The organism is Dysgonomonas gadei ATCC BAA-286 (genome assembly GCF_000213555.1).
Taxonomy (GTDB): domain Bacteria; phylum Bacteroidota; class Bacteroidia; order Bacteroidales; family Dysgonomonadaceae; genus Dysgonomonas; species Dysgonomonas gadei.
Genome location: NZ_GL891989.1, coordinates 1 through 50,102, shown reverse-complemented (window position 1 = coordinate 50,102; position 50,102 = coordinate 1). Strand labels below are relative to the sequence as shown.

The following is a 50,102-nucleotide window of genomic DNA, read 5'->3' as shown; positions in this document are numbered from 1 at the left end:
ACGTTACTAGAGAGGTTTTTTTGCGTTTGTACCAGCGAATGAATCGGGCCTAAAGAAATATTCTCAAATTATAATGTCGAGTTGATATAAAAAACAATATTTAGCTATTAATTACAATTATTATGAAGAAAAGAGTGGTGTTAATTTTATCCTGCTTATTGCTAAGCATCGGATTTATAGTAGCACAAACAACGAGGATTTCCGGTACTGTGGTAGACAGTAATGGGGAGCCCGTTATTAGTGCTTCAGTTGTAGTGAAAGGAACTACTACGGGTACAATAACTGATTTGGACGGTAAGTTTTCTATTAATGTGCCCGAAGGGAATAATGTACTGGTATTTTCATTGATCGGAATGAAAACAATGGAAACTAAACCCGTTCAGAACATGAAAGTAGTACTGCAAAGTGATGAAAACATATTAGACGAAGTCGTTGTTACGGCAATGGGTATCAGTCGCTCTGATAAAGCTTTGGGGTATGCGGTTGCCAAGGTAGATCCGAGCAATGCGGTGCAAAAAGCTGAACCCGATTTGTTTCGTTCGTTGAGTGGAAAAATACCCGGAGTACAAATAAGTTCCTCTTCATCTGTGGCAGGTAGCGCTACAAAAGTATCTGTCCGGGGGAACTCTTCCATATACGGAAGTAATGACCCATTGTATGTAGTGGATGGTATTCCTTACAGTAATCCGGAAGTTACTACCGGCAGCAGGCTTACTTCAGCAGGTGCTTACGGAACGGGAATTTCGACCTTAGACCCGAATGATATTGAAAGTATGAGCGTTCTTAAAGGTGCGGCAGCTGCGGCATTATATGGTTCACGCGCAGCAAATGGTGTTATCCTGATTACGACAAAATCGGGTGCAAAAAAGACACGTCCATCTCAAAAAGGTACTGAAGTTACAATAACATCATCTTATGCATGGGAAAACGTTGCGTCTTTACCTGATTATCAAAATACATACGGCCCGGGATCGAATTTTGTGTATTCGAATGCCAATGGCTCGTGGGGACCGGCTTTCTCTGACATGGAAACCTTTCCGACATGGCCTAATTACCTTGCTGCCTATCCGAATATGCCCGTGACTCAAGAGTATAAAGCTCAACCTAATAACGTAAAAAACTTATTTCGTACCGGTGGTTTATTAGATCTCTCTGCAAATATTGTGAGTTACAACGACAAAGGAAACTTTAATCTGACAGTATCCCGCGCAGATCAGGACGGATACATTCCTCATTCGGAATTTGAACGGAGTTCATTTAGCGCAGGAGGAAACCAGAAACTGGATAATGGTATACGGGTAGGGGGAACTTTATCATATAGCCGGACTATTCAGGACGGACCATTTTTCGGAGCAGGCAGCTATACGGGATCGGCAAGTTCATTCGCACGTACGCTACTTTTACCTCGCAACTTCGATACCTCCAGCGCATTACCGTACGAAACTGTAACCGGAGCAAATTTATTCCCGCTTAGTGGGGTGGATAATCCGCTATGGTCATGGAAGAACAATACGATAAATACAGTAACCGACCGTACTGTAACGACAATGAATACCGGTTATGATTTTACCAATTGGTTGTCATTCGACTATACATTTGGATGGAATCAATATGAAATGGCGCGTAAACAGGTTATAAATATCGGTTCTGCGGCAAGTTCAGGCAAAGGATATATATTGAATGATAATTATAAAGTACAAGAACTGGAATCGATTTTTGTGCTCACGTTCAAAAAAGACTTCGGACCGGATTACAATCTGAAAGCTGCACTGGGGCACAATGTGAACCAACGCACTTCCTTAAGGGCTATGCAAGATGGAACAGAAATGATATTCAAAGATATTTATAATGTGGATAATACCCAAACCCAAACAGCATCAGAGTCATACAGCAGAAGGCGATTATGGGCTCTGTTCGCTGACGTAACATTTGGCTACAAAAATTATCTCTACCTGAATGCGACTCTGCGTAACGATCATTCGTCTACATTACCGAAAGATAATAACAGTTACTATTATCCTGCATTTACAGGCTCTTTCATATTCAGTGAAATTATAGGCGTGAATCCTGACATATTGAGTTTTGGTAAACTTCGTCTTGGTTGGGGACAAGTAGGTAATGACGCTTCTCCCTATTATAAGAATGGAACGTATCTTCAGGATACGCCTTTTGACGGCCGTCCGATTATGTTGTTACCGACAACAACCTATGATCCGAATCTAAAACCTGAATTTACTACAGAATTTGAGATAGGAACTGAGCTTAAGTTCTTTCGGGATCGTATAGGCATCGATTTTTCTTGGTATAACAGATCTATTACGGATATGATCGCTCCTATCAGTTTGCCTCGCTCGACAGGCTCAAGCAGTTATTATACAAACTTTGGAGAAATTAATAACAAAGGAATTGAAATAGGGCTATCAGCGACACCTCTCAATCTGCAAAACTCATTCAGATGGGATATATTCGCTACATTTACACAGAATAAGAGTAAAGTTATTTCGCTAACGAATGGGGTTGAACGCCTTACTCTGTCAACCGGATCTACCAGTGAACCACAACCTACCATGCAACCGGGCTCACCTTATGGTATTCTTCGTGGAACTAAGATCGCTCGCGACGAAGAAGGTACCCCTCTAGTAAACCCATCTACCGGAGCTTATATGGTCGATTCTGAATTAGGTGAATTGGGCAATCCTTATCCGGATTTCAAATCAGCCATTACGAATACACTATCATTTAAAGGAGTTACATTCAGCTTTATGTTCGATATGAGTGTAGGTGGAGTTATTGTTTCAGGTCCAGCATCCGATATGTTGGGCAGGGGGGTAACCAAGTATAACGAAGACCGCTTAGGAACCCGTATTCTTCCGGGAGTTTTGGCCGATCCGAATACACATAAACCAATATTGGATGCGAACGGTAATAAAATACAAAATACCGTGCAAATCAGTGAAAACGATCTGTGGTTTGCATCAGCTAGTACCAACCCGACATTTGCAATGAACGGCGTACATGAATTCCAGACTTTCGATGCTACGGTATTCCACCTGAGTGAAATCTCTCTTGGTTATGATATACCAAAAAAATGGTTAAAGAAAACATTTATAGGCTCAGCTAGTTTTTCTGTAATCGCAAGAAACTTATGGCACTACGCTCCTGGATTTCCGAAATATCTGAACTACGATCCAGGATCCAACTCTTTCGGTTCAGGAAATGTACAAGGTATTGACAGGGAGACTGCACCTACGACACGAAGAATAGGGTTGAACCTAAGATTAACATTCTAAATATATAGAAAAATGAAAAATAGACTAACATTCTTTTTTATAATATCAGCTTTTCTTTTTACAACATCTTGTACAAAAGATTGGTTGGATATCAATGATGATCCGAATGCCCCTACAACTCCGGAACTTTCCCAATTGTTATCGGGTAGCCAAAGATATATGACTTCTGCACTTGGACAAGGTAACTTTATTGGAAATAATTTATCTTCTTATACTCACCATCTGGTGTCACGCGAGGTACAAAATTATGGGATGACCACTACTGCCAATAATATCTATAATTCTTGGAATTATTTTTATATTTATTCACTCATTGATTTTGATGCTATTATCAAGAATGCCGAACCGGATGGAAATCTAATTTATGCGGGAATTGCTAAAACATTAAAAGCATACACGTTTTCCATGATGGTAGATCTTTGGGGAGATGTTCCTTACTCTGAGTACAATATACCCGGATTAACTGCACCTAAAGCCGACAAAAGCGCTTCGATCTATAATTCGGTAATTGCTTTATTGGAAGAGGGACTGGCTGATTTACAAAATAGTACGGCAGCCAATCCTTTAAAACCGGGAGACGACGACTTTTTTTATAGTGGAAATAAAGACAAATGGATTCGTCTGAACAATACAATCAAACTGAAATTATTGTTGCAGACGCGGTTAGCAAAATCTGACATTACTGACTGGCAAAAAAGACTGTCCGACTTAATCACAGCAAACAATTTTATCGCTTCGGGAGAAGATTTCCAATTCTGGTATACAGCAAAATTAAGTCCGGACGAACGTCATCCTACCTTTGTATCTGAATATGCCAATAAGGGTACAACTCACTATATCAGCCCTTACTTCTATGAAATGATGAAAGGCCTCACATACAACAATACTAAAAATCCGTTTGCAGGAATCACAGATCCACGGGTACCGTATTATTTCTACAATCAGTTGAAAACAGGTCAGGCAGCACAAAACAATCATTCTTATCGTGAAGGTAATTTCCTAACTATCTTCTTCGCCGACAACGGCTCAAATAATGCAGGCGATCAATCCAGTTCCATGAGTAAAGTCGGCATCTATCTCTGCGGAGGAAAATATGATGATGGTAATGGAGGTGCTGTATCCGCAAATACTGGTAATGGTGTGGCTCCACTTAAACTTGTTACATTTCATTCACTCAAATTTATGCTGGCTGAATTGGCCCTTACCGGTGAGATAAACGGCGATGCAAAGGCTTTATTTAAGGAAGGAATGAATGCTTCTATTGCACATGTAAATGCAGTCGCGGCAAAACAAAGTAATATTCCTACAATTGCGACAGCCGACAGAGACGCATTCACGACTTCAGTACTAGCCAAATATGACGCGGCTTCAGATGCAGGTAAACTGGAGATCATCATGACACAAAAATGGATCGGGAATATCTTCTCTCCGGAAGATGCCTATACAGATTACCGCAGGACAGGCTATCCGGAGTTGTTCAATCCGGCTAATACGGCAGATCCGGGATATGGAGTAAATCCTACCGTTACTGCACTCTCTCCGGCACGGGTACCTATTGCTCCAATAGTATCTTTCCCTAGATCATTATATTATCCTACAACTACCGAAACGGATCTGAATCCAAATCTGGAGCAAAAGACGAACTTGTCGGCTAAATTTATATTCTGGGATAAATAAAACAGAGCGATTGATAGACAATTTAAAGTTAAAAGAAATATGAAAAAAATATATTTATATATTCTTGCGGCAATTACGATATGCTTAATTACAGCAAGTTGCGACAAGGATCTTCCGTTCCCTATAGATGAAGTAAAAAGAGGGGTTGTCATTGATATTTTGAGAGTACCCGGAACTGATGGTGTCCTTTCAGATGGCCAAACAACCGGAAACTATCAGGTAAAACTGACTATCCCTACTCAGCAAGGCGACTATTCAATGATGGATCATGCACAATTGTTAGCTGTGTTAAATGATGGGACCAAAACGACTGCTCAGGTGGTTGTGGATGACATTACAAGCTTTCCGTCGACAATATCGATTAATATGGCTGATGTGTATGGTAAGTTTGGAAAAACATCTCCGGCCTTGGGTGAAACATTAAATTTCACTGTGAATGTTGTATTAAAAAGCGGAGAAGTAATTCCGGGCTGGAATCCAAATACAAATGTTTATAATAATCAGGCTTTTGCAGGCTGGCAAATTGAAGGCCGGGGCCTTTCTTATCGTGTACAATATTCTGTTGTATGTCCATTCGTTCCGGAAACAACATTTGTTGGAACTTTTCAATGTACTGAAACGTCTTCTTATGGTAATGATGCCTATGCAGTGACATTATCTCATCATACTGGCAATCCTGAAACGATTCCGGCTGGTGTAGATCCAGCAAAATTATATGGTATAAGGATTGAGCCTATTTCTCCTAATATTTGGGAGGGTGCTCGTGAATATACATTGATTTGGATAAATACGGAAGATTTTTCGATTGTGGCTACAGACCAGCCTACAGGAGATGATTACCAAGGAAATCCCGCGACTCCGGTTGTCTGGAGATTTAAAGATGCTTCTGTTTCCACATGTACCCGGCAGATAAAATTTACAGCAACACCAACTATTGTGGGAGTTGGATCTTATGCTGCTTTCACATTTACGATAAAACCGTAAATGTAGAAATAATAAACACAATGAAATAGGGGACAGGATACACTCCTTATAATGTTGCATCCAATTCATACAAACACTTTTTAATGCAGTGATGCATCAACCCTAAAAGAGACCGGGCCCGGTCTCTTTTTTTATATACATACTGATTAAATAGATACGGAATATCTATCTAAATTCAAAAAATAATATAAGATGAGACTATTTCTTGAATTAAAGGCGTTTTACTCCTGATTGATCAAATCAAATTAATTCCTCACTAGTCAATATAGGATCTACATGTTCCAATCCTAATCCACATTGTTCAGAAGCTGCACGGCAACCACCACGACAAATATCCCATTTGTCACATTTACAGCAATACTCAGGAACAATCTCATTCCACGAATTGGCGTATGGGGAATACAAGATTTGTCTTAAATCTTGTTTGTAAATATTTCCAGCCACTACAGGAGAATGATTGCACAGACGAATATTCCCATTAATATCCATCGTTATTGGCTTTTGTAATACGTTATCGGAACAATGGCCAAACATGATATTTGGATACATCTCTGGATCAATAAGACAGTCGGGAGAACACACATTGGAAGAAATAACCAAGCCCAATTCCTCAGCTTTGGCATTAGCTATTGTAAATGCTTTTTTCAATTGATTATGATTAGCCGAAACAGATGCCGGATTGGCAACACCGCACCCACCGATATTGTACCGGTTCATCATAATTCGTCTTAAACCTAAATCGGATATAAAGCCCAAGGTATCAGATAGGACTTCTATATTATATCTTGTCAATACTATTACAGGAACCGGATAACCACCGATACCTTGCACTGTCCGAATAGAGTTAATAGATTTCTTCCAACTTCCGTGTACCTGTGTAATATAATCATGTACAGTTTCGTCCGCTGAATGTATGGGAAACTCAAACAGAGTAATTCCCATAGCTATCATATCGTTATAGTCCTCTGCTGTGCCTTTATACCCATTACTGATAACTGTGACCGTTTTACCTTCCATCCGGCAAAAAAGAGCAATCTCTTTGATACGTTGAGCGACAAAAGGTTCCCCTCCCGTAAGGGTAATATTACGGATATCCACCTGCGAAAAAACTTGTTTCAGGGTTTTGATTGCTTTATTGTATGAATTGAATGATTGATGTTGTGCACCAGGTATCTTCCAGATATTGTAACAATAACGGCAAGCAAGATTGCATTTATCAGTCAGTTCAAAGGCAATATTATATAGCTGTAATCTTTCCTTATTTTTCATCTCCGAAATCCAGACTAATAGTCATCGTTGTTTTAACCGGCTTGCCATCATAATGAATTCCGGGTTCCCATACTCCGGACAACGATAAGGCTCTCAAGGCTTCTTTATCTGCATCTTTTGATAGCTTACCGATCACTTTTTTATCTACCAGTCTCCCTTTTTTATCAACGGCAAAACTAAGGATAACCTCTCCTTTGACGTTATCATTCTTCATCTGTTCGCTATACCGGATATTACCTTGTATCCATTTTTGGAAGCTTTCAAGATCGCCGGCAGGAGAAACCGGCTTTTTAGATATTTCATTATATGAAATCTTAGTTATTGGCTTCACTCCCGGTGAATATATATCATCCCGGAATCTTGGATCACTAACAACAATGACTTCGTAGCAGAGAATCATATCTGAATCTTTCATTGTTATTATTGCTTCACCTCCTATCATAGTTGAAACTGAGATTTCCCGGCTTTCCATACCAACAAAAGAAAACACTAACCTGTCAGTAGATTTAACCTCAATACTAAAAGTTCCGTCTGTACCAGAAACTACCCCATTTGTAGTTCCTTTTGCAACAATTGATACTCCGGCTATAAAATCGCCATGCTCATCCTTTACTCTTCCCTTTATTTCTATAAGACTATCGCGCCTATTGTTCTGTTTTTCTAAAGAAGAGGTAGTCCTAGTTTTTATTTCTTTATTTTGAGGTACACGAGGAGGTATCGTATCATAACAACTTATCTCTACTTTTCGCTGTGCTTGAACTGTTGTCCCTGCTATGCCAATAATCAATGTACCTAGTAATAATTTATACTTGACAAAGATCGGCGATCCGTTTGTCTTGTCCGCAAGAAAAGAGAATAGGCAAAATAATATATTATATGATTTGAGTTTCATTCTATGTCGCTACTAAGATTAACCGTTATTGTTATTCTTGTTTTTACCGGATCCCCATAAATCTGCCCGGGTTTCCATCTTTTAGATTTCGATATAACATTAAGGACTTCCTTATCCGCTTCTTTCGATAGGCTTTTTACAATCTTTTTATTTATTACTTTCCCTTTTTTGTTTATAATAAAGCTGAGTTTTACCACTCCTTCTATTCCATCTCTGCGCATTTGTTCTGTATATCGAATATTACGTTGGAGCCATTTTTCAAAGTCTTCAAGATTACCGACAGGAGATATGGGCTTTATTATTACCTGGTCATAATCGAATTCTCTTTCTTTGAGTCTGGAAGCATATATGTCATCATTATTATATGGATTAACACTAATACCATAACACATGATACCTGTAAGTTCATTTGTAATATTCATCTTTAATGATTTGCTTGTTATAGAATCTATGCTTACAGAACTTTTGGGTTTTATTACTGGCCCGTCAACGACCTGAACCGCATAACAAGCAATACCTGATCGGTTTTTAACTATTGATCTACTACCGACAACAACTACTTCTTTAACATTTAAAGTATCTGAGGTCTGTTGTATTTCAGTTGAATCAACAGCGACTTTATAGCAGGATGCCATCTCTGAATAAAGAGGTATTCGAAGAGGGATCGTATCATTTATGACCTCTTTCTTTTGAGCTTTTGCAGATGTCCCTGCCAATCCAATAATAAGAGTGCCTAATAATAGTTTGTATTTAACAAAAAAACTCGCTCCATTCGTCTTATCAGACAGAAAGGAAAATACATAAAAAATAGATTTGTACAATTTGAGTTTCATCATATATTTTTATCTATAGAGCTATTAGGATATTCTATAAATGTAGTAGTTTTTATTTATGTTTGTTTTATATTGTACAAATAATTAGGGCAAACGCATCAAAATTCATAAAGCTGTTTTTCAGCCTCATGTAGGGGCGTATTGCATACGCCCAATTGTGACATTTTGCTATGCGGGCGTATGCAATACGCCCCTACAGGCCTTCGATAGAAGTTGAACAATTTGATGCGTTTGCCCTGAAACCAATCAGCAAAGCCGTTGTAATTATGTAATTGAGTGCGATCCTATTCCTGAATGAAAAATTCTGCATATCTAGTCGTTAGCTATATACCATTTGACAAACTGGAATCTTTCTTTAAGGAATACTTGAAATAGAGTGGATATAAACATACGATATATAACGAGAGAATTTTTACGGATTCTCTCATTTTTATTAATTCATCAACCGATAATCACTTGGCGAACTACCCACAATCTTCTTAAACATCCGGCTGAAATGATGCGGATATTTAAACCCTAATTCATAAGCAATTTCATTTACCGACTTATCGGGGTGGTACAGTTTATCCTTTGCCTTTTCAATAACCTTTATCTGGATATACTCCTGAGCGGATTTACTTGTTTCTTTTTTGATTAAATCCCCGAAATAATTGGCTGACAAATGAAGTTCATCTGCAAAATACTGCACCGAAGGTAAACCGATTGTTTGCGGTTTATCCGATTCGAAGTAACCGTTAAGCAGTTCCTCGAACCGGGACAATACATCTTTATTTATATTCTCACGGGTAATGAATTGGCGGTCATAAAAGCGCAGGCAATGATTAAGAAAAACCTCAATATTCGCCGTAATGATGGCTTTACTGTGTTTATCAACAGAATGACTCAATTCGTCTTTTATTTCCTGAAAACAATTCACTATAATCTGCCGTTCACGTTCCGACATATGCAGCGATTCATTCGATTCGTAAGAGAAAAACGAATAATCATTCATTTTCTGTCCGAGCAGTGTACCCCGAAGCAAATCGGGATGAAAACATAACCCCCAGCCCTGCATTTTGAAAGTTTCGCCCGTATCATCTTTTCCGGCCACTTGTCCCGGAGCAATAAAAACAAGCGTACCTTCCTGATAGTCGTATGTATGGCGGCCATAAATCAAATCGCCGCATTTTACATCTTTCAGGAAAATAAAATAGAAACCATATCTTTTACGGATATGATGAAATTCTTTTGTGACTGTGGAAAAGTCGATAGAACTTACCAAAGGGTGCAGCGTTTCTATTCCCAGAAAACTGTTATAATCGTGTATCGTATCAAAATTCAATATTTCGCTCATAATTTCTGATTTTATGTATAACAAATATATAAAAAGCCGAAAGCAATCAAATTTATTTGAATTGCTGAGGCGAACCTATATTTTGTAAAAATAAGGCTTCTTGTTTAAAATCTACCATCCCATGCTGTAAATCAGTAATAATGGTATAAGAAACTGTAATTTGTGTATATGATTGATATTCTATAAAGTAGCAATCAGTAATAATGGTAGGAGAATCAGTAATCTGTCTATTTACATGGGGTATTATTCACCGTAAATTTGTAACATGAAAATTATAAACTTATAATCCGTAAAATATGAAGCAAAGGAATAGCGTGAAAGAGATAGTATTTATAATAAGTATCCTCCTTATTTTCTCGGCTTGTAATCAAAATAAGGAAAAAGATATGAACGGACTACTTGTAATAAAAGAACAGGGCAGTTTTGCCGTTGGCGGCTCGGTGATTCAAAATGAAGGTACATATAATGGCAACAACTTCGATAACTTCAAACCTTATCCCGAAGGGCAAACCTATCACGGCGACCATGCCTATGTATTTTACCAGATACCCGACAAAGCCCGGCAATTACCTCTTGTTTTTCTGCATGGAGCAGGGCAATCCTCCAAAACATGGGAAACGACACCCGACGGGCGTGAAGGCTTCCAGAATATTTTTCTCCGTAGAGGTTTCAGTACATACTTAATCGACCAACCCCGCCGGGGAAAAGCAGGAAGAAGCACGGTTGCATCTACCATCGAACCCATTGCCGACGAGCAAATGTGGTACGAAATATTCCGTATAGGTATATGGCCCGATTATCACGAAGGAGTACAATTCCCGAAAGATAGCCAGAGCCTCGAAAACTTCTTCCGCCAAATGACGCCGAATACAGGCGCATTCGACAACGAAGTAATCAGCAACAGCATGTCTGCCCTTTTTGATAGAATAGGCTCAGGTATTCTGGTAACACATTCGCAAGGAGGCCTTCCGGGATGGTTTACAGGCATAAAAAATCAGCATGTAAAAGCCATCGTTGCCTATGAGCCAGGAACCTACCCATTCCCCAAAGGAGAAGTACCCCAACCAATAAGCGGACGTACAGGAATATTATCAGGTGTTGAAGTTTCGATGGAAGATTTCATGAAACTGACTAAAATCCCTATCGTGATGTATTTCGGCGATTATATACCCGATGAAGTAACCAACGAACTCGGAGGAGAAAACTGGCGGACACGTCTGGCATTAGGGCGATTATTCGTTGAAGCTATAAACCGTCACGGCGGTGATGCTACTTTAGTTGAATTACCCAAAATAGGCGTATTTGGCAATACCCATTTTCCGATGTCTGACCTCAACAATGTAGAAATAGCCGATTTGCTTTCCGGTTGGTTGAAAGAAAAAAACTTAGATAAAAAATAGAAACATGAAGAATTTAATTTTAACCCTATTCATGATGCTAATAATATGCCCTCTGTCGGCATATTCAGATAATAACGAAAATATTTGGGAAGATAAAGAGCAGACACCTCCCGAAGTAACAGACCGGAAGATTCTTATCGCCTATTTCAGTTGGGGAGGAAGCACGCAGCAAGTTGCCGCCACATACAGGGATGAAACACTGGCTAAAATAGTAGAACTTACTCCCGATTCCGAACATCTTAAAGGTTTTGGAACTACCAACAGAAATGCTGATGTAACACCGTGGCTGAAAGAGATCGGTATTATTTCAAATCAATAATATTACAGATATGGAAAAGAAAACAAAAGTGATTGTGTTGGTTCTTGTTTTAAGCATATTATTCGGCATGCAAGAAGCATATGCGCAGCAAGAAGTAAAAAACGATGATAAAACAAAGCAGGAATTAATCGACCTGTCAAAGACTAAATGGCAATGGATGGCAGAGTTTAATACCGAGGCATTATCCAACTTATTCCATGATAAGGTTGTATTTGTACATATGGGTGCAACCTTTACAAAAGAGCAAGAATTAGATGTAATTAATAAAAGAATATTATTTACAAACATGCTGATATAAAAGAAATATCTGTACAGGTAGATGGAGCGACTGCCATTCTTCTAAACCGAATCCGCCTAGAATCCATTGTAGGCGGCAATGAAGTTGTAAATCCGTTTATCGTAGCCGAAATATATATCAGGAAAGACAACGAATGGAAATTGATGGCGATGACCTTCACTCGCCAGGCGCATGAATATGAACTTAATTTAAACAATTGAAAGATGAAAAACATAAATTTATATATAGCAATAATGATTTTGTTGCTGGGCAGCATATCCGGCAACGTAAATGCACAGAACAATATGTTAGATAAGAAACAAGAAAAAATAGTAACCATCGCTGCTTTCACGGCAAGGGGTGATTTAGACAAATTAAAACTCGAATTAGTAGCAGGGCTTGAAGCCGGATTGACGGTTAGTGAAATTAAAGAAGTATTAGTACACCTGTATGCTTACAGCGGCTTTCCCAGAAGCCTGCGCGGACTGCAAACTTTTATGAGCGTATTGGATGAACGCAAAGCAGCCGGTATAAACGATAACCCCGGACGTGAAGCCTCACCCGTTACCGATACCCGCGATAAATACGAGCGTGGAAAAGAAATCCTTTCCGAACTTCAGGGTATTACTCCACCGGCCGGACGCGCAACCGCAGGCTATGCAGGTTTCAGTCCCGAAATAGAAACATTCCTGAAAGAACATCTTTTTGCTGATATATTTGAGCGGGATGTACTGACCTATGCTCAGCGTGAACTGGTTACGGTATCGGTAATAGCTGCATTGGGCGATTTGCAACCCATGCTGACTTCACACATGGGGCTGGCACTCAATACCGGTATAACTCCCACTCAACTAAAACAGGTTGTAGAAATAATCACTACAACTATCGGACAGTTAGAAGGCTCACAGGCAAGATCGGTCCTTACCGGTGTACTTCAAAATCGCAATATAGAAACTGACGCTGATCTGACTATGGGAACGGAAAATGGAATAAGCGTCCAAAAAGTGTCATTCCCCAACCGTTTTCTTAATACGGTGGTAGGTAATCTGTACTTTCCTCCAAACTATAATACAAACAAGAAGTATGCAGCTATCGTTGTAGGTCATCCGTTTGGTGGAGTAAAAGAACAAACTTCAGGACTTCATGCACAAAAAATGGCAGAGTTAGGCTATATCACTCTTGCATTCGATGCTACACATTATGGCGAAAGCGGTGGTTATCCACGCTATATTGAATCACCCGAAGCCCGTGTGGAAGATTTCAGTGCAGCGGTTGATTTCCTTAGTAATCATAAAAATGTAAATGCAGATGCTATCGGAGTAATCGGTATTTGTGGCGGTGGTGGTTATTCGGTCAGTGCAGCGCAAATAGACCACAGGATAAAAGCGGTAGCTACCATTAGCATGTATGATATGGGGCGCGCGCGCCGTCAAGGATTAGGCGATGTGATAACGTATGAACAGCGCATGAAAACATTGGATGATATAGGCGAACAACGTACAAAAGAGTTTAATGGCGCAGCAAGAAAAGACATTGCGGCTATTCCTACTCAATTGAGCGACAGCGATACGGAAAATACCCGTGAATTTTTCGACTATTATCGTACGTCACGTGGAGGGCATCCAAACTCGACTACGAGTTATTCTTATACGAGCCTTGCGCCGATGATGAACTTCTTTCCGTTTGCACAGATAGAAACTATCTCTCCAAGACCATTGTTATTTATAGTTGGTGAACGTGCCGTATCAGCCTATTTCAGTGAAGATGCTTACAGTAAAGCTGCCGAGCCGAAAGAACTGTTTGTTGTGCCGGGAGCATCGCATGTGGATCTATATGACAGACCGGAATATATGGGTATTTCATTACCTAAATTGAATTCATTCTTTAAACAATATCTGAAATAATAAAACAGTAGAATATGAGAACAATAAAAAGAAATGCTTTCGCCTTGCTAACTATTGTAACATTATTATTTACAGCATGTAATAATTCAAAAAATAACAATGAAATGGAAACATCCAACAATAAAGTAATAAATCAGATATTTCCGAAAGGAGAAAAGATAAATAACGACTATTTCAGCGGAACAGCATGGCTGCAAATGTTAGTAACAGATAAAGAAAATTTCGACCTCACGATAGGTAATGTAATTTTTGAACCGGGAGTACGGAATAACTGGCATTCACATCCGGGCGGACAAATTCTGCTATGTACTAAAGGACAAGGCTATTATCAGCAAAAAGACAAGCCGATTCAATTACTTAATGTAGGCGATGTTGTTGAAATTCATGCTGATGTCGTCCATTGGCATGGCGCAACTCCAGATAGTGAATTCGAGCATATAGCAATTAGCCCACAATCTCATAAAGGCGCTGTTATTTGGATGGAACCTGTAACCGATGAAGAATATAACAGTTATAGTAGCAAATAGTACGATTAAACAAAAAAAACCTAAAACTCATTGAATTTCAGTATTTTAATTCATCTTTCATCTTATCTTGGCGGAGAGAGGGAACTTTGCCCTCAAATCTTTATATTGTATATCAATTGGTTAAACCATTGATATTTTATGAACGAGCAAATAGCCCACGCTTATTATTCACTGTTTTGCAGTGAGTTACACCAAAGGAAAAGATGCAATTTATTTATATATTCGTCCGGAAACTAATTAGCTGCATATAACCAAATTAAGTGACTATATTTATCAGTTCTAGATTGAAGTACAAATAGTTTATAATCTTATTCAACAGAGTAATTTACTATAAATCTTTCATAAAGAAACAAGTAAAATAAAATTCATGGAAATTCATTTCAGCCGCTTACATGATAGGCGTTTAACTATTAATAACTTGTAGAGAATGACAAAATATAATAATTTACTATTAGGACTTGAAAATAATTTTACCTTTACAACACACCAGCCTTTTACTGTAAAAGATCACCCTTCTCGAAAGTTTCTGAGAAGAAGAAAAGATCAGTGGTAGAAGGCATTAATTAATATAGTATAATGTCAATTACAAATATCCGTTTAGAAGTCATGCACTTCTTAGAAAAGAATGTCGAGAATTTTATTACCCAGTTTCTGGTTCCTGTTGAAAAAATATGGCAACCTACTGATTATCTTCCTAACTCAGAGAAAGAAACTTTCTTTGAAGATGTAAAAGAATTACGCGAACTGGCGAAAGAACTCCCTTACGACTTCTGGGTCGTATTGGTCGGGGACACCATCACAGAAGAGGCTTTACCCACTTATGAATCGTGGTTAATGGACGTAGAAGGTATAGACAATGTAGACGGAGAAAAGCGCAACGGCTGGTCAAAATGGATCAGGCACTGGACGGGTGAGGAAAACCGTCACGGCGATTTATTAAATAAATACCTATATTTATCCGGCAGAGTGAATATGAGAGAGATTGAGCAAACCACGCAACATCTCATCAATGACGGCTTTGATATTGGTACGGGAAGAGACCCGTACAAAAACTTTGTATACACCAGTTTTCAGGAATTGGCAACTTTCATTTCGCACAATCGTGTAGCGGAAATAGCTAAAAAAATGAGTAATGAAAAATTGTCAAGGATGTGTAAACGTATCGCAAGTGACGAAATGAGGCATCACCATGCTTACAGCGAATTTGTAAGGCGTATATTTGAGGTAGACCCCAGTGAAATGATGCTCGCTTTCCAGTATATGATGAAACAAAAGATAGTTATGCCTGCTCACTTCCTGAGAGAATCGAAAGAGAAAATAAGCACTGCCTTCGAACAATTTTCAAATGCCGCACAGCGCATCGGGGTATATACAGCCGCCGATTATGTGGATATTATACAAAAGCTGATAGACAAATGGCAGATAGATAAAATTACGGGATTAACGGACGAAGCAGAACGTGCCCGCGATTTTCTGATGAAGCTTCCTGTGCGTATGTCTAAAATATCAGAGCGGTTGGTTATTCCAGTCGATTCTTATATTTTCAAATGGGTACAACCTGCTGTGAAATAAGACCATTGGACTCAGTATATACTATAAATATTTAAGCATAAAAGAAAAAATAATACAGCTTCAAAGAAAGCACTTATAGTTTACAGGTCATATCTTCTTAAGGTAAAAGAAAAAATTGAAAGCCCAAAAGAGAGAATCTCCTGGCATAATTTTCTTCATTATTCAAACAAGAAAGGTTTTGAATCGATAAGTTTATAACGGTTTTCTTCAAACAAGAATTTTTCTTCTCCGAATGCCGGTTTAAGCTGATTGAACCAAGTGGCTTTAGGATCATATTCAGCAAAAAAAGGAATATCGACCCACTTGGGATTACGTCCCTGAATAAAACGAAGTATAAATATCTTTTCTCCTTTAATCTCCTGCACACCCAACACCTGTATCTTTCCGGCATGATCACTCATACTCGGTCCTCTTACGGTCCTGCATAGACCGCTCACCTGCTGATATGCCCTTCGAAAGATATTCCAGCATTTCTCCAATGGAAGTTCAAAATATTGCTTTGAGCCGGTATCCCGTGCGATAAACATATAATAAGGGATACAGCCCAGATCAACTTGTTTACGCCACATCTGGGCCCATATTTCAGGCTTATCATTGATATGCTTTAGCAGTGGAGACTGAGTCCGTATTTGTGCTCCGGTACTTCGGATACGCATAATGGCTTGCTTGACAGCCTCGGTCGACAGCTCTCTCGGATGATTAAAGTGTGCCTGAATCGACAGGTTCTTTCCCGATTTGTTAATTTCTTCAAATAAGCGGATAATATCATCACTATCTGTATCGGTAAGATATCTGTATGGCCAGTAGGCTAATGACTTTGTCCCGATACGAATAGAACGGATATGATCAAAATCAGAAGTTAACAAGGGGTTAATATAACTACTAAGAATGGCTGCATTCATAACCATCGGATCTCCGCCTGTAAAGAGAACATCTGTTACCTCTTTATGAACCCGCAGGTACTTAAGTAATAAGTCTGCTTCTTTCATTGCAAATTTTAATCCGCTCATCCCTGAGAATTGAGGCCACCGGAAACAAAAAGTGCAATAAGCATGACAGGTTTGTCCCTGGCTGGGAAAGAACAATACCGTTTCAGGATATTTATGTTGGATACCTTTCAGTTTTATTTCTCCTAACGAAGGTACATTATGCTCCTGCCCTGCCGGATTGGGATTCAATGACAAACGGATTTCCTGTATCTTCGCGTCAATAAAAGATTTTTCCGCATTTCCATCCAATAATTTTTCGACTATCGCATAATGCTTTTTATCAAGCATCCCTCTTCTTGGAAAGTTTAATGTGAATATCGGATCAGTTTCGATATTATCCCAATCTATCAGTTCATCTATTACATAATTATTGGTTTTGAAGGGTAATACTCTTCCTACGATTTCAATATCCCTGACAAACTCTTTGGGGATACCAGCCATCTGAGGTATTGATTGATAATTGTGTAATGTGTACGTTTTTAATTGATTCTGGGATTTATTCATATTTACAGTTAAATTATTAAGCTACACTTGCTTATATTCCAAGTGCAGGCATATTGAATTTATTTTATGTTGTTTTCGAGCGTACAGAAGGTATCAGCTGAATATTCATAATCAGTAAATAAACAAAAAGGCAAACCTGAATAGAATTCAAGTCATATCAGATAAGGTTTAGAAAAAAGCTGATCTTACCTGTAAATAAAATATGTCACAACGATATATTGACTAATCATATCCGGAACAAACACAGGTACAGCTAAAAGGATGCTATTGCGTTTGTATAAATGATTCCGGATTGTAAATATACAAAAAATAATCGGAGTACCGATTACAAAAACAGAAAACGGGTAAGAAAAGTCTCCTACCCGTTAACTAAACTATTTGATTAATAGCGATTTCTATTATATCCACCGTTTCCGCCCCGGTTGTTATATCCGCCGCTGCTTCTTTCGGTTTTTGGGCGTGCTACGCTTACGCCAATAGTCTTTCCTTCAAAATCGGTGTCGTGTAATCCCGATATGGCATTTTGCCCTTCGGTATCATTTGGCATTTCTACAAAACCGAATCCGCGAGACCTTCCGCTTTCCCTGTCTGTGATAATCTTTGCAGATTCAACTTCACCATACGCTGCAAATAATTCCTGTAAACTCTCGCTTGTTGTGCTAAAGTTTAGATTTGATACATAAATGTTCATTCTTTTTCTTAAATTAATTATTATTGATTACTGGCCGTCCTTATTGGCAAGAGTAATCCTTACGGCATTCATGCCTTTTTGACCACGTTCCAATTCGAATGTTACCATATTTCCATCTGTAATGGAAGCCGGAGCACTACTTATATGGAAAAAATATTTATCCGTACTTCCTGTATGCTTTATAAAACCATATCCCTTATCGGGGTTAAAGTATTCTACACGCCCATTCAATATAGGATCTTCCATATCTTCTTTTTTCGGCGTAGAAACAGCTATATTTTCGATCTTGATTTTTCGTTTATTAGTGAGATCGGGAGGAGTACTGGTTATAACTCCGTTTTCATCTACATAAGCAATCATATCCTCAAAAGAATCGGCTGGATTATTTTTTCTTTCTTCCCGTTTTTGCTGTTTTTCTTTTCTTTTTTGTTGTTTGTTTTTTTCTATTTCTCTCTTGTTAAATGAGTTTGATTTAGCCATACTTATTCTTAAAATATCTTTGTTTTTTTATAATGAATACTTATTATTTTTATCACAGCAATTCTCTAGAAACTATATCTTCGATTTATGCAATTCTATATATTTCTCCACACGGGCATCTATCTCTTCCTGTGATAAATGAGCCGGAAGTTCAATTGTAGTCCTGTCACTAATTACGACATGGATAACATCTCCGGCACGCTCCTTTGCATTTTTCAACACCGACTCGGCTTGTTGTGTTGCCGAAGTTCTTTCAGAACGGGTTATTTCACCTTCTTTCTTATTTGCTGAAGAATTCTGTTTTGCTACCATATATTGTAGTTTTAGTGAATGTTTATTATTGACTCGATACTGTAAGACACTTTCCTGTAAGTTTCTGAATGCCCTTGAGCAAGCCTTGTTCATCCTGAGCACAGAATGTCAAGGCCATTCCTGTATTCACGGATATATCTTCTTATTGTTTCTTCTACCAGACTATAGTTCATGAGACAGCCCTATTGTAAATAATGTTCTTTTTTCCGCCAGGGTAAATTCTTCTTTCAGCCTGCATACAACTTCTTTTACACTGCTTATTTTCTGTGCCAGATGTGCATTTACTCCTGCAAAAGCATACCCTTTTCTCATATCACCTTTTGCAGCATTAAATAATGCTTTCATAATACAGTAGGGGCTCTTCGTATAGTCACAGGTTTTTATACAATGTACAGGGCAGGTTTTAGGAACTTCTAATCCATCGGCAACACGTTTGAGAAATTCTCCTTTAATAGCACGCCCGGGCATCCCTACGGGGCTGTTGATTATCATTAAGTCGTCTTCTTTAGCAGTAAGATAGACCTGCTTGAAGGCTTCTGAAGCATCGCATTCGTCTGTAGTAACAAATATTGTTCCCATCTGTACAGCTGATGCCCCCATTTCGATAAAACGGTATATATCCCCTCCTGAAGATATTCCACCTGCGGCAATAACTGATATTGTTTTTATTTCTTTATATAATGCGACTGTTTCTATAACCTCGGGAATTATCTGTTCCAGAGAATACAGGTTATCATCAATTTGCTCTTTTTTGAATCCTAAATGCCCTCCTGCTTTCGGGCCTTCTACAACGATCGCATCAGGTAGGTAACCGTAATTATTATACCATTTCTCACAAATTATTTTTGAGGCCCGGGCGGAAGAAACGATCGGGACTAACTTGGTTTTACTATCCACAGTCCGATAAGATGGTAGGTCCAACGGTAGTCCTGCTCCGGCAAATATGACATCCGCTTTTTCTTCGATGGCTGTACGCGCCATATCTGCAAAATTGGATAAAGCCACCATTATATTGACCCCAATTATGCCAGTTGTTTTTTCTCTGGCTAAACGCAACTCTTCTTTTAGCCCCCAAATACTGCTCTTAATAAAATCTCCGTGGCCTTTATGGATAAGCCCCAAACCGGCACACGATATAACTCCTATCCCTCCTTCATTGGCTACCGCTGATGCTAAACCGGACAAAGATATGCCTACTCCCATTCCACCTTGGATAACCGGAAGTTTAACTTCCAGATTCCCTATAAAAAATGATTTCATCTTATTTACAAAAATGTGTTACGACAAAAGCATTACATATTCTCGTAACTGATTAATACCATAAACAAGAAAGTTAATTTTGTTGTCGATTTTGACGATGGGAAGATCCGCTAACCAGCGCGGAGCAAAACATTGAGAAGATAGATACAATAAAAACCAGATTGCTCAAGTTTTAAAGATACGAAAGAAAAACGACTTATTTATTGTTTTACAATATTTTATTATAAAGACATTAAATATGTATTTATTTAATGTCTCATGAGGGTATTACACCATATCTAGAAAATTTCGAAGTATAGGAAGCCTTACACCCAATACATTATCAACATAGGGAATAAGGCGTGATGAGAATATACTATATTTTTCTTCAGCAAGAGATTCCAGTTCTTTGAGAATATCATTTTCCATTATGAAAATATACAACTTGACACTAACTTCTGTATTTATAGTAAGTTAGTCGGATTTTGAGAGGGCTTGGGTAATGACTTGGCAACCGTTCTCATTTCTGCTTTATGCGGCGCATTGCACCCTAATAACTCTCGGAACAAAGGTAATCATTATTCGTGAAAAACACCCGTCGGACGGGTGTTTTTCGTTCTTGTAATGCAGTCGTTCCGCCGTCAGAACCGCTAATCTTTTGTCATAGCAATATCATTAAGCGCAATAAAAATTATCTCCGTCGGCGTTTTGTCCCATCGCATGACACCAACCATATAAAAGTTCGCCGGACAGTTTCTCCCGAAGACCCTCATCGACAATTGCATCACCCATGACATAACCCATGTCATAGGCGGCTGACATCAATCCGTCATAATTGTAACTACGGCCGGTTCTCCACTCTTCATAATCTTTATTGAGTTCTTTGTAACAACTTTGCACATATTTTGATTCGGCGGTATAAAACACCCGGGAGTTTTCATCCCATATACCCTCTCCTTCCAAGTCTTCTCGTAATTTTAGACCGCCAAATAGCAGTTGCTCGTTGTCCACATCGGCGACAATGGTAATTACTGAAGTGTCGTCTTCAATTTCAGGATTGAAGTGTTCTATTGCCTCGGCTAAGATAGCCGCAAATTCCTTTTGAAATTCCTCTTTCATTTTTTCATTTTTATGCCTCTCGCGGAGCGTGTTATCGGTTTGTGTCTGTTATTCGCATTTGGTTGCTCTCGCGGCCAAATTTACGAAATAATCTTGGAATGACGGCTGTGTTGGTTCATTAAATAGGGCAAACGAAATCGAGGATTTTAGCCATTGATCTCATTCACATTTATTAACCGTATATAGTTAAAACCTGACACATCTGACAGTTTTTTACTGTTTTTATGCTGTCTATTTTGCATTTGTTAATCATATATAGTTAAAAGGTAACACGGAAAATAATTAAGAATGAAAAATTAAGAACCACCGGTCCTTTAGCGGAGCTAATTTTTTCCCTCGTAACTTGTAACTGCCCGAAGGGCGAAGTAACCCGTAACTGCTTTAATCAATCTTTCAAAGAGCTACAAGCTGACAGCTAATGGCTATCGGCTAAAAAATGTATAGATAAACTTTCTGCATAAAAACACATATTTCGTGCGTTTGCCCTTTTCGTTAAATGCTTTGTCCTTTGCCCTGCCTGGGTTGAATGACCGTCTGTCGAATGACGGGTCGGATAATCTGCCGCAGTTTTTGGAACTGCTCCCGGAACCAGTCGAGGATGTTCTTGCCGTTGAGGTAGAGGAATAGCTTGCCGGGGCTGTCGGACAGCTTGCAGAGTTGGAGTTTCGCATCCTGTACCTATTCGCAGGCATCAGAAAAGAATGTTGAGCTATTATGAACAGAAAAGAGATTTTTTCGCATCTCTCTTGGATAATTATTTAGAAAATAAAATGACTTACAAGAAACCCGATGGAGGATTGGCTTTTTGGATTAAACCAATTGAAAATATTGATTTATTTCAAGTGCAAAAGAAAACTAATATTAAATCTATAAATTTCTATACTCCCGACAGATTCAGTTTTGGAGAACCAATATCCGGAATTAGATTGGGTTACGCATCTTTGCCTGAAGCAGATTTAGAAAAAGGAATAAAAGCTCTAAGTAGAGTATTGTAAAAATACTTTTGGAATAATTATATATCACTTTCGTATTGTTCCTTTGCCAATCTTAATTTCCAAGCCATAAAGTCAACTAAAGACTGAGGGGATAAAATTTTTATAGTATCGACATATCCAAAGAACTCCCGTTGCAATTCCTGATTGATAACCACATTAATTTCGAATGTTTTGGAACCATCCTCATGCTCTTCAACTATTTTCTGGCTTTTATGAAAAGGTTTGGTCTGTACATAAGGTGCATTTTCTTTATTTACCCAGAAACGGACAGATTGAGCCTTCATTCCTACATTTTTGGTGACACCAACCAAATCATCGAAGAAAGTCTGAGGATCGAATAAATTATTTTCTACAAATCTTTCTTTTTCAGCGATCTCTACACTATGTATTCTATCCAATGCCAGATTAATCAGATTTCCTTTTCTTCGTCCGAATACAAACCAACGGTTGCGATACTCTTTTAGTAAGTAAGGGTAGAATAAAAATGTATTTGCTGACCGGGCTTTGAATGAACGGTATTTTAAGTTTAGAACCTGCTTGTTCACAATAGCATGATAAATAATATCCAGATAATCCAATCCTTTCAGGCTTTCATTCTTCTCAAAGTCTATAACAGGTATAGTTTTCTGTTTTGCCGAAGTAACATGATCTTCCAAGCGGCTGACGATATCGCCCATACCTGAGAAGTAAGAGAACCCTTTGAATTGACGCAAAACCTCAACAGCTTCAGACATTGTTTTCAAGTCTTGTTCTGACAATGGCGTATTAGTTATGCTGTAATCCTCATCTTCATATTTGTAGTATTTATTATCATAAACAATAATAGGTGCATTATAACCTAGTTTCTCGCTGCGCATCATCTGAATATCCATTTGCACAGTGCGTTTGCTGATACCTTTGTCTATTCCTTCATATTCATAGAGAGCGTCAGAACAAGCATCTATAAGGTCTTCAAGTGTCCACTGTCTATATTTATTACGTAGACAAGTATCTATTGTTTTATAGCGGATTAGGGCGTTACGGTTTACTGGCATATTCTATTTCATTTAATCCTGAAAATGGATTTATTATCTGTATTTGTTTTAAATATAGCTTATCGAAAGTGAAAATAAGATTCCGATAGACCGTCTCTCTATTTACAAAGTTTACGATATATGATATTTGATATTGATTATTTGAAATCTTCTGTAATTTACCCAATCGAGGTTTTGATAATATACCCATAGTAAGAAACATATTTGCTATAGAGTGGCAATATTTATCAAGATCTTCTTGTTCAATATATTTTTCTTCAAAATATGAAATTGCTTCAGATTTTGGATTTCTTAGATCAAAAGGAAAAATTATAAAATACTTTTCTCGGCTATTATCTGATAGTACGATTGCTTTATATTCCTCAACCATCCAACCTATCAATTCTCGATACTTTATCTGAAATATATCTATAGTACCGAGATATTTAGACAGAATAGAATCATTCAGAAGGACTATACTATTGTTTACATATTGAGGCTGATTACTAGATACTGTTTCCGAAGAAGGATATTCTTTCTTCAGATATTCCTCAATTTCTGCTATATTCTGACTGGATGAAAATAGAGGAAACCAAAAAAACATTATCATTAAAAATACTTTCATATAATCTATTTTCTCAAAAATAATAAAAATATTTTTCATGACGCAAAAACACTGCGTATCGCCTATTTTACTTTGTATCATCAAAGTAATAAAAGTATAAAGTTATGATAGAATTAAAAGGAAAATATAACCAGGACTGTAAAATATTCTTAGATGAAGTTGAAGAAGGGGCTATTGAATTAGTTCAAAATATCTTGAATCACGAAATATCGGAAGGTGTACAAGTACGTATCATGCCCGATACACATGTGGGAAAAGGCATTGTAATCGGATTCACTATGCCAATGACTACAATGGTTAACCCAAACTATATAGGGGTAGATATAGGTTGTTCTGTAACAAGCTATAAATTAAATAAACGATTCAATGCTACTGAGCTTCCACAAATAGATAAAAAAATCCGTAAGGCTGTACCGATGGGACATGAAATCCGAAAAGGTAAGGACTTTAATTATTGGTGGGTAGATGAATATATGCAGACTGTTACTGATAATTTGAATCAATTTATTAATCAATGGAATACACGATTCTCGGAAGATAAACTTGCAATAACTATTGATCGTGAATATATCGCCGAACTATGTAAGAAAATAGGTACAGGAGAAAAGATGTTCTATAATTCTGTTGGGTCTTTGGGTGGCGGAAACCATTTTATTGAGATCGGAGAATCAGCAAACGACGGATCACATTACCTGACTATTCATTCCGGCTCTCGAAACTTCGGACTGAAAGTATGTAACTATCATGCGAAGAAAATAGTAGCTGCCAAATTCAGACCACAAGAGTATCACGACGAATTTAAAGATATCACCCAAAATACAGTTCCGACATCTGATATCCCTATCAAGTTAGCGGAATTGAACGAACGATACGGTGTCGGTAAAAAAGAATTGCTATTGAAAGGTGACGATATGTACGAGTATCTAGTAGATATGGTGATTGCTCAAACTTATGCGGAGTTTAATCATCGGGCTATGGCTCACTCTATCTTTGTCGGGTTGCGAGATGTGGAAGCCGTTGATATGATACATTCAAAGCATAACTTTATCGATCCGCAAGACTGGATTATCCGAAAAGGTGCTATCCGGGCTTATGAAGGAGAACGAATGATTATCCCGTTCAACATGCGTGACGGATTATTAATCTGTGAAGGAAAGAGTAATGCCGATTGGAACTGTTCAGCCCCTCATGGTGCAGGACGAATATTAGCTCGGAATCAGGCTTTCAAAACATTGGATATGGAAGAGTTTGAGAAAGAGATGGAAGGAGTTTACTCAACATCTGTCTGCAAATCAACTCTCGACGAAGCTCCAATGGCATATAAAGACAAAGATGTTATTATAAATGCGATTCAGGATACAGCAGTTATCTTAGATACAGTAAAGCCGATATTGAATATTAAAGCAAATTGAAAGAATATGAACCAAAGAGAAATTAATCTGCTAAATAAACTTGTATCAAATGCAAGAGCTATTATCTCCAATCATGTTGCTCTTTCGTTAGGAGTTTTAATTATGAATGGTATAGTATCTGACTTGAAATACAAAAAAATAGAGTTAGATATTGATTTGAATATTTTTAATGAGGTCCACTCTTTAATAAACCAATATGCCATAGGTACAGAAAGGCTCAGATATAATTTCGAATATTTGGAAAAGCAAGATAAAGAATTAGATCGTATTATTGTATTACACAAGAGCCGGATTTTATCTAAATGTTTTGAGATTGTGAATAAATACGGTAATAGAAATGAGTGAAATAAAGAAAAAACAATAAATAATTTCACTACGCAGAAAGATTGCATATCGGATATATTCCTTTGTAACATCAAACTAATAGAAACGATATTTGAAACAATAAAAAGAAACAGGTCAAGTACGGGTTACTCCAAATTCTTTTAGGTAGACCACTCATACAATTACCTGTCTTTATATGAAGCAGTAGCTCAGTTGGTAGAGCAAGGCAACTCATGAAATTACCTTTATAATACCGGTCAATTAAGGCATACTTCAATAGATGGCGAAGTGGTTCGAATCCACACGCTTTGAAATTATCGGTTAGAAGGTCAATCTGGGTTTACTTCATGGATTCCTAATCCCTGGGTCGCCGGTTCGAATCCGGCCTGCTTCACTTAGATAATGGTCAAAAGAGGCTTACTTCAAAAACACTTTTAATGTCTCAGTCTCTTAATTACCGTATTTATTAATTCAAAACACTAATTGTTATGAAAACTAATTTACTGAAAGTTTCGATCAGACAGAACGCTATTTTTATCCCAACAGATAAGATAGTTGCATCGAAAGAAAACCTGACACAAACAACAATGGTATTGATTGCCAACCTGAGAAAACTTGGCTATACTGTATCGGAAGACTTATTGCATGCCATGAACAGCATGGCTCCGAATCAGGCAATTACTATCTTCGATACAATGAAAGAAGTATTGGGTGTGAATCTAAACTGGGCTCCTCTGGTAAAAGGTTGGGATACACCTACCGGAGAAACAAGACTCGATCATATTATAACCTTGTTTGCCAATATCTTCAAAAGTGATAAGGGAATGCGCTTGCAGTGCGGTCACCTGATTCCGGAAAATACATTTCCTATGGAAAGATATAATGGATGTCCATTCTGTGGTACTCCGTTCCAATTGGCTAAGATTGAGAATTTCGGACAAGGAAGTAAACTGAAAGTGCTGGAACTTTGGACTGAAGATGATCTTACAAAGTATTTCAAAGATTTGCTGGAGTCGCGTACAGCTCTGGACGCAACTCAGGTGGACAGTCTGAAGATATTGGTAGGTGAATTCCCTTTGCCTGAAGTAGACATAACAATGAAAGAAACCCAGATTGTGGTATTGGATGCACTTGTGGAAAAAGAGGAATATGAGAAAGGACAACAGTTTATCTCTACTCCTGCCGATATATTACGTTATCTGTGGTATAAGAAAACAGGTTTCCTGCAAATTGTAGAGCCTAAAACAATTATAAAAAGGATAGCGCAGAATAATTCACATATGACGTTTGTTCTGGATAAATCTAAGAAAGTAAAGGTAGATGCTAAGACCGACCTGAAACTAAAATATAACCGTGCCCAATGCAAAATGATTGCAACATGGCTCAACAATCTAAATATGGATGTCGAAAAGGCCTGTGAAATAATGCACCCGAAACGTGGAATGTGGGTACGCTTTATCAGAGCTTTGCGTCTGGCTGAGTATGCAAAAAGACCGGGATTTGAGTATTTGAAAGAATTGATGGATGTATTCTACAATCAGACATATACTGTATATCAGGGAGAAGTTGAACAATCACATATAAAAGTGGATGCAGAAAAGACATTTACCCTGTTGAAACAAAGACCGGGATTATTTGCACGTTCATTGTTCGCCAATATGCTTTGGTTTGGGGATAATGAAACGTTGTCTGCTTTTGAAGAGGTGATGGATAAAATTCCGATGAGGTTATTGTTCACACTGAATATGTATGCGCAGACTTATTTTGACCAGAATGCTCAGCGTATGGTAAAACCGTTGGGTGGAACCTCAAAGAGAATCAGAGCGAATAAATTAGTCAGCATATATACAGCCGATCAGTTGAAAATAATGATTTCTAAAGTGGAAGATTTGTGTGTAAAAGCAGTCTCAAATCGTTTCAAACAGATTCCGACTGAAAGCAAAACGATGTATATAGATCCGATGCTGTTTAATATACCATTAGCAATAGGCGATAGAAGTGAAACTATACAGGATACCTCTTGTGCATTGATGGGAACCCGTTTCCCTGTAGAAGGAAATGCCGTCAGACTGTTTATGCAATGGGGTAAAGACCTTCCTGCACAACATCTGGATATGGATTTGAGTTGTCATATAGCGTTACCTCATACAACTACGGTTTGCTCATATTATAACCTGACTGCTCCGGGAGCAAAACATAGTGGAGATATAAGAAGTATCCCGAACAAAATAGGAACAGCTGAATATATCGAGTTGGATATAAATGAACTTACCCGTGTAGGTACTCAATATGTTGTCTTTACTTGCAACGCCTACAGTAATGGGGCTATCTCACCTAATCTGGTGGTCGGATGGATGAACTCGGCTTATCCGATGAAGATATCTGAGAAGACAGGCGTAGCTTATGATCCTTCCTGTGTACAGCATCAGGTAAGAGTCTCGAAAAGTTTATCGAAAGGTTTGGCATTCGGAGTGCTTGAAGTCGCTTCCCGTGAAATCATCTGGCTGGAAATGCCTTTCGGAGGACAGATAGTAGCTAATATGGATGCTAAGAATGTGGAAGCATTGATAGCTAAGTTGAAAAGCAAAACGACCATAGGTAACTTGCTGGCAATAAAAGCTCAGGCTCAGAACATCGAAATAGTTGATACTGAAAATGCTGATGAAATCTATACTATGCAATGGGCGATGAATACGGCAGCGGTAACTAAATTGCTGATTGATTAAAAGAAAAACACGCTGAATAAGCGTGTTTTTTATCTTTTATTTACACCAATATACGCCCCAACAACAGACACCTAAAAACGAGAGCTATTAAGCCAATCCCAATTGCCCCACAGATGATTAAAAAGATATTCTCCGGATCCTTATAGTTCAGATACTAATATTTTTGTAAGCTTTTCCCTTTCGGAATTGCTTTAAGAATATTCTTTCGCACTGACCTGATAGCCAGGCATAATTCCCCTTCCATCATCTCAAGAGTAGTTTTCAATTCTTGCGTTAATTCAGGAATAGTACGACAGAGCTCGTAAGCTATTTTCATACAGAGTGACTGCACACCCGGTAATTCCTTAACAGAGAGCATTCGCTCCAAACAGAAATCCAGAAAATCAACCCTCGGAGGGTCTACCTGAGGCTGTTTATAAAGCAAATTGAGGATAACCCTCCGTTTACCTCCATGCTCACACGTCATCACTTCGTTAATAAGCTCATCATGTTTTTCATACAGCCATTTATTAGCTTCCGGAGAAAAATGTGTAAAGATCCAAGCCGCATGATATCCTATTTTTTCATCTTCTCCAATAACTAAATCATATAATTCCTGCTTTCGCTTGTCACTTTGTTGGGTTAAACGAAGTATTTCATGGATATCATCCATACCAATCCGCTCCGATAATTTAGCTTTGAAATTCATTGCTATTCTCATTTCTTAATATAATCCTGAAATTTCTTCCCTTCTAAAGTAAGTAACTTCTTGCTTATTTTTAACTTACTATCCCAAAAAGAAATATCAAAGTCAATCCCTTTCGCTTTCTTAATCTTTTTCCAATTACCGATACCATGACCATTATATAGTATAATTGATTGAAATATACCATAGTTATTAAAAGCTTTCGGATGATGCTCTAAGTCTAGAACATTTGTCCTATCCTTGTAGCTGATAATATACTCATCATAAGCAGGTAGAAAGTGAAGTATATCTGTATCCAAAGAAGCACATTCCTTATAATCTTTGTGAATATATAATTCGGTAGAACCGAAGTGATCTCTTATAAATTCATTGTCGATGAGACTAAAAGCGTGTCTGCAATCTTTGATCGTCAACCCCGACCACCAGACAAAATCCTGTAAACTTGCAGGAGAATGGCTCTGCATATATCTTTGAGCTAGCTTTGCCAATGCTTCATCCTTATGTATATCTTTGCTTTGGGGAGCTCTTTCTTCCAGTAGTGCATATGTTTGTTTTTTCTCTTTCAATACACCGCTGCATATAATGCCATCCGCTTCTGCCAACATTGTAAAGAGGTATATATGTCTCTCGGTAGCCCCTAATCCTTCTTGCTCGAATATTTTTGTAATCTCGTCCTTGGTTTGATGGTTATTGTCCCTAAGTGTCCTTTCTAACAGGTTATAACATTTTGTAAGTTCGTGTTCATCAACCTTCAAATCTTTTACATATTTCCATGCGCCTTTAATTCGCTCTCCTGTCAATTTCAGAAGCCACCTGATATCTTCCGCAGAAACAAAATGCCAGGTTGGGCGCATGATATGGGTTCGAAGAAAATCTCCCCGGTTAAAAGCGTCTTCAATACCTTGTTCTGTACATTGTTTCGATCTGATAGCGATAGCCCATTTTGCCATAGTGAAATCCTGAGCTTGCATAGCTCCCATCCATGACACCACTTCTTTTGGAGTATCAAATGTCTGTTCTGATAGCTGTTGACTCTTTAGCCGTATGTTTTTTATAGTAATGTTCATATGTGGGGTGTTTACTTTAAATTTATCTTGTTGGCTGATTTTAGGCTTGTTGTTGATCCGATAAATTATTCTGATTTAAAAGATATTCTTCCTTTATTTTTCTGATTACTTCAATAGGAATTTTTCGCTCTGAATCAACGACCTGTAGCCCATCGTCCATATAGAACTGGATAGGATAATTACCTACAACTTTATCTAAGTCTAGCTCTACACCTAGTAGGCTCGCCTCTTCTTCAGTAGAAAAATATTCTCCTGATTGATATCCAATTTCCAATTTCTCAAAATCGAAAATATGCTTCTCCGTTTTAAAAGGCTTATTGACCAACACATATTCTAGCTTATTAGGGTAAAGTATAAATATCTCTAACCCTTTTCGTTTCCACCAATAGGAAGAGAAAAAATAAAGAATTACAAATACCTCTAATAGTAATACAACACTACTAATTAGAATAAATTCCAGCGTAATATCAAGTATGGGAAAGATTAAGATTAGCATACCTATGTGAAAAAGAAAAAGTCCTGAAAATAATATGATACAGCCTAAAAGCAGTAATCCATTACTATTTTTAGGGCTAATCGTGAGCCTGAGTACATCTGATTTTCGCTCGAGAGTATATGAATATAGTACTTTCTTTTTCATATAACCTTTTATAAATTCTTCTATATTCATAAGTTTTCATTTCAAACTTATTTTATTTGTTGACTCTCTTATATTGAATTTATAATAGTCCATCTTTCCATGCATAGTAACATCCTTGACTGAAAAGTCTAGCAGAATTACGTTCATTGATCCAAGAATATTTTTCATTTATATATGACAGTACAATTTCCTTGAGTTGCTCCGACTCAATTCTTTTTTTCTCTAATGTTTGTTTGATAAATAAATTTATATCTTTCTGTACTTTTTTCGAGAATAAATCTAAAAAGTCTGCTTGGTTTAAACTTAGACTCGGTAGCTTAAGCATTATTCGGTCTTGTATTGGAGCCAACCAATGTTCACCCCATTCCAGAGTTAATTCAATGCTCATATTTAATATATTTGAATCAAAGTCCTTTATCTTCATATATTCTTTACTTTAAACTAATTTTATTTACCGATACAGAATGCATAGATATTTATTAATCAATGAAATATCGATTTTTTCGGTACAAACTCATAAATAAGTTCTGTATGCATTCTGTTTTCTACCAATCACTTACGCTAATATACGTGACATTGGTGAAAAAACGAAATATTTGATGGAAAGTTCTGAAAATATTATTTTAAATTTTACTGGGTAGTACTACCCTGAACAGACTACCCAGTTAACTATCTTGAATTGGAGTTATTTCTATCTTTGTTATATGCCATACAGAGCGACAGGACATAAGACTTAGTTGCTTGCAATCCCTCGAATGAGAGTATATTAGATATTATGTTCCTTTGCATAGCAACAAAATACGATATTAATTCTTTTATTAAATTTATTATATTAATCATAGCTCATTCGTTGAATAATACTCTATTTAGAAGAGGGAGTTATATCCTTGAAATAACGACTTTTCATTATTGTACTAATCTTAGTGATAGTGATATCAATTACTGCCATTTTTATATTGTATAATATGACAAAATTTAATGAGCTTATTACATTTGTGGTGTCAATTATTGTTCTTCTGAGGCATTTAATGACTCTCAGTCCAAAATATCTTCATCATATCTATGACAAACGTTAATAAAAATCGGTACTTTTAAAATTCATGAAAAGTAATATTTGATTATGTGAATGATAAAACCCTAATCAATAATGTCTTACCAGAGTCACTAGTACAGTTCAATTCTTCATTTCAAAAAGAGAAATCATTTGATGATCTAGTTCAGGAAAATACAGATGTCTCTCAACAATCGGTTCATATTTAACTACGTCTACACAACTATAGTCTACTAGTTGCGCTTTATTCTGTATTAAAAAAAGACTCCTGTATACGAAATATCAGAAGTTCTGTATAAAAGTTTAGGGCTTAGAGAAAAAGAGTCCGCATATCTTTTAATACCGAGAAAAAAAAGATGAATAATTTAATATACTGCAGAAGTTGTACAAAAAAATATTTAGGTAGATTAACTATTTTCAGATCTTTTTTCTTCGGCTTTTATTACCGACTCTATCAATTCATTCAGAGTTTTCCCCAACTCTTTCAATTCATCAATACTAATTTCTTTCAGTATTGCTGATTCAGGACTTAATAACAGTGTTTCTTCTTCGTTTGAGAAGAACCCCAAGCTATATACACCTTCCTTATTTCTACTTATTTGTACTGTTACACCAGCAGTTGTACGTTTGTAATTTTCTCCAAATATCTCTACTTTCATTGCCAATAAATTTTCTTGATCTTCCATTTTATTTGAATTTAATTTTGTAAATATAGGATTTTAACTATACATAACAAAGAGTTAACAATTTAGAATTTAAGATATAGGAGTAAATTATCAATCCTTTTCCATATATTGAACTAATCCGTAATCTTTCTTATTCTAACCTGACATAAATAATATATATTCGCATAATATTCGAGACAATTTATCCCCGACATAAATTATGAGTAATAGACTATATATCTTCGGTAATGGTTTCGACAGGTATCATGATATGAAAACATCATATTCCAATTTCTGTCGCTATATTAAAGCCAATAATTCTAAAGTATATGAGTTTCTGGAAGGTTATTTTTATATGGAGACAGATAATAAAAATCTGTGGTGTCAATTCGAGAGGGATTTAGGAACATTCGATTATGGGCTATTTTTTAGTGACAATGATAATACCGAACCTTCTTCAGAGGGGTTCAAATTAAGTCATATTTATGGTGTGGAGGATGATTTACAGGAACAGGGAGAGAACTTAAGCGAACATATTCGAAAAGCATTCAGAGATTGGCTAATTGAAACCGATATTCCAAAAAGCGGTTATAAACGACTAAAATTGGATAAAGATGCGTTGTTTCTATCGTTTAATTACACGGCTATTTTGCCTTTCCTATATAGAATACCAACAGAGAATATCTTGTATATTCATGGCTCAGTAGAAAGTAATGGTACTCTCATTTTTGGCCATAATCGTATACTTGAACCTATACCAGATTTTGATGAATATGGAGAATCTACACGAACTCCATATACAGATGCTGAAAATGCTTCCAAAATTATTTTCAATGAGTTTTACAAAGACACAACCATAGTAATTAAAGAGAATAACCATTTTTTCGCTGCTCTGAAAGATATAAATGAAATAATTATTTTAGGCCATTCTCTAAATGAAATAGATTTACCGTATTACAGTTATATGGTCCAAAAAGTAAAAGATGGGGCTCTCTGGAATATCAGTTGGTTTACTGATAAAGAAAGAATAAATATGGAGAAAGTACTCAATCACTTAGGCATGAAGAAGAATTATTCTTTTATCAGAATTGAAGAATTGGTACTATAAAAATTAAAAGAAAATGAATGAATGCCATTTAACTGAGGATGAATCAATCGACATTCTGATAAAGAATTTAAAAGACTAAAAGTTACACAATTGAAAAATGTTGCCATGGTATGGCAAAAGGTTGTGATATTATAGCAAATAAGCCTAACGGTGAAAAAATGTATATAGAAGTAAAAGGTGCACGCCCCGGATATAAAGGTGCTAGTAAAACTGTTTTTAATAGTTCTCAAATTACCACACATTTTGGAAAGGCCATATATCAAATTTTAAGAAGAATAAGCGATAATCAGGATTATGACAGAAAACATGATTATGCTATTGCCCATCCTAACGATCCTGCAATACGGAAAGTCATTGAGAAACTCACCCCATTACTTAAAGACTTCAAAATTATTCATTATTGGGTTGAAGAAGATGGCAATGTAATTGAAGAATAAAAAATAATAAACTTATTAAATCTAATAACCATGCAAGAATTACAACCACCTGAAATTTTATATCATTATACTACAACAGATACACTATTTTCAATTCTCCAAAATTTGAAAAAGGAAGCCCGGGAAGATGCCCAAAGGGATGAGCTTTCATATTATAAATTTACTTTATGGGCTTCTCATATTCTCTATTGCAATGATCCTATCGAATACGATTTTTATTTTGAATGTTTAGGTGATGCTCTTAAACAAGATTTATTTGGAGAACCAGCAGATCCACTGTTACCAGATAAAATCTTAAAATTTATAGAAGCATTAGATATTTTTAATCCTGCTATATTATCATTATCTGAAAGTCAGGACAATCTTCCTATGTGGAGAGGATATAGTAATAATGGACAAGGAGTTTCCATTGGATTTAAGACTGATATCTTAAAAGAGGCTTTTGGGGAAAATACTGAATTTGTAAAGTGTATTTATCGTTCTTCTGAGCAATTAGTTGAGGAAATAAACCTGCAAGAAATTAAAGATGCAGTGATCGAAGAAGATGGAACATTTTCTTTAGGAGATAAGATACCAGGCTTGTTATTCGAGCGACGAAAAAAATATAAGCATGCTGCTTATGAATACGAAAAAGAATGGAGACTATATCTTAATAATCCAGTTGAGTATAAATATAGAATGAGGAATGGATTAATAATTCCTTACATAGAATTAGAACTGCCTTTTTCTGTAATAGATTCGATATGTGTAGGTCCTACTGCAGCTCCTGATTTGAGTGAAAACTCTCTTGAAATGATATTACATAGTAAGTTAAGTAATTTGGACAGGGAAATTAAATTGTCAATATCGGATATTCCGTTTACAATATTATAGTTTTTCATGCTACTATAAATTAAAAACTAAATTCATAATTCTTCCCCAAAAGAAGGAATTATCTGATATTTATTATAAACATTTTAAGCATATCCCAAACGATCTACATATATGGGAGAGAAAAACAGTGTGGGTTTACAAGAATGTTTACTTCGAACCATCTGAGATGGGATAATTTCATGATAAAAAAGAGATACTAATTCATCAAAGTCAAATACAATATTTGCTTTTTGCACATATAATAGCAGATCAGTTGAGATAAACTTTGGTAAAGAATTGCTCTGAATATCCAATATATCTTCCCTGATTGCTGACTGAAGATATAATCTCGAGGTTAGACATCTACAATGTGTTCCAAATGAATCTGACATTGATATTAATATAGGGGAATAGAATAAGCTTTCAATATCTACTTTTTTTACAGAATCATGAAACTCTAATACTAAATATTTAGAGATAGAATACAGAATTTGTTTTCTAGTATATGGTAGAGTTCTCATCCCATCCCACATTCGTCTTACATTTTTATTTATTAAAGATAACAATTTTGAACTTCGTAATGCAGGCGTAAAATTTATGGTCGGAGCAATAGAACGTTTATTTGTTATTATAAGCTCCTTGAAAATAGAAGATAATTGTATCTCAACATGTTCGATATCTTTATCCAAATCTCCTTTGCACTTAACTTCAAGTATAAATTCAATGTTTTTAAGCCTGGATAATGGTGCCTGAATTCCATATTTCCAAGACTTCGTATTCTGAATCTTCCAAGACTTATGGATTTTCCTCGATTTTACATACTCATATACTTTCTGCTTCGGAATCTTGGTGATCCTAATATTCATATCCTTAGCAAATTTCTCTAGACGTTTTGCTCCTTCATTTATATTTATTGCTGCAAAGTAATTATCTAGAATTATCTCAAGATCACTTTTGTTTTTAGGGTAAATATCTGCAACACATATATTACCTGGAACTTCATTATTATGAGGAAAGATTATTTTATCAAATTCATATAAATTTTCAATTCCTCCAAACATAAGTTGAAGAAAACAACCACATTGAGCTTGTAATCGCCATAAGTTATTTATTTTCGGTTCAAATATATATGGAGAGATTAATCCCTTTTCTTCGAATATTACATTAAAAAATTCAATTGTAGATTTAAAGTCTTCTTTATTAACACAAAAAATTACACCTTCTTTACCTGCAAGATCTTTATTTGAGTGAGTAGCAAAGAAAGTCGCTATTTCAGGAGAATATGTAAAATCTATAAAATCGGTAGGAACTCCATAGTGTTGTCCAATAGCCATGATATGATCGAGACTATCAACATATTCTTCAGAGAACTTGTATTCTGATAAAAATAATTTAAAAGAAAGAAGTTTATCAACAGCTTTTTTTCTTTTTGAAGAAGAAAGCCTGTTTATTGATGCAACTAATGGCCAATCTTCATTTTGTCCCCTAAATAAATCATATTTTTTTGTCTTCTTAAACTTGAGAGCTAACTCTAAGGCCTCTTTAGGAGTTTGAACATGATAAATTTTTGCCATATGTAATTTTTAATCAAATTGTGCTAAAGTATTGGTTTTAGAGGCTCTATAGACTTAAAAGCCTCTAAAACAATTCTTCTTATTTTGCTATCTAAGAATGGGATAACTATTTTTTCAAAATTAGTAGATGATGCTACAATATACTTCCGCAATAATGTATATGTTTTCTCATCATTGAGACTATGATTTTTTAATAATCTCAATTGGTGAATAACATCCTTCTTCAGTTCTGGTGCATCAATATCACCTCTTTCAAGTAAGACGAAAAGACTATGTATTGACTCTTTAAAATCATCAATTACAGATTTCACTCTATCCAACTTTAACTCATTACGGTTTAACAAGCAGATACGGATTGTTTCAGCCCCACGTCCTTGTATATCAATGCCTTTAATTCGAATACCTTTTCCTTCAACATCTAATTCGAATACGAAATAATCAACAGGATCATCAACTTCAGGATGCAATAAATAAGGTGTCTCATCTCGGAGAGGAGTAGTCCCAGCTTTGCATAATGTCAGATTAAGTGATCCATTAGGCAATAATGGGGGGCTTATTACTCTTTTACCTAGAATTGGGAATTTATTGTGCTTTGCTCCTTCTCTATTGCATGTAATACATGAAGGAATTAAGTTTGTCCATTCGTAACATAACCAATAATATCCTAGATGAGTATTATCCTCTGTTACCCCTTTCTTAGGCCGATAATGTTCTATATCTGCCTTACAGATTCTTTCACAATATGCGCACTTATTTTTATATGCTATTGCTAATTTATCTTCTACATGTGAACATTTACCATCTTCAGTATCATAACTATCACGATAGATTGTATCTGTTATCAAACCTCTGTTTTTCGTTTTGACGATCTTTTCTAGAACTTGTAATGTCTCATTGGATGCCAATTTAGCAGTTTTGTCTTCATCTTTTTTTATAACAAATCTCATTTTCTTCGTGATTTAAATAGATTTATTAATTCTTGCTCTTTGGCATCAGTGATGAAATTATCAATAATAATTTTCAATTTATCATTAAATTCAATCTGCTCATATATAGTTTCTGTTCTTACAAAACTTTTTTGATCATGGCTTTCTGGTATAATATCATCTAAACCAAATATAGGTGAGGTCAATATTGTATTGGGCAATAAGTCCCCAAGTTCTATTTTTTCATCCAAACGCTTGATTCTTACCCCTTCTTCAGATGTTCTTTCAACTCTAAATATTTGGCTATTTTTAGGAGCGCCCAAGAAAGGTATAGGACTATGGGTGGTAGCTATAAATTGAATTTTAGGAAAGGTTCTAGTCAATTGTTGTATAATCTGTTTCTGTAACTTCGGATGCAAATGAATATCAATTTCATCAATTAATACAATCCCGGTAAACTCCGAAGGATCATCGATATCAGACTGTTGATTATATAAACGAATAAGAATATCTCCAATCATAGCAATCATACTTTTTAAACCTGATGCTAATTTATTAAAAGTAACTTTTCTAAATTCTCCCCCATCGTGATCTCTTTCAATATATGTCGTAGCTGGAATATCCCCTATCATATCATTAAAATTAATATCATATAAATTCGGGAGGATATCTATAAGTATCTCTGTAATGTATATTATTCTCTTTTCGTATTTATCAATGTTTATTTTATCATTTTTCCATATTGCGAATTGATATTGTAAATCCATTAAGTATGAATTTTCATCAAAAATTGAAGAGGTTAAATCATCTACAGATATGGAATTTAATGTATCTCCACTTAATCCTGAATTATTCGTTTTCAACCTAGATTGTCCATAACCAGCGAAGCCACTAGTTAAAGGGATATTAATTTGTTCAGAGATCCTATTTTGAATTCTATTATATGCATTTTTATTAATCGAGGATGTAAATAAATCTAAATTTATTCTGAAATCACCATAGCAGGACTCATCTATATTAATTTTTCTATTGCATATAGAAGCTGTTATCGCTCTTAAAATAGATGTCTTTCCTGTTCCATTCTCTCCTGTAAGAAAAATCCACTGTGACGAAAAGGGTATATCTTGTATTTCTATTTTTCGAATAGGCCCATAATTCTCGATTTTTACACTATTTAGTTTTATAGGTTTATTATTTCCTCTTATATATTCATTTTTATACTTACCAATCTTCTCTAGCTGCTCCATGAAATCTGTAGGCTTAATAAAATAAATACCTTTATCAGATTTTTCAAAAAAAGACAGAGAATACCCATCTATAATATTATCTATTATTATTTTATCTGTTTTTAAAAAAGACTCTAGAGATTCTAGATGACCTCCTTTATATAATTTTTTATACCGCCTTCCATCAGCCTTTAACTCTAAACGATCAACCAAATAAGCTGTTATAAATGCTCTTTTAATATCTGAGTCTGACGTGTTTATTTCTAATGAAGTTTGCCCGCTATCTAGAGATACAACAAAAGATATATTTGGTGTTTTATTTTTCCAATCCGTTCCCGACCAAAATGATACCGCCAAATACCACTCATTTCCATAAAACCAATATCCTTTATCCAATTTGCCATCACGATTACTTCTTCGAAGTGTGAAGAAAAAATTTGGATTATTTGTTCGGTGCTTCATTAATAAACTATACACTTCATTATGTACTATATTAACATTAAGCATATCTTATTTCTATTTATTGATTACAAAATAAGTTGTAGTTTGCCCTGGTTTACTCTTACTATCTCTCCTCTCTGTACTCCATTTTTTTTCTCCGAAATATTCATTCATGAATCGGGAAACACAATTATAGGCCACATCTTTTCGGTTTTGTATACTAGTGGGTAAAGCATCTTCTATAGCCGTCTTTAAAAGCATCCAATGAGCATTATTTTTTTCAATTTTATCCATTAAGGTTTTGTCGCTGGCAACTATCTTAAAAGCACTTTTAATATTCATCTCTAATATATCTTGTGTAGATCTTTCTGGATTATAACTTTCCTCATCTTCGATATCAATCTCAATAGAACCAACTTCTTTTTGTACACGTTCTAATTCTCGATTATATTTCTCTAAGAGTCTCAAAGCAAAGGTTTTTCCTTGCGGGTGGTTATAGTCTGGATCTTTTACTTCTACTAATTGCTCAAAGCTCAAAACTCTCATAGAAATAGGGTATGGCTTCCCTCCTGAACTACTCCAAAAAATCCCATTACCTGGTATTGGCTCATTTAATAGAGAACTAAGCAAATCATTACTGAAATGAGAGTTTGCATGTTTTAATGCATTAAGATCACCTGCTGATAAAAGATGAAAAATAAACCAGTTATCTCCTTGACTCAATATTTCATTTGAAATACTTCCGGGTTGCTGGGTTATGAGTACAGCGCCTAATCCAAATTTCCGACCTTCTTTAACCCATGATATATAGGGACCTTCTGCCCCTCCAGTATTACCTAATACTGATTGAGCTTCTTCTACAACAGCTATTGTTGGTATACTATCAGGTTCTGCTTTTGTAAATTCCTCTTGATTATGCTCAAATATCCTTTGTAAGATAATTCCCGATAAGATTAATGCATTACTTCCTCTCATCTGAGATATATCAATTATACATAGCTTCCCTTCACGAAGTGATTCAAATAGTTTGTCTAGCATCTGACTGCTAGGGTCATGAATGAGACGAATAATCGTTGTAATGTTAGAACGTATAGCAATTATCTCTGCATCTTGTCTTTCCCCCTCACGACTTCCGAGTATAATTTCTCTTATATCTTCAAGAGGAGTAGTATTTCCTGATTTATAGATGAGATCAACTAATTTAATCCAATTAGCAGGGTTTAGTCCTTTTAATTTTTGAATATTTTGTTGTTGTTGTTTCTCCGAAGGAAGGGCGATAGATATAACTTCAGCTGGGCGGAGCATACGTATATCGATACGAATTGTTCCTGCGACAAAAGACTGATAAAAAGGACTTGTGGATGCTCTATTAGTAAAAACGACAATTTTATCTTCTAATTCTGGCACATCACACAATCCTGGTCTACCGCTATCATCTGGCCAAAAATATTCTCCATCAGGATCAAATATTATCGTGCCAACGGGTTTGTCAACCTTTCCTTTCGTAATACATGGAGGATTTTTATACAAATTACTAAATAATAACTTTATCAAATTTGATTTTCCAAATCCTGCGCGGGCGAAAACAAAAGATCTTCTAGAAACTAATTGGTCTATTCTGAATTTTGTAATAACCTCTGGAGTTTTAGGACGCATCCATGGCTCAATTTTTACTCCTTTTTTTGTTTCTCCTCCATTATATATAAATTCACCATATGCTAAATATCCAAAAGATGATGCTGGTGTTTTTCCATCTTGATTCATCAGATTATGTCCTGATACCTCTTTTAGTATTTGATCAGATAAAAAAGCAACTTTACTTCCCACATGAGGAAGTCTTCTATGTGAAGGTGCAAAAACAAGCTTATTGCTATCTATCCGGATAACACCTAACACTCTTATGTCAACTTTATATTTTAAATACCCTTCACGTAAGTCTTCTGAAACCTGTCTACCTTCAGATATAGCTCTGATTGCATAGTCTTCTCCTGCCGCACCAGCCAGCCTACCTAAAGCTGAAACAGATGTGATTCTTCCTAAGATAGCTTCATTCTCTCCTTCTAATGCAACAAGTAGAAACTGTCCATGCATAGGAATATTTTGAAAAATATTGTCATATTTCAACACAATATCAGCATGGAACTCTAATCCACCTTCACTAAATCCTTTAAAAATTCCAACTATTTTATCCTCTGTAAATAACTTCATTATTGTCTATTTATAACTGATACATTTGTTAAATTCTGATAATCGACTATTTCTCTTTTGTCTTCAGATAAAAGTTGTCTCACTGCTTTTACGACTTCATCTTGAAGTATATCCAAATCAAAGTCAACAATTTGTGCATGCTCCAATGCTTTCTGAAGACATGACGGATAATGTGGTGTAGGAAATCCGTCTAAAGTGTCCATATATAGATATCCAAATATCTCAGAGTCAGAAGAAGTTTGTGTATTCAGAAGATCTATAGCCCATACAGGATCTCCATTCTTTTTCCCAAAACGGACAAGATATAAGCTTCCTACAGAAAATTTATTTATTTCACTAGATGTATCGTCATCATCACTTTCTGTTTTTGCCATATATTCTTTCCATACATAAGATTGTTCTTCCATAGAACTAGGAACTTTTGCATATAAAGGCTCTCCTGCCGGAAAAATATTTTCCAATTGCATTGCCAAAGAATATCTGGAAAGAACTTGGCTGTGTTTTGCTAGACCAACTAAATATACTTTTATTTTACGTTCTTTATAAGTCTTATCAATCGCATTATTAATCAGCTGCATCATTTCTATAAATAAAGCTCTTTTATTTTTAGAATCATACTTAAATATTTTACTTCTCAACAAACCATCTTTAACTATAACTGTATGGTTCGTAAACTTCTGATAACAAATTATTTCGTATAATACAGCCCATTCACAAAGATCTCGATAGGTCAACACCCATGATTTTGATACTTTACTAGGATCTTTTATCATCCTTTCTCCAGAAGGAATCATTGGACTTAAATCGCTTAATGTAGAACAATTCAAATCTTTCATTAATATACCTAAAGATGTTTTAGGATTTCCCTTATCATCAAATTGCCGTTGGCTAAGCATATCTGTATTCGTTGTTGGAGTAATAACATCTAAACAAAGATTCTGCCCATTAGAATCTACGACCCTAATTAATTGAAAATAAAAAGGATTATAAACTAGTTTGTTGTTTGTACTCTCACTTGCGACTAATGAAAACGTTGTAATATTTCTTGGTTTTATCACACGGACATTTGGTTTCATTGTTAAAACTTCATCACGCAAACTATCTAACAACTTCTTATCAATTTTTGCACATTCCTGTATTGAGCCCTTTATCTGAGGTATTTCTTCTGGATCAAACATATTTAAATCTTTAATGTTGCATATACATCAATTTCTTCTATATATTTTTTCATTTCTTTCTTAAACTGATTGGCTTGTCTCTGCGAATCAGAAGGTTCTCCAGCTGAACAAATTTTAGTCAATTTCCATCCACAATTTGCCTTTTTTAGCGATTCTTTTATTAATTCAGATGGAGTTTTTTCTGATTTGCTAGGAAGAGCTCCAAAACGAATAATCATCCTTGCATTTGGATTACATTTCAAAGAGGTATTAATCCAAACTTTTGATAAATCATCAATAAAAGTTATTTCAGACCCATGTTTTAATTGTGTTTTATTCGAATAGTCAACATCACTGCTTCCCCCTAGAAACCAATTCCTAAGCCATTGATCTTGTTTGTATGTAGACATTCCAAAATAAGGAGGAGAGGTAATAACCCAGTTGAATTTGCTAGAAGAAATTTCATTTATGAACCGACTATCTCCTAATATAATATTACCGCCTGTTTGGGTGGGTATTTCGTCGTTGAAAATATATTCAGATTTCCGTTTTATGAGATTTGCTATCTGAATATTTTCGGGAACTAGTTGTCTTTTTTCCCAGAATCTAACCGAATAATCTGGCTTTGTCGCATAAGTACGCGGCATCTGATTAGATAAATAAGACTGAGTTGTTTTCATCTTTGGCCCATGAAGAACTCCTAAAACAATCGCTCTCAATGCGATGTCGATTTCATCCAAACTCTCTTGATTAAGAAAGTATGTTCTAAGTTTACAAATACTATTTAGTGTTTCAGCATGATATGCGATCTCCCAAAAATCACCAGTTGGAATATCAAAATAATAATCACCTTGTAATATAGTTTGACATCGGTCTTGAATATCAATAGGATTTGCGTGGATTAATTTAGCTTGTGCTATTGCTTGCGCTATTGGATTACTATCAACTCCATATGAAGACATACCGAGTAATCTCGCTGCAAAATTTGTAGTTCCTCTTCCACAAAAAGGATCATATACCAAGTCTGTTTTTTTAGCATAACGCAAAACTTTATAGGGAAATGACAAAGGAAACATAGTAAAATACGGGCAAATTGAATTCAGTCGTATTTTAGGATGTAACTTATTTTCAATAATAGATGAATTGTATTTTGTCATATTAACATAAAGTATATTTAATCTATCTTTACTATTAAATAGTAAAGATATTTAATTTTTCATAGAGGGTGGAAGAAAATTATAAAATCTTTAAAGAGCCTTCCTTATACCAATACCTCACATTTACCTTACCTCTTTTCATTTTTTTACAGCTTTACCAAGAGCTAAACTAGCAGTTGATCCAAAAAGCCAAAGTGATGTTTCAGGGAAACATGGTTCTTTAACAATTCCACTTAGCAGTTCGACAGCTCCTAATTTCGGATTAGACTATTCATAGTAATATTCAATACATTCATCTAATCAAATATCAATCAAAGATAAAAACACTCATTTCTCGATTGATCCTTATGAAGAGCAATATGAGTAAAGATGTAAGCACAATACCTATTTTCTGAAATCTAAATATTTATCAAACACTTATATTAAAACAATCCGATAGCATAGATTTTCTATATTTTCAAAAAATATATCACAAACCACCATAAATAGTTAAAAAAAACAAAAACCACAGAGCCTTTTCAGTGAAATTTTTCACCATAATATCACCATCTACACTTGGGCTTGTTTAATTTAAAATGACTAAACTATGATGTACAATGATCTTACTTTCGAAAAGTTACCCGAAGCGATAGCGTATCTAATCAAGACTGTAGATGAACTTAAAACCTTACTTGTCAAAACGGAACCCCAAAACATTGAAAAACGGATGCCAATAGGAATAGATGAAGCATGTCGGATTATTCAAAAAGCTAAATCGACGATCTACTCTTTAACTAGAAAAGGATTGATACCATGCTATAAGAAAGGTAAGAAATTATTCTTCTTTGAAGATGAACTTATTAATTGGATTCAAAAAGGTAAAAAGAAAAGCCTGGATCAAATCAGAGAAGAAATGAGTAATAGTATTTATAGATATGGAAATAAATAATGTCTCTTCGTAAAAAAGTGACAAATCATGCCAAAACCAGACAAATTACGCCAAACATCTAGAAAACAAAACATTAATTAAATAACACGTTATATTTGTAATGATTTTATTGATATACCAAAAGTTTAACAATTAAAAAATTTCTTATGGAACAGAATTTTATAACCATTCAAAGTGATGCCTTTAGGGCAATAATGATGAAACTTGAGCAAATAGAAAGCTATGTCATTAATCGAGAGAAAGAGGATATTAAGCGAAGAAAGGCCAATAGTAGATTACTTACTGGAGAAGATGTCATTAAAATGCTTCGTATTTCTAAACAGACCCTCTGGAGAATGCGTAAACGAGGTGATATTGCATATATTAGGCCTGGTAATATTTGTCTATATACTCAAGAGGAAATTGAGAGGATAGTCAATAATCAGATTATAAGATACCGAAGAAAATAAAACCAACAGCTGAAATATGGAACAGATTAAAGATAAAATAGATAAATGCATGATTCTAATTATGGAAAGGTTTGATAAACTGGAAAACAAATTAGAAAAATTGTATGAAACTAACAATATCAAAGATACTGATTTGCTAGATGATAGTGAAGCACAATCACTATTGAATGTCAGCAAACGGACACTGCAAAGATATAAACAGCAAAAGCTACTCCCCCATTCAAAAGTAAAGGGGAAATCTTATTATTTAGGATTCGATATTATTATGTTCAAAAGAGGTCGAATGAATAAAATCTGATGCGAATGTTTAGGCAAGGTATTCTTATATATGAATACCTTGCTTGCTTTTTGTGTAAAAGCTTAGATCCAATCTGTAATAGATAATAACTAAGGCTTAATCTGACAGCTGTGTCTCCAAAATTGCCATTTCCTTGCTTATTTTAGTGCTTGTTATTTGAGCATATATCTGAGTTGTCTTTACATTGGTATGCCCTAGCATCTTGCTTACTGCTTCAATGGACACACCATTACTGATTGCCAAAGTGGCAAATGAGTGTCGGGACACTCGGAAAGTTACATTTTTCTTGATATTACACAAATCGGCAATTTCTTTCAAATATTCATTAGTTTTTTGATTACTTTTTATAGAAAATAAATTCTTACCAGAGGTATTTTCATCTTCATATTTTTTTATAATCTCAAGAGGTATCTTCAGTAACGGTATATTTGACTCCAGTCCTGTCTTTTGTCTCAATATCATAATCCATAATTTTTTATCTGGACCAACCTTTATATCGTCACTTTTTAAAGAACACATATCTATGAATGACAAGCCTGTAAAGCAGCTGAATACGAAGTAGTCCCTGATTTGTTCTAACCTTTTGCTGAGAAATTTCTTACGCCAGATTTTATTAATTTCATCTTCATTTAAATATATCGGACTAGTTTTATCTAATCGATAATTGAACAGTAAAAATGGATTTTTATCTATTAATCCTATTTTACATGCATAGCTTACAATGGATGCTAAACGCTGTACATATTTTATAGCTGTATTATTGATACAGCTATATTTCTCTCGAATAAAGAAATAGAATCGCTCTATAAAATATAAGTCTATCTTTTGTATATGAATATCATCTGTGCCAAGTTCACTCCGCATAAATTCAATAACTCTATTTAATGTCAATTCATAACGACTCAGAGTTTTTTGATCAAGTCTAAATCCGGTCTTGGTCTTAAAGAATTTCAGTTGTTTCCTAAACTGATAAACCAACATTAATTCCCTAGAGTTATCTATTCCCAGAAAAGTATTCTTTAGGTATTGGGCAGATAAGCCCTTCCCTTTATTCGATGCATCCAGATAAGAAGTGAATAGTTTTGTCCTTATCATATCCAAACGGTTATTTATCTGATTAGCGAACTGCTTCTTTCCAATAACTTTCTCTGCCTTCTGATCCCATATTGCGGGCTTAACATCTAAACCGCTACTGAATTGTACTCTTTCCTTATTAAAGGTTATCCGAATCATTATAGTAGAGTGTCCATTTTTTTTAGGTTCATTTTTCTTTATAAAAAATAGAACCCTGTATCTATTGTTCATTCTATTTAGTTTGTGTTTTGTCATTGATTCTGTGAGATATATACATAAAAAAGCACCTCAAAAATCTATCACAAAAAGAGTCGTTTTTTGTAACAAACTTACGCTCTTTTATCTGTCCTTATAAAAATAAAACACTGTTATTCAACTAAATAACAGTGTCGCATTCTTTCTATTTTAATTTTATATAAATTTACATCTATCTCATTTTTAATTATTTAACTAGCAGTGGGTTAATAACGGTTCCGAACCTTGGGTCTATAATCCGCCATACATACATCATGCGAAAGAATTTAAAAAAAACGTGTAACGAATATGTAATGCAAATTTGTAGACTATTGGAGTCGATATATTATATGCTGACTACGTAAAATGTAAATATAAGTTAACTATTGATTTTTTGCAATCACATTTATTTTATAATTTTATAAAATATTGTAAAAAATAACCAAACAAACATTGTACAATTTGACTAAAATACTGTAAACAAATTTCCACCTCAATGTCCATTAAGATGTTTACAAATATAGCTTATAGCTACTATATAAGATGGCTATTTATTAGTAACTTTGGGAAGTTATATATCACTTTCGTATCGTTCCTTTGCCAGCCTAAATTTCCATCCCATAAATTCAACTAAAGATTGCGGAGATAAAACTTTTATAGTATCCACGTATCCAAAGAATTCGCGTTGCAGTTCCTGATTGATAACTACATTAATTTCGAATACTTTAGACCCGTCTTCGTATTCTTCAACTACTTTCTGGCTTTTATGAAAAGGCTTGGTTTGCACATAAGGTGCATTTTCCTTATTTACCCAAAAGCGTACGGTTTCGGTTTTCATGCCGACATTCTTGGTTACTCCTACTAAATCTTCAAAGAAAGTCTGAGGGTTGAATAAGTCATTCTCTACAAATTTTTCTTTTTCTGCTATCTCTATATTATGTATCCGATCCAGTGCCAGATTGATTAGATTTCCCCTCCTGCGACCGAATACAAACCATCTGTTACGATATTCTTTTAATAAGTAAGGATAGAATAAGAATGTATTTGCTGACCGGGCTTTGAATGACCGGTATTTTATGCTTAGTACTTGCTTGTTAACAATAGCGTGATAAATAATATCAAGATAATCCAACCCTTTTAGGCTTTCATTTTTCTCGAAGTCTATAACGGGTATAGTTTTTTGTTTGGCCGAAGTAACATGATCCTCCAAGCGACTGACAATATCGCCCATACCTGAGAAATAGGAGAATCCTTTGAACTGACGCAAAACCTCAACAGCCTCTGACATGGTTTTTAGGTCTTGTTCAGACAACGGCGTATTGGTTATGCTGTAATCCTCATCTTCATATTTGTAGTACTTATTATCATAAACAATAATAGGTGCATTATAGCCCAGTTTTTCGCTGCGCATCATCTGAATATCCATCTGCACGGTACGCTTACTGATTCCTTTATCTATGCCTTCATACTCATATAAGGCATCTGAACAAGCCTCGATCAGGTCTTCTAGTGTCCACTGTCTATATTTATTTCGCAGACAGGTATCTATTGTTTTATAGCGGATGAGGGCATTACGGTTGACTGGCATAGGTTATCGTTATCTTTTAATTTATCTAGTCGATATTGTTCTTGAAAATCCTGTATCATTTTTTGATAATCTTTAAATTCAAAATTTAGAGATTGGAGCTCTGGGAGCCAATTAATGTCGTATCTTATTTCATCATCAAACCATTTAGTTCGCTTATCAATACCTAATTGCTTCCATTGGATAAAAGAACCATAATTTTCAATTTCAACAACAATTAAGGTACAAGAGAAATCATAATCATCAGGACACATTAATATTGGACATACTGAAATCTCGCCCTTACTTGGTAGAATTGTTTTCCAGACAATTTCTTCTTCTTTATCCATTAACCCATAAAGTAATGTAGGTATTAATCCTTTATAAAGACTTCCAGGATAGAGATTGTCCAATTCTTCATCTAGCCAAAAGCTATCAATACGATAGTTCAAGAAAAACCAACTATCATTATAATCACTCTTATCTAATTCGGCTTTTATTAGATTCATATGCTTAGACTTTCTTCAAAAATAATAAAAATAATTTCAATTACGCAAATAAACTGCGCAACAGGAGTGTTTCTTTGTATCATCAAACAAAGAGATCATTAACATTATGCCCTTGTAGCTTAAAAGGAAAAGCCTACGGAAAAAGATTAGACTGGCCGTAGAGTGTGCGGATATCCCCGTTTCTTGACTGCGCGTTGTTGCGGGTAGACTTTGCAGATGCACCGAAAGTATTAATTTATAAGTAGGGAAGCGCATTTAGAGCCGTACTGCTTCGAAAGAAGAATGTGAGTTCGAATCTCATCAGGGGTACAAAAAGTAGAATTATGAAAAACTTAGATTTACAAACAGAAACCAATTTGTTATTAGCAAAGCAAATAATAAATGGCTTTAGCGATAGTTCTGATATTATTGATTGGGCTTTACTCCTTATGGAAAATGGATACGATTCTGAGAACTTGTATATATTGGCAGGACTAGAGGCTAAATATGTTTGGACTATTGATAATTATTTCAAAAAGACGATTGAAGACTTAAATATAGAATCAAACATAGAAAAGCAGACTCTTCTTGATTTTTATCTGATATACTATATTAAAGCGGCAATAGAAAATCCTAATATTGTATAATATAATTGAAAAGTAGTCCACTAAAATAATTTAAAAGTATACCACCAGTTAAGTAAAATGTGTGAGAGCATCTAATAAAGCTCTACATTTTACTAACAAATATTAACATTATAAATTCCTTTGTGTATTAACCAACACAGAGGCTAAAATGATAACAATGGTGGAAAAACAAACAATTATTCACATGTACCGCACGGTTGGGTACAGTAAACGGGCTATAGCCAGGGAGTTGGATGTCAGCCGTAAGACCGTTCATAAAGTCATAGCCGAGTATGAAGCCGCATTAAACTGTGATGATCCTGAATCCTCTCTGGAATCGGTATTAACAATCCCCCCCCATTATAACAGTTCCCGGCGAGGCCGCCGTGTTATTGTCGGTAGCCTGAAAGATTTAATAGACGACTGTTTAGAGAAGAACGCTCGTAAACGTGCTATGGGCCTGAAGAAGCAGTGTATGCGGGGTAAGGATATCTACGAACTGTTAATAGATAAAGGCTTCCAGGTCAGCTATACGGGAGTT

47 protein-coding genes are annotated in these 50,102 nt (G+C 35.7%); 21 read left to right on the top strand and 26 right to left on the bottom strand.

The window, feature by feature from the left end; genetic code table 11:
- The first annotated feature begins 122 nt into the window (after positions 1-122).
- The 3 genes from HMPREF9455_RS17395 to HMPREF9455_RS20835 are packed head-to-tail and all read left to right on the top strand — an operon-like array spanning position 123 to position 5,951.
- A complete protein-coding gene (locus HMPREF9455_RS17395; protein WP_006801055.1) occupies positions 123-3,290 on the top strand; it encodes a SusC/RagA family TonB-linked outer membrane protein in 3,168 nt (1,055 codons plus the stop codon).
- Between the two features lie 12 nt (positions 3,291-3,302).
- A complete protein-coding gene (locus HMPREF9455_RS17390; RefSeq protein WP_006801054.1) occupies positions 3,303-4,967 on the top strand; it encodes a SusD/RagB family nutrient-binding outer membrane lipoprotein in 1,665 nt (554 codons plus the stop codon).
- 39 nt (positions 4,968-5,006) lie between these two features.
- Positions 5,007-5,951 carry a hypothetical protein gene (locus tag HMPREF9455_RS20835; RefSeq protein WP_006801053.1) on the top strand — a complete coding sequence of 315 codons (945 nt, stop codon included), beginning with the start codon at positions 5,007-5,009 and terminating at the stop codon, positions 5,949-5,951.
- 240 nt (positions 5,952-6,191) lie between these two features.
- On the opposite strand, the gene HMPREF9455_RS17380 is transcribed toward HMPREF9455_RS20835, so the two are convergent.
- From HMPREF9455_RS17380 to HMPREF9455_RS17365, 4 genes are all read right to left on the bottom strand, one after another.
- Positions 6,192-7,220 (bottom strand): radical SAM/SPASM domain-containing protein, encoded by a 1,029-nt coding sequence (locus HMPREF9455_RS17380; protein ID WP_006801052.1) that lies wholly within the window; start codon positions 7,218-7,220, stop codon positions 6,192-6,194.
- Complete coding sequence (locus HMPREF9455_RS17375) at positions 7,210-8,112, bottom strand: energy transducer TonB (protein WP_006801051.1); 903 nt, start codon at positions 8,110-8,112, stop codon at positions 7,210-7,212. Before HMPREF9455_RS17375 ends, HMPREF9455_RS17380 begins: the two co-directional genes overlap by 11 nt.
- Positions 8,109-8,948, bottom strand: a complete 840-nt coding sequence (locus tag HMPREF9455_RS20830) for an energy transducer TonB (protein ID WP_052303111.1) — start codon at positions 8,946-8,948, stop codon at positions 8,109-8,111. Before HMPREF9455_RS20830 ends, HMPREF9455_RS17375 begins: the two co-directional genes overlap by 4 nt.
- A gap of 430 nt (positions 8,949-9,378) precedes the next feature.
- Entirely contained in the window at positions 9,379-10,278 is a 900-nt protein-coding gene (locus HMPREF9455_RS17365) for a helix-turn-helix domain-containing protein (RefSeq protein ID WP_006801049.1), read from the bottom strand.
- A gap of 296 nt (positions 10,279-10,574) precedes the next feature.
- On the opposite strand from HMPREF9455_RS17365, the gene HMPREF9455_RS17360 reads away from it, so the two are divergent.
- From HMPREF9455_RS17360 to HMPREF9455_RS17335, 6 genes are all read left to right on the top strand, one after another.
- Positions 10,575-11,678, top strand: a complete 1,104-nt coding sequence (locus HMPREF9455_RS17360; RefSeq protein WP_006801048.1) for an alpha/beta hydrolase — start codon at positions 10,575-10,577, stop codon at positions 11,676-11,678.
- Between the two features lie 4 nt (positions 11,679-11,682).
- On the top strand, positions 11,683-11,997 hold the full coding sequence (locus tag HMPREF9455_RS17355) for an NADPH-dependent FMN reductase family protein (RefSeq protein ID WP_006801047.1): 315 nt from the start codon (positions 11,683-11,685) through the stop codon (positions 11,995-11,997).
- 10 nt (positions 11,998-12,007) lie between these two features.
- Positions 12,008-12,295 (top strand): hypothetical protein, encoded by a 288-nt coding sequence (locus tag HMPREF9455_RS21680; protein WP_006801046.1) that lies wholly within the window; start codon positions 12,008-12,010, stop codon positions 12,293-12,295.
- A 203-nt stretch (positions 12,296-12,498) separates the two neighbouring features.
- Positions 12,499-14,178: a carboxymuconolactone decarboxylase family protein gene (locus HMPREF9455_RS17345; protein ID WP_006801045.1), complete on the top strand. Its 1,680-nt coding sequence runs from the start codon at positions 12,499-12,501 to the stop codon at positions 14,176-14,178.
- A 14-nt stretch (positions 14,179-14,192) separates the two neighbouring features.
- Entirely contained in the window at positions 14,193-14,705 is a 513-nt protein-coding gene (locus HMPREF9455_RS17340) for a cupin domain-containing protein (protein ID WP_006801044.1), read from the top strand.
- A gap of 576 nt (positions 14,706-15,281) precedes the next feature.
- Entirely contained in the window at positions 15,282-16,277 is a 996-nt protein-coding gene (locus HMPREF9455_RS17335) for an acyl-ACP desaturase (RefSeq protein ID WP_006801043.1), read from the top strand.
- Between the two features lie 158 nt (positions 16,278-16,435).
- Here the strand turns inward: HMPREF9455_RS17335 and HMPREF9455_RS17330 are convergent, their stop codons facing one another.
- The 6 genes from HMPREF9455_RS17330 to HMPREF9455_RS17305 all read right to left on the bottom strand — a co-directional run bounded on the left by HMPREF9455_RS17330 (position 16,436) and on the right by HMPREF9455_RS17305 (position 21,611).
- A complete protein-coding gene (locus tag HMPREF9455_RS17330; RefSeq protein ID WP_006801042.1) occupies positions 16,436-17,770 on the bottom strand; it encodes a KamA family radical SAM protein in 1,335 nt (444 codons plus the stop codon).
- Positions 17,771-18,152: 382 nt separating this feature from the next.
- Positions 18,153-18,461: an RNA recognition motif domain-containing protein gene (locus HMPREF9455_RS17325; protein WP_006801041.1), complete on the bottom strand. Its 309-nt coding sequence runs from the start codon at positions 18,459-18,461 to the stop codon at positions 18,153-18,155.
- 27 nt (positions 18,462-18,488) lie between these two features.
- Positions 18,489-18,941: a cold-shock protein gene (locus tag HMPREF9455_RS17320; protein ID WP_006801040.1), complete on the bottom strand. Its 453-nt coding sequence runs from the start codon at positions 18,939-18,941 to the stop codon at positions 18,489-18,491.
- 72 nt (positions 18,942-19,013) lie between these two features.
- On the bottom strand, positions 19,014-19,253 hold the full coding sequence (locus HMPREF9455_RS17315) for a hypothetical protein (protein ID WP_006801039.1): 240 nt from the start codon (positions 19,251-19,253) through the stop codon (positions 19,014-19,016).
- A gap of 162 nt (positions 19,254-19,415) precedes the next feature.
- Positions 19,416-20,513 carry an NAD(P)H-dependent flavin oxidoreductase gene (locus HMPREF9455_RS17310; protein ID WP_006801038.1) on the bottom strand — a complete coding sequence of 366 codons (1,098 nt, stop codon included), beginning with the start codon at positions 20,511-20,513 and terminating at the stop codon, positions 19,416-19,418.
- Between the two features lie 654 nt (positions 20,514-21,167).
- A complete protein-coding gene (locus tag HMPREF9455_RS17305) occupies positions 21,168-21,611 on the bottom strand; it encodes a hypothetical protein (protein WP_006801037.1) in 444 nt (147 codons plus the stop codon).
- Positions 21,612-22,312: 701 nt separating this feature from the next.
- On the opposite strand from HMPREF9455_RS17305, the gene HMPREF9455_RS17300 reads away from it, so the two are divergent.
- The gene (locus HMPREF9455_RS17300) at positions 22,313-22,606 is read left to right on the top strand and encodes an aminotransferase-like domain-containing protein (protein ID WP_006801036.1); all 294 of its coding nucleotides are present in this window, start codon (positions 22,313-22,315) and stop codon (positions 22,604-22,606) included.
- A 17-nt stretch (positions 22,607-22,623) separates the two neighbouring features.
- On the opposite strand, the gene HMPREF9455_RS17295 is transcribed toward HMPREF9455_RS17300, so the two are convergent.
- Both HMPREF9455_RS17295 and HMPREF9455_RS17290 read right to left on the bottom strand, forming a co-directional pair.
- Positions 22,624-23,640, bottom strand: a complete 1,017-nt coding sequence (locus tag HMPREF9455_RS17295; protein WP_006801035.1) for a helix-turn-helix transcriptional regulator — start codon at positions 23,638-23,640, stop codon at positions 22,624-22,626.
- Complete coding sequence (locus tag HMPREF9455_RS17290) at positions 23,624-24,244, bottom strand: hypothetical protein (RefSeq protein ID WP_006801034.1); 621 nt, start codon at positions 24,242-24,244, stop codon at positions 23,624-23,626. Before HMPREF9455_RS17290 ends, HMPREF9455_RS17295 begins: the two co-directional genes overlap by 17 nt.
- A gap of 104 nt (positions 24,245-24,348) precedes the next feature.
- Here HMPREF9455_RS17290 and HMPREF9455_RS17285 point away from each other — a divergent pair, with 104 nt between their 5' ends.
- The 3 genes from HMPREF9455_RS17285 to HMPREF9455_RS17275 all read left to right on the top strand — a co-directional run bounded on the left by HMPREF9455_RS17285 (position 24,349) and on the right by HMPREF9455_RS17275 (position 28,706).
- Complete coding sequence (locus HMPREF9455_RS17285) at positions 24,349-25,656, top strand: RtcB family protein (protein ID WP_006801033.1); 1,308 nt, start codon at positions 24,349-24,351, stop codon at positions 25,654-25,656.
- A gap of 6 nt (positions 25,657-25,662) precedes the next feature.
- Complete coding sequence (locus HMPREF9455_RS17280; protein ID WP_006801032.1) at positions 25,663-26,001, top strand: hypothetical protein; 339 nt, start codon at positions 25,663-25,665, stop codon at positions 25,999-26,001.
- A 467-nt stretch (positions 26,002-26,468) separates the two neighbouring features.
- Positions 26,469-28,706 carry a hypothetical protein gene (locus HMPREF9455_RS17275; RefSeq protein WP_006801031.1) on the top strand — a complete coding sequence of 746 codons (2,238 nt, stop codon included), beginning with the start codon at positions 26,469-26,471 and terminating at the stop codon, positions 28,704-28,706.
- Between the two features lie 154 nt (positions 28,707-28,860).
- On the opposite strand, the gene HMPREF9455_RS17270 is transcribed toward HMPREF9455_RS17275, so the two are convergent.
- From HMPREF9455_RS17270 to HMPREF9455_RS17250, 5 genes are all read right to left on the bottom strand, one after another.
- Positions 28,861-29,394: a hypothetical protein gene (locus HMPREF9455_RS17270; RefSeq protein ID WP_006801030.1), complete on the bottom strand. Its 534-nt coding sequence runs from the start codon at positions 29,392-29,394 to the stop codon at positions 28,861-28,863.
- Positions 29,395-29,402: 8 nt separating this feature from the next.
- On the bottom strand, positions 29,403-30,458 hold the full coding sequence (locus HMPREF9455_RS17265; RefSeq protein WP_006801029.1) for a winged helix DNA-binding domain-containing protein: 1,056 nt from the start codon (positions 30,456-30,458) through the stop codon (positions 29,403-29,405).
- Positions 30,459-30,498: 40 nt separating this feature from the next.
- A complete protein-coding gene (locus tag HMPREF9455_RS17260) occupies positions 30,499-31,128 on the bottom strand; it encodes a hypothetical protein (RefSeq protein WP_006801028.1) in 630 nt (209 codons plus the stop codon).
- Positions 31,129-31,177: 49 nt separating this feature from the next.
- On the bottom strand, positions 31,178-31,522 hold the full coding sequence (locus HMPREF9455_RS17255; RefSeq protein WP_006801027.1) for a hypothetical protein: 345 nt from the start codon (positions 31,520-31,522) through the stop codon (positions 31,178-31,180).
- A 1,034-nt stretch (positions 31,523-32,556) separates the two neighbouring features.
- On the bottom strand, positions 32,557-32,835 hold the full coding sequence (locus tag HMPREF9455_RS17250; RefSeq protein ID WP_006801026.1) for a hypothetical protein: 279 nt from the start codon (positions 32,833-32,835) through the stop codon (positions 32,557-32,559).
- 199 nt (positions 32,836-33,034) lie between these two features.
- On the opposite strand from HMPREF9455_RS17250, the gene HMPREF9455_RS17245 reads away from it, so the two are divergent.
- The 3 genes from HMPREF9455_RS17245 (at position 33,035) to HMPREF9455_RS17235 (ending at position 35,232) form a co-directional block, all read left to right on the top strand.
- Positions 33,035-33,922, top strand: a complete 888-nt coding sequence (locus HMPREF9455_RS17245; RefSeq protein ID WP_006801025.1) for a bacteriophage abortive infection AbiH family protein — start codon at positions 33,035-33,037, stop codon at positions 33,920-33,922.
- A 110-nt stretch (positions 33,923-34,032) separates the two neighbouring features.
- On the top strand, positions 34,033-34,359 hold the full coding sequence (locus HMPREF9455_RS17240; protein WP_006801024.1) for a hypothetical protein: 327 nt from the start codon (positions 34,033-34,035) through the stop codon (positions 34,357-34,359).
- A 30-nt stretch (positions 34,360-34,389) separates the two neighbouring features.
- Positions 34,390-35,232 (top strand): DUF2971 domain-containing protein, encoded by an 843-nt coding sequence (locus HMPREF9455_RS17235; protein ID WP_006801023.1) that lies wholly within the window; start codon positions 34,390-34,392, stop codon positions 35,230-35,232.
- Positions 35,233-35,315: 83 nt separating this feature from the next.
- Here HMPREF9455_RS17235 and HMPREF9455_RS17230 read toward each other — a convergent pair whose 3' ends face one another.
- From HMPREF9455_RS17230 to HMPREF9455_RS17205, 6 genes are read right to left on the bottom strand one after another with little or no spacing between them, the layout of a single operon-like run.
- The gene (locus HMPREF9455_RS17230; RefSeq protein ID WP_006801022.1) at positions 35,316-36,785 is read right to left on the bottom strand and encodes an FRG domain-containing protein; all 1,470 of its coding nucleotides are present in this window, start codon (positions 36,783-36,785) and stop codon (positions 35,316-35,318) included.
- 23 nt (positions 36,786-36,808) lie between these two features.
- Positions 36,809-37,732 carry an HNH endonuclease family protein gene (locus tag HMPREF9455_RS17225; RefSeq protein WP_006801021.1) on the bottom strand — a complete coding sequence of 308 codons (924 nt, stop codon included), beginning with the start codon at positions 37,730-37,732 and terminating at the stop codon, positions 36,809-36,811.
- Positions 37,729-39,444 (bottom strand): AAA family ATPase, encoded by a 1,716-nt coding sequence (locus HMPREF9455_RS17220; RefSeq protein ID WP_006801020.1) that lies wholly within the window; start codon positions 39,442-39,444, stop codon positions 37,729-37,731. The genes HMPREF9455_RS17225 and HMPREF9455_RS17220 overlap by 4 nt, the downstream gene beginning before the upstream one ends.
- Positions 39,445-39,453: 9 nt before the next feature.
- Positions 39,454-41,586: an ATP-binding protein gene (locus tag HMPREF9455_RS17215; RefSeq protein ID WP_006801019.1), complete on the bottom strand. Its 2,133-nt coding sequence runs from the start codon at positions 41,584-41,586 to the stop codon at positions 39,454-39,456.
- A complete protein-coding gene (locus HMPREF9455_RS17210) occupies positions 41,586-42,764 on the bottom strand; it encodes a hypothetical protein (RefSeq protein WP_006801018.1) in 1,179 nt (392 codons plus the stop codon). Before HMPREF9455_RS17210 ends, HMPREF9455_RS17215 begins: the two co-directional genes overlap by 1 nt.
- Positions 42,765-42,766: 2 nt before the next feature.
- Positions 42,767-43,900, bottom strand: a complete 1,134-nt coding sequence (locus HMPREF9455_RS17205) for a DNA methyltransferase (protein ID WP_006801017.1) — start codon at positions 43,898-43,900, stop codon at positions 42,767-42,769.
- A 586-nt stretch (positions 43,901-44,486) separates the two neighbouring features.
- On the opposite strand from HMPREF9455_RS17205, the gene HMPREF9455_RS17200 reads away from it, so the two are divergent.
- From HMPREF9455_RS17200 to HMPREF9455_RS17190, 3 genes are all read left to right on the top strand, one after another.
- Positions 44,487-44,828: a helix-turn-helix domain-containing protein gene (locus tag HMPREF9455_RS17200; protein ID WP_006801016.1), complete on the top strand. Its 342-nt coding sequence runs from the start codon at positions 44,487-44,489 to the stop codon at positions 44,826-44,828.
- A 146-nt stretch (positions 44,829-44,974) separates the two neighbouring features.
- A complete protein-coding gene (locus HMPREF9455_RS17195) occupies positions 44,975-45,277 on the top strand; it encodes a helix-turn-helix domain-containing protein (protein ID WP_006801015.1) in 303 nt (100 codons plus the stop codon).
- Positions 45,278-45,293: 16 nt separating this feature from the next.
- Positions 45,294-45,575 (top strand): helix-turn-helix domain-containing protein, encoded by a 282-nt coding sequence (locus HMPREF9455_RS17190; protein WP_006801014.1) that lies wholly within the window; start codon positions 45,294-45,296, stop codon positions 45,573-45,575.
- 96 nt (positions 45,576-45,671) lie between these two features.
- Here HMPREF9455_RS17190 and HMPREF9455_RS17185 read toward each other — a convergent pair whose 3' ends face one another.
- The 3 genes from HMPREF9455_RS17185 to HMPREF9455_RS17175 form a co-directional block, all read right to left on the bottom strand.
- Positions 45,672-46,880: a site-specific integrase gene (locus HMPREF9455_RS17185; RefSeq protein ID WP_006801013.1), complete on the bottom strand. Its 1,209-nt coding sequence runs from the start codon at positions 46,878-46,880 to the stop codon at positions 45,672-45,674.
- A gap of 574 nt (positions 46,881-47,454) precedes the next feature.
- Complete coding sequence (locus HMPREF9455_RS17180) at positions 47,455-48,471, bottom strand: helix-turn-helix transcriptional regulator (protein WP_006801012.1); 1,017 nt, start codon at positions 48,469-48,471, stop codon at positions 47,455-47,457.
- Positions 48,429-48,956 carry a hypothetical protein gene (locus HMPREF9455_RS17175; protein WP_006801011.1) on the bottom strand — a complete coding sequence of 176 codons (528 nt, stop codon included), beginning with the start codon at positions 48,954-48,956 and terminating at the stop codon, positions 48,429-48,431. The genes HMPREF9455_RS17180 and HMPREF9455_RS17175 overlap by 43 nt, the downstream gene beginning before the upstream one ends.
- 323 nt (positions 48,957-49,279) lie before the next feature.
- Here HMPREF9455_RS17175 and HMPREF9455_RS17170 point away from each other — a divergent pair, with 323 nt between their 5' ends.
- Both HMPREF9455_RS17170 and HMPREF9455_RS17165 read left to right on the top strand, forming a co-directional pair.
- Positions 49,280-49,582, top strand: a complete 303-nt coding sequence (locus tag HMPREF9455_RS17170) for a hypothetical protein (RefSeq protein ID WP_006801010.1) — start codon at positions 49,280-49,282, stop codon at positions 49,580-49,582.
- Between the two features lie 157 nt (positions 49,583-49,739).
- Positions 49,740-50,102: helix-turn-helix domain-containing protein (locus tag HMPREF9455_RS17165; RefSeq protein ID WP_006801009.1), on the top strand; the 363-nt coding region annotated here is incomplete at its 3' end.

Bases quoted from the DNA above. Each gene is read 5' to 3' on its own strand.
- HMPREF9455_RS17395 (WP_006801055.1), top strand. From the start codon at position 123: ATGAAGAAAAGAGTGGTGTTAATTTTATCCTGCTTATTGCTAAGCATC.
- HMPREF9455_RS17390 (WP_006801054.1), top strand. From the start codon at position 3,303: ATGAAAAATAGACTAACATTCTTTTTTATAATATCAGCTTTTCTTTTT.
- HMPREF9455_RS20835 (WP_006801053.1), top strand. From the start codon at position 5,007: ATGAAAAAAATATATTTATATATTCTTGCGGCAATTACGATATGCTTA.
- HMPREF9455_RS17380 (WP_006801052.1), bottom strand. From the start codon at position 7,220: ATGAAAAATAAGGAAAGATTACAGCTATATAATATTGCCTTTGAACTG.
- HMPREF9455_RS17375 (WP_006801051.1), bottom strand. From the start codon at position 8,112: ATGAAACTCAAATCATATAATATATTATTTTGCCTATTCTCTTTTCTT.
- HMPREF9455_RS20830 (WP_052303111.1), bottom strand. From the start codon at position 8,948: ATGATGAAACTCAAATTGTACAAATCTATTTTTTATGTATTTTCCTTT.
- HMPREF9455_RS17365 (WP_006801049.1), bottom strand. From the start codon at position 10,278: ATGAGCGAAATATTGAATTTTGATACGATACACGATTATAACAGTTTT.
- HMPREF9455_RS17360 (WP_006801048.1), top strand. From the start codon at position 10,575: ATGAAGCAAAGGAATAGCGTGAAAGAGATAGTATTTATAATAAGTATC.
- HMPREF9455_RS17355 (WP_006801047.1), top strand. From the start codon at position 11,683: ATGAAGAATTTAATTTTAACCCTATTCATGATGCTAATAATATGCCCT.
- HMPREF9455_RS21680 (WP_006801046.1), top strand. From the start codon at position 12,008: ATGGAAAAGAAAACAAAAGTGATTGTGTTGGTTCTTGTTTTAAGCATA.
- HMPREF9455_RS17345 (WP_006801045.1), top strand. From the start codon at position 12,499: ATGAAAAACATAAATTTATATATAGCAATAATGATTTTGTTGCTGGGC.
- HMPREF9455_RS17340 (WP_006801044.1), top strand. From the start codon at position 14,193: ATGAGAACAATAAAAAGAAATGCTTTCGCCTTGCTAACTATTGTAACA.
- HMPREF9455_RS17335 (WP_006801043.1), top strand. From the start codon at position 15,282: ATGTCAATTACAAATATCCGTTTAGAAGTCATGCACTTCTTAGAAAAG.
- HMPREF9455_RS17330 (WP_006801042.1), bottom strand. From the start codon at position 17,770: ATGAATAAATCCCAGAATCAATTAAAAACGTACACATTACACAATTAT.
- HMPREF9455_RS17325 (WP_006801041.1), bottom strand. From the start codon at position 18,461: ATGAACATTTATGTATCAAATCTAAACTTTAGCACAACAAGCGAGAGT.
- HMPREF9455_RS17320 (WP_006801040.1), bottom strand. From the start codon at position 18,941: ATGGCTAAATCAAACTCATTTAACAAGAGAGAAATAGAAAAAAACAAA.
- HMPREF9455_RS17315 (WP_006801039.1), bottom strand. From the start codon at position 19,253: ATGGTAGCAAAACAGAATTCTTCAGCAAATAAGAAAGAAGGTGAAATA.
- HMPREF9455_RS17310 (WP_006801038.1), bottom strand. From the start codon at position 20,513: ATGAAATCATTTTTTATAGGGAATCTGGAAGTTAAACTTCCGGTTATC.
- HMPREF9455_RS17305 (WP_006801037.1), bottom strand. From the start codon at position 21,611: ATGAAAGAGGAATTTCAAAAGGAATTTGCGGCTATCTTAGCCGAGGCA.
- HMPREF9455_RS17300 (WP_006801036.1), top strand. From the start codon at position 22,313: ATGTTGAGCTATTATGAACAGAAAAGAGATTTTTTCGCATCTCTCTTG.
- HMPREF9455_RS17295 (WP_006801035.1), bottom strand. From the start codon at position 23,640: ATGCCAGTAAACCGTAACGCCCTAATCCGCTATAAAACAATAGATACT.
- HMPREF9455_RS17290 (WP_006801034.1), bottom strand. From the start codon at position 24,244: ATGAAAGTATTTTTAATGATAATGTTTTTTTGGTTTCCTCTATTTTCA.
- HMPREF9455_RS17285 (WP_006801033.1), top strand. From the start codon at position 24,349: ATGATAGAATTAAAAGGAAAATATAACCAGGACTGTAAAATATTCTTA.
- HMPREF9455_RS17280 (WP_006801032.1), top strand. From the start codon at position 25,663: ATGAACCAAAGAGAAATTAATCTGCTAAATAAACTTGTATCAAATGCA.
- HMPREF9455_RS17275 (WP_006801031.1), top strand. From the start codon at position 26,469: ATGAAAACTAATTTACTGAAAGTTTCGATCAGACAGAACGCTATTTTT.
- HMPREF9455_RS17270 (WP_006801030.1), bottom strand. From the start codon at position 29,394: ATGAATTTCAAAGCTAAATTATCGGAGCGGATTGGTATGGATGATATC.
- HMPREF9455_RS17265 (WP_006801029.1), bottom strand. From the start codon at position 30,458: ATGAACATTACTATAAAAAACATACGGCTAAAGAGTCAACAGCTATCA.
- HMPREF9455_RS17260 (WP_006801028.1), bottom strand. From the start codon at position 31,128: ATGAATATAGAAGAATTTATAAAAGGTTATATGAAAAAGAAAGTACTA.
- HMPREF9455_RS17255 (WP_006801027.1), bottom strand. From the start codon at position 31,522: ATGAAGATAAAGGACTTTGATTCAAATATATTAAATATGAGCATTGAA.
- HMPREF9455_RS17250 (WP_006801026.1), bottom strand. From the start codon at position 32,835: ATGGAAGATCAAGAAAATTTATTGGCAATGAAAGTAGAGATATTTGGA.
- HMPREF9455_RS17245 (WP_006801025.1), top strand. From the start codon at position 33,035: ATGAGTAATAGACTATATATCTTCGGTAATGGTTTCGACAGGTATCAT.
- HMPREF9455_RS17240 (WP_006801024.1), top strand. From the start codon at position 34,033: ATGGCAAAAGGTTGTGATATTATAGCAAATAAGCCTAACGGTGAAAAA.
- HMPREF9455_RS17235 (WP_006801023.1), top strand. From the start codon at position 34,390: ATGCAAGAATTACAACCACCTGAAATTTTATATCATTATACTACAACA.
- HMPREF9455_RS17230 (WP_006801022.1), bottom strand. From the start codon at position 36,785: ATGGCAAAAATTTATCATGTTCAAACTCCTAAAGAGGCCTTAGAGTTA.
- HMPREF9455_RS17225 (WP_006801021.1), bottom strand. From the start codon at position 37,732: ATGAGATTTGTTATAAAAAAAGATGAAGACAAAACTGCTAAATTGGCA.
- HMPREF9455_RS17220 (WP_006801020.1), bottom strand. From the start codon at position 39,444: ATGCTTAATGTTAATATAGTACATAATGAAGTGTATAGTTTATTAATG.
- HMPREF9455_RS17215 (WP_006801019.1), bottom strand. From the start codon at position 41,586: ATGAAGTTATTTACAGAGGATAAAATAGTTGGAATTTTTAAAGGATTT.
- HMPREF9455_RS17210 (WP_006801018.1), bottom strand. From the start codon at position 42,764: ATGTTTGATCCAGAAGAAATACCTCAGATAAAGGGCTCAATACAGGAA.
- HMPREF9455_RS17205 (WP_006801017.1), bottom strand. From the start codon at position 43,900: ATGACAAAATACAATTCATCTATTATTGAAAATAAGTTACATCCTAAA.
- HMPREF9455_RS17200 (WP_006801016.1), top strand. From the start codon at position 44,487: ATGATGTACAATGATCTTACTTTCGAAAAGTTACCCGAAGCGATAGCG.
- HMPREF9455_RS17195 (WP_006801015.1), top strand. From the start codon at position 44,975: ATGGAACAGAATTTTATAACCATTCAAAGTGATGCCTTTAGGGCAATA.
- HMPREF9455_RS17190 (WP_006801014.1), top strand. From the start codon at position 45,294: ATGGAACAGATTAAAGATAAAATAGATAAATGCATGATTCTAATTATG.
- HMPREF9455_RS17185 (WP_006801013.1), bottom strand. From the start codon at position 46,880: ATGAACAATAGATACAGGGTTCTATTTTTTATAAAGAAAAATGAACCT.
- HMPREF9455_RS17180 (WP_006801012.1), bottom strand. From the start codon at position 48,471: ATGCCAGTCAACCGTAATGCCCTCATCCGCTATAAAACAATAGATACC.
- HMPREF9455_RS17175 (WP_006801011.1), bottom strand. From the start codon at position 48,956: ATGAATCTAATAAAAGCCGAATTAGATAAGAGTGATTATAATGATAGT.
- HMPREF9455_RS17170 (WP_006801010.1), top strand. From the start codon at position 49,280: ATGAAAAACTTAGATTTACAAACAGAAACCAATTTGTTATTAGCAAAG.